Here is a 55,949-nt window from a genome sequence, read left to right as displayed (position 1 = left end):
CGAGGGAAATGAGGATTGGGTCGAGGTGCTGCAGACGCTTCCGAAAAAAGAGCGTGTGGTTTCACTGCTCAATACACACGGGCACCCTTATGCATTCAGTGTATCCATCAATCATTTCGACGATGATGATTTCATCGTCTCCTTTACCGACATCAGTGAGACCATGTCGGAGCAGTTCTCACTGGAGGAACGGGTAAGCCGTGACCACCTTACAGGCGCCTACAGCAGGGGGTTCTTTGATGAAAATATCGGTGATTTTATTGAAAATGCCGAAAAACGGAACCGTCATCTCGGCCTTATTATGATGGACATCGACCATTTCAAAAACGTCAACGACACCTTCGGCCATGACATCGGCGACAGAGTCCTGAAGCATCTCGTCTCGACGGTAAAGTACTCCATCCGTAGCGGGGACCTGTTGATCAGATGGGGCGGAGAAGAGTTTCTGCTGATCATCGAGACGGAATCGGTCGAAACGCTGAGACGGATGGCCGAGCATGTCAGGCAGCGCGTTGAAAGTGAGCTTTTTGAAATAGTCGGCAAGGTAACCTGCAGCTTCGGGATGACACTCCATACCCCGGATGAATCGATCGACCAGACCCTAAAGCGTGCCGATATAGCCCTCTATGAAGCCAAAGAGAGCGGTAGGAACAAGGTGGTTCAAGCCAAAAATCAAATATACGTCTACGGAAGATAGGGTGTGATCGTTAAAAAGAGAGCACTGTTATTGATTCGATCGAGCAGTTTATTGCTTGAAACACCAAGAGGGGCGGAGACAGGCGTCAATGGCATAATACGTGCCGGGAGACGTATTGGGAAGAAGCTGCCCACTCAACCCGGAAGCGTTTGCAATGTACTGTAAAAAACGTTACAATCGGGGAAATTCAAGAAAAAAGATCCATGCTGTTTTGTGCAAGCTTCGGTTGAACAGAACGGCGAGGGGTGGTCGTTACGAATACTGATCGTCTTATTTGAGGATACTGCAAAAGGACGTAGATGAGAACTTTATCACCGGAGATTATCGAAAAGACAAAGCGTGTTGCCAGCGGCTGGCAGCAGCGCATCCAAGAGGTGCGCGCCAAAGAGGAACTCAAGTTCCATGCGATGATGGCCGGGATGCTGAAAAACCCCCGCAACAAGGTCTTTCTGATCGAACTTCTCGACCAGAGTTTCCGCTCCGGTGATCCCGGTCGCGTTGCCGACCAGCTGGAGTATATCTTCGCAAAATATGAAAACACCGACTTCTTCAGTGACTTCGAGAAGCTGCTGATCTGGCTTTTTAGAAGAGTCGGCTGCCATATTCCCAATTTTTCTGTTCCGCTCTTTATACGGCTGCTGCGCGAAGAGGTCAGCGGCGTCGTCATCAAAGGTGAAGAGCACCCGCTTTTCAAACATATTCAGCGTCGCCGAGAAGAGGGGACCCGCGTCAACATCAACGTCATCGGTGAAGCTGTACTGGGGGAGAAAGAGGCCCACAAGCGGCTCGACAAATATGTTGCGTCGCTTCGCCGGCCGCAGATTGACTATATCTCCATCAAGATATCGACCATCTTTTCGCAGCTTAATCCGCTGGCCCATGAATGGAGCGTCGAGGAGCTGGTCGAGCGCATCGGCCGGGTCTATGACGCGGCGATGGCCAACACTTTTGTCGACAGACACGGGCAGGTGTGCCACAAGTTCGTTAACCTCGATATGGAGGAGTACCGCGACCTCTCGCTGACAGTGGACGCCTTTATGGCCACACTCTCAAAGGAGCGGTTCAAACACTACCATGCCGGTATCGTCATACAGAGCTATATGCCCGATGCCATGTCGCAGCTGCAGAAGCTTGCGGCGTGGGCCGTTAAGCGCGTCGAGGAGGGGGGCGCCCCCATCAAGGTACGCCTCGTCAAAGGGGCGAACCAGGAGATGGAGCGTGCCGAGGCGAGCCTGCGCGGCTGGCCCTGCATCACCTACAATCAGAAGGTCGAGACCGACGCCAACTACAAACAGCTGATGGACTACCTGCTTGACCCTGCGATAGCTCCCTGCGTCCATCTTGGCATCGCCTCGCACAACCTCTTTGAACATGCGCTGGCAACGACTTTGGCGAAAGAGAGAAAGGTCGAATCCTACCTTACCGCCGAGATGCTCGAGGGGATGAGCGAAGCGGCTTACCGCGTGCTGAAAGAGGAGGGGATAGAGGTGATCCTCTACGCCCCGACGGCGACCATGGCGACCTTTACCAATGCCGTAGCCTATCTCGTGCGCCGTTTCGACGAAAATACTGCCGAAGGGAACTTCATGCGCCACAGCTTTGGGCTCGAAGCGGGTTCTGCCGTATGGCATCAGCTTGAAGCGGGGTTTGAGGAGGCGTGCCGGTCAATGGGGAGCATCCCCCTGGAACCGTTCAGAACGCAGGACCGCGGCATAGAAGAAGCAAAAACCGTGCCTGGGCCGCAGAGCTACCGCTTTGAGAACGAGAGCGATACCGATTTCATTCTCGAACCGAACCGACGCTGGGCAGAGGCAATTCGGGACAAATGGCAGAACATCGGCAAAAACGGCGGCTTCCATGCCGAGGTGGTTGTCGGCGGAGAGAGCTTTGCGGGAGGTGAACGCACAGAGGTGATCGACAAATCCCAATACCGTGAAGGCGCACTGGTTGGAAGCTATGCAAAGGCCTCTGCTCAGCAGCTGCAGCGTGCCGCCGATGCGGCCCGAAACGATCCTGACGGCTGGCGGAAGTTGAGCTCCACAGAGCGCGGGAAGATCCTGATGGAGGCCGCAAACGAGGTCCGAAGAAGCAGGGGCGATCTGATCGGCGTTGCGGCGGCGGAGGTAGGCAAGGTCTTTACCGAGACCGACGTGGAGGTCTCCGAGGCGATCGACTTTCTCAACTTCTACCCCTACAGCGTCGCGCAGCTTGAATCCCTGGCGGGGGTGAATCTCTCTCCGAAAGGGGCAGGCCTTGTGGTCAGCCCGTGGAACTTTCCGGTGGCGATACCCGCCGGCGGTATCACTGCTGCACTGGCGGCGGGCAATACGGTCATCCTCAAGCCGGCCTCTGCCGCGGTGTTGAGCGCCTATCGTCTTTGCGAGTGTTTCTGGGCCGCAGGAGTTGGGAAAAACACGCTTCAGTTCGTCCCCTGCGACGGTGCGTTGGCAGGACGGGAGCTGATACCGAACAGGGCGATCGATTTCGTTATCTTTACCGGCGGTGAATCGACGGCCTACGAGATGATCCGGTCGCGTCCCGATATCCATCTCTCTGCCGAGACCGGGGGCAAGGATGCGACGATCATCACCGCCATGGCTGACCGCGATCAGGCGCTTGCCAATGTGCTTGCTTCGGCTTTCAACAACTCCGGGCAGAAGTGTTCCGCCACCTCGCTGCTGGTGCTGGAGAGGGAGGTTTATGAGGACGAAGCCTTCAAAGCGATACTGCTCGATGCTGCCTCTTCGCTGGAGACAGGTTCGGTGTGGGCGTTTGAAAACAAAATCGGCTCACTGGTCGACAGGCCGGCCGGCAAGCTGGCTCATGCACTCGAGCATCTCGACGAGGGCGAGTCGTGGCTGCTGCCGCCCGCTTATGCGGATAACGATAACCCCTATATGCTGAGGCCCGCCATCCGCTGGGGGACAAAACGGGGCGATTACTGCCACACCAATGAGCTCTTCGGACCGCTCCTCTCGGTTATCTGCGCCGAAGACCTCGACGATGCCATCGATATTGTCAATGCGACCGGCTACGGCCTCACCTCGGGTATCGAGTCACTCGACGAGCGCGAAGTCAAGAGGTGGAAAGAGGCGCTGATCGCGGGCAACCTCTATATCAACCGCCCGACGACCGGGGCCATCGTCCTGCGTCAGCCCTTCGGCGGCATGCGCAAATCGGCTATCGGCAGCGGCAAGAAGGCGGGCGGTCCCAACTATGTCACCCAGTTTCTCAACATAACGGCAGAGACCGAACCGCAGCAGTCGGACCACCCTTTGTTGGATAAGCTGCGTAAACTGATGGAAGGGGAGACCCACTACAAAGAGGAGCTAAAAAAGGTTCTTGAGACAGTGGGCAACTTCGTGTACTGGAACGAAAAAGAGTTTACCAGAGAACACGACCATTTCCATATCCGGGGGGAGAGCAATATCCTGCGTTACCGGGGAGTAAAGAGTGTGCTGCTGCGTTTCGGCAGTGACGATACGCTCTTTGAGATGCTCTGCTCCTACTGCGCGGCAAAGATAGCCGGTGCGAAGGTGACCCTTTCGATCTCCGAAGATGACGACTCCCGGGCGCTGCTCTGGTTCGCCGCAAAACAGAAGCTTTTGCTTGAGGAGGAGGATGACTTTGTGATGGAGAACGAACTCGCACTGATCTTTTCGTTTGTCCATTTCGAGCGCATCCGCTTCCTTAAGCCCGAACACGTCTCGGAGCAGCTCTACAAGGATATCGCCGACAAGGCCTACTATCTCGCCACGGCGCCTTTTGTGTCGCACGGCCGCATCGAACTGATGCACTACTACATCGAACAGAGCGTTTCACACCGGTACCACCGTTACGGTAACCTGGGCAGCAGAGCGCTCGAAAAAAAGGAGATACCATCTTAGAACTCCCCGTTATCATCTCGTTTTCAATCTATATGCTCGTAATGGTCGCTATCGGCCTCTATTTCTACTTCAAGACCAAAGACCTCTCCGACTATGTGCTCGGAGGGCGCGGCCTCGGGCCGGGCGTGACGGCGCTCAGTGCCGGTGCCTCCGACATGAGCGGCTGGCTGCTGCTGGGACTGCCGGGCATGCTCTACAGCGATGGGATCGTCGGCAGCTGGATCGCGGTCGGGCTGATCATCGGTGCCTACCTGAACTGGCACTATGTCGCCAAGCCGCTGCGGGTCTATACGCACCATCTCAACGACGCCATCACGATACCCGACTACTTCTCCAACCGCTTTGAAGAGAGCGGCAACGGCCTGCGCATCGTCACCGCGTTGGTGATCCTGCTCTTTTACACGCTCTACACCTCTTCAGGCCTTGTCGGCGGCGCCAAGCTCTTCGAGGCGACTTTCGGACTCGATTACGACACGGCACTGCTTGCGGGCAGCTTCATCATCGTCTCCTATACCTTCCTGGGCGGCTACAATGCGGTGAGCTGGACCGACTTCATTCAGGGGATATTGATGATGCTGGCCCTGGTGGTGACGCCGCTGGTGGTCATCTACGAGATCGGGGGTGTTTCTGCCGCACTCGAGACCATCGGGAGAATCAAGCCCGAAAACCTTGATTTTATGACCGGAAGTTCTTTCATAGGGATCATCTCGCTGATGGCCTGGGGACTGGGGTATTTCGGCCAGCCGCACATCCTGGTGCGCTTTATGTCGATACGCGACGAGCATGAGATGCACCGCGCCAAGCAGATCGGCATGGGCTGGATGATCGCCTCCGTCATCGGTTCTCTTGCCGTCGGTTTTTTCGGTTTTGCCTATGTTGCGGCCAACGGCATCGACCTGCAGGACAGCGAGAAGATCTTCATCACCCTCTCGCAGCTGCTTTTCAACCCCTGGATAGCCGGCTTCCTGCTTGCCGCTATTCTGGCCGCCATCATGAGCACGGTCGACTCGCAGCTGCTGGTCTCCTCGTCGGTACTGACCCGCGATCTCTACCACGCCTCGATTCGACCCGACGCGGGTGACAAAGAGCTTGTCTGGTTAGGCCGTGCCACGGTGATCGCTATCGCCGTTATTGCCTGGTACCTCTCAACCGACAGAGATTCCACTGTTCTCTCCCTCGTTGCCTACGCCTGGGCCGGTTTCGGCGCGGCCTTCGGTCCGCTGATCATTCTATCGCTCTACCACAGGGGGATCACCAAGATCGGTGCGATAGCCGGCATGGTCGCGGGAACGGTGACGGTTATTGTCTACAAGCAGCTTGAAGGGGGCATCTTTGATCTCTACGAGCTCCTGCCGGGCTTCATTGCGGGGGCGGTCGCCATTTTGGTTTTCAGCAGAGGAAGCCGTGTCTCATCGACATGCTGGGCAACGCACGAAGCCGTCTGGAAACGTTTGAACAAACGGTAACAAGGATCCATCGATAAGGGATGGTATCAAAATAAACCGTATGGAAACTTCTAAAAATCAGTTTTTAAAACACGGTTTCTTTTTGGATGGTTGCTGTTAAGCGAGTTTTTTGCCGTTTTCCTCTTCTTTCAATGCAAAAGCGCTAAAATCCGCATATATTTTAGAATAAAGCGGATTGAAAAGGAAACATATGGGCAATCAACTCAACGGCAAACGGGTGCTTGTCACCGGTGCGACCTCCGGCATCGGCAAGGCCTGTGCTCATAGACTGGCCGAAGCCGGAACAGATCTGGTGCTCTGCGGACGCAACGGTGAGAAACTCGAGGCACTTAAACAGGCGTTTGGCCCTTTCGGTGTTGATATCAAAGTGCTGGTTTTCGACGTGCGAAACCGCAAAGAGGTCGAAAGCCGGCTCTCCATCCTGCTGGAGACGACGGCGATCGACATCCTGATCAACAACGCGGGGCTGGCTCTGGGGCTGGAGGCTTTCGACGGGGGCGATGTCGACCAGTGGGAAGAGATGATCGATGCGAACATCAAGGGGCTGCTCTACGTCAGCCGCGCCGTCGTGCCGCAGATGCGGCGCCGAAACAGCGGTCATATCCTCAACATCGGCAGTATTGCCGGCAAGATGACCTACCCGGGCGGCAACGTCTACAGCGCGACCAAAGCCGCCGTGCACGCCCTGGGCGAGGCGATGAACATCGACCTTGCCGGTACGGCGGTCCGGGTCGGAAATATCGCCCCGGGTGCCGTGGAGACCAACTTTTCTAACACCCGTTTCAGCGGCGATGAAACCAGGGCTGATGCGGTCTATGAAGGCTACGAGCCGCTGCATCCCGAGGATATCGCCGATCTGGCACTCTACATCCTGAACGCACCGTCGCACGTCAACATCCAGGATGTCCTCGTCATGCCGACGGCACAGCGAAACCCCTACGTCCACAGCCGCAACGGCTGAACGGTCTGCACTCTGCCCATGCGAGCCAAACTGCGGAAGCTTTAGAGGATCGGCTCTAGAGTAATTAAATTACCCGTAAGGTCTTACGCCCTATACTGCGTATGTAAGGATGAGAGATGAACGCAGCGGGATTGACATCAAAAAAGGACGCACTGGTCAAGGTGGCAGGCGAGCTGCTCGAAAGCGGCGGCTACGGTCAGCTGAAAATAGCCGAAGTCGCCGAAGCCGCTTCGGTCTCGATGAGCACGATATATGCGCTGTTCGGATCGAAAGAGGGGCTCTACATCGCATATGTCGAAATGCAGCTGAAACAGTTTTTCGATGAGTTGCTATGCCGCTGTGACGGTGTCGACGACCCTGCGGAGCGGTTGCGAATTTATATCGTCTTGAAATTCGAACATATGGGCCACCAACGGAAACTGGTCGAATTGGGTATGCAGAACAACCCCCTGTTTTTCCAGTCGCTTCTGAACGAGTTCAACGACATCCTGGAACCGGTACACCGTTTTTTGACGGATAATTTCCGGCGTTTGCAGCCGGGGACTAGCGATACGGGGGCGCTGCTGAACGCCCGACTCTTCAACGGCTTCGCCAACGGCTGTTTTCAGCACTGGATCGAGGTCGGCGGCGATACGGAAGCGCTTGCCGGACAGGTATGCCGGCAGTTCATCTGCATGATGCAACAATGCGGCGGATCGACGACAAGGGAAGAGGGGATGATACGATGAGACTTTTCGTACTGCTGCTTGGTTTCTACGCCAGCGGGTATATGGCGGTCGCAGCGCAAACGGTGAAGATAGGTGTTGTCAGCGACGGGAACACACCGGCTTTGCTTCGGCAGCAGACGCTGCTGAAAGAGGAACTTGCACGGTTGACCGGCACCGCTTTCACACTGGTCTACCCGTCGTCAAAACAGTATGACGGCGGATGGTCGGCTGACAAAATCGAAAGCGCGATGGATGCGCTGGAGAAGGACCCCGGTGTCGATATCGTGTTTGCGGTGGGTGCCCTCTCAAGTCAGCTGGCGCTGGAAAAGAGCGGGTTTGCCAAACCGACCTTTGCCCCTTTCATCGGTCGTCGGGACCTGGTCGGACTCACCGGAGAGAAGGCGAAAAGGGGCATCGGGAATTTCAACTACATTACCGCAGACACGACGTTTGCAGAGGAACTCAAAACGTTTTTGCGTGTCGTACCTTTTTCAAAAGCGGTTCTGTTGGCGGATGAAACCCAGTACGCCCGCTTTCCCGGGATGGCACGGCGCGCAAAAGAGATCGCCGGCGACGAGGGGGTTGAGCTGACGTTGATTACGGCCTTTTCGTACGAGGCCCCCGCCCAAAGTTTTCCCGACGGTACGGAGGCGGTGATGATCGCCCCGCTGCCGCAGCTGAGCCCTGCGGCAGAACAACGGCTGCTGGCGGCATTGAAGCACCGGCAGCTGCCTTCGTACAGTTTCGCAGAAAATGTGACGGTGGATGACGGGGTTTTGGCTTCGCAGCAGGACGGTTCCGAAGTTTCCAAACGGCTTCGCCGTGCCGCATTGAACATTTATACGGTTATACAGGGCGCTCAAGCGCAGGCGCAGCCCGCTGGTTTCGAGGTGCAGCGGCAGCTGAAACTCAATATGGCGACCGCTCGCGCGATAGACCTTTCGCCGCCTTTCGCGGTACTCAGAGATGCCGTTTTGCTGCACGGCAGTGAAGAGGGTCAAGAGCGTCTGACGCTAAAAGATGTGGCCGAAGAGGCGCTGCGCAACAACCTGGGCATCATCGCGGGGCAACTCGGGACACAGGTTCACGGCGAAACCGTCGATGAAGTGCGTTCGGTCCTTCTGCCGCGTATGACCGGAAACCTCGCCTATACTCAGGTCAACAGCGACAATGTCTTTGTGGAGAGCGGTTTTTACGCCGAAAAAAGCACGACGGGCGCCCTTCGGCTTGAACAGATCCTCTTTTCGGAAAAGGCGTTGGCGAGGCTGGCGGTGCAGAAACATCTGCAGGTCGCCGTAGAAGCCCAGCAGCGGATGCTTGAACTGGAGGTGGTCAAACAGGCGGTATCGGCGTTTTTAAAGATCCTGATGGCGCAGACCAATCTGCGTATCGAACGTGACAACCTGGCATTGACCGATACCAACCTCGTACTGGCAAAGGGACGGGTGGATGCGGGGGTTTCGGACCTCTCCGACGTCTACTATTGGCAGAGCCGGATCGCGACGGCAAAGCAGCGGGCACTTTCGGCGGAGGCGTCGGTGGAACAGGCCCGAGACATCCTAAACCGTATCCTGCACCGCCCCATTACGCAAAGACTTACCTTTGAACCGGCGACCCTGGACGATCCGTCTCTGCTGATCAGCCGCAACAGTCTCGTCGAGATCATCGCCAACGAAAAGGCGTACAGGCGGATGGCCGCATTTTTTGTGGAGGAGGGGCTTCGGCAGTCGCCGGAGTTGGCGCTTCTCCAGGCGCAGACTGACGCACAGAAGCGTCAGCTCGTTTCCGACCGCCGGGCCTACTGGATGCCCGATCTTCTCGCTTACGGCGAAGTGTCGCATGTCTTCAACGAGACCCGCGCGGCGACTGCCGGTTTCAGTCTCGAAGACGAAACGGACTGGCAGGCGGGTGTGAGCCTCTCTCTGCCGTTGTTTGAAGGGGGTGCCAGAAGTGCCCGAAGTGCGCGTTCCCGTCTTTCGCTGCAGCAATTGAATGTCAATACCCGCGAGAGCACGGCCGCTCTCGAACAGCGTGTCCGCAGTGATCTGCATGCCATCCGCTCGAGCTACCCGGCCATCGCCCTCTCGAAAGAGGCGGCCGAAGCCGCCCGAAAAAGTCTTGTACTGATCCGCGACAACTATGCCGAAGGGACGCGGCAGATGACCGACCTGCTTGTCGCGCAGAATGCAAGTCTATTGGCGGAGCAGGGGGCGTCGAACGCCGTGTACGGTTTTTTAAACGATCTGATGACACTGCAGCGCGACGTCGGGCGTTTTGACTTTTTCATGGAAGATTCGGAACGCGACCGGACGGTGGAACGTCTTAAAAACTATATTACCGCCGATTCGGCCGGTAACAACAGTCGCGATTAAGTGACGGAACGGGGGTAAAAATGAATAAACGTCTACTCAAACGGATCGCAATTCTTGCCGCGGTGGCGGGGAGTATCGCCGTTGCGGCATGGTACGGGGGTTTTCTCAACGGTGATATCGGGCCCAAAGCCTTTGCTTCGGGCAACGGGCGCCTCGAAACGACCGAGGTGAATATTGCGACAAAACTGCCCGGACGTCTACGGGAGATCACCGTACAGGAGGGCGACATGGTCGAGCCGGGCGAAGTGCTTGCACGGCTCGACACCTATGAACTCGAGGCCCGTCTTAAACAGGCGCAGGCCCATGTGCAGCAGGCCCGTCAGAACAGATACTACGCGAAAGCCGTTGTCGCGCAGCGTAAAAGCGAACTGGCTCTGGCCGAGAAGAATCTCCAACGTTCCGAAAGCCTCTATGTCAACAAGAACATTTCGCTGGTACAGCTGCAGCAGCATGAAACCGCTCTCAAAAGCGCGAAAGCGGGGCTGGCTGCGGCCAGGGCGCAGGTGGTAAGCAGCGACGCCGCCATCAAAGCGTCCGAGGCGGAGGTCGAGACGATCCAGGTCAACATAGACGACTGCACCCTGCGCTCTTCCGTCAGGGGGCGGGTGCTTTACCGCCTGACCGAGCCTGGCGAGGTGCTCGGCGGCGGCGGGAAAGTGCTGACCCTGCTGAAACTCGATGACGTCTTTATGACCATCTTCCTGCCTACGTCGGAGGCGGGCCGGGTGATGATAGGGAGCAAAGCGCGCATCGTATTGGACGCTTTTACCGATGTCGCCATCCCTGCAACCGTGAGCTTCGTTTCGCCCCAGGCCCAGTTTACGCCCAAAGAGATCGAAACGGCGAACGAACGTGAAAAGCTGATGTTCCGGGTCAAGGTCAAAGTGGACGAAGCGCTGCTCAGGGAGCATCTCGAGAAGGTCAAAACCGGGCTGCCGGGGATGGCATATGTCCGTCTTGACGAGACGACGCCCTGGCCGGAAGCACTCAGCAAACTGCCCGGCGAGAGGTAGGTTCCATGACGCCTGTCGCCAAGCTCAGCGGGATCAGCCACACCTACGGTAAAAATGTTGCCGTCGACCATGTCTCCCTTGAGCTTCCCGCCGGAAAGATCATCGGTCTGATCGGCCCGGACGGTGTCGGGAAGTCGACCCTATTGTCGTTGGTTTCGGGTGTCCGTACGATCCAGACCGGCCATTTGGAGGTGCTCGGCGGCGATATGCGCAGGGCGGGCTACCGTTTCCGGGTCTGCCCGCGTATCGCCTATATGCCGCAGGGGCTCGGCAAAAACCTCTACATGTCCCTCTCCGTCTACGAGAACGTCGAATTTTTCGCCCGCCTTTTCGGTCTGGAGAGAGAGGCGCGGGAGGTCCGGATACAGGAACTTCTTGAAAGTACCGGCCTGATCGCATTCAAAGAGAGGCCGGCGGGAAAGCTCTCCGGGGGGATGAAACAGAAACTGGGCCTCTGCTGTGCTCTGATCCACGATCCGGACCTTCTGATCCTGGATGAACCGACGACCGGTGTCGACCCGCTGTCACGTCGCCAGTTTTGGGAGCTGATAGCGCATATCCGCGCAGGCAGCAGCGGGATGAGCGTCCTGGTGGCATCCGCCTATATGGAGGAGGCGGAACACTTCGATCTGCTGGTGGCGATGGATGCGGGCAGGGTGCTTGCAGAGGGGACGCCGCAGGAGCTGCTCAGACGTACGGGGACGGACAACCTTGATGCGGCTTTCATCGCGTTGCTGCCCGAAGAGAAGCGGCGGGGGCACCAGACACTGGTCGTACCGCCGCGCGGCAGTGCCGAAGTCGATCACGACGACGCGATCATCGCCGAAGGACTGACCATGACCTTCGGCGATTTTACGGCGGTTGACAATGTGAGTTTCAGGATCGGGCGGGGGGAGATCTTCGGTTTTCTCGGTTCCAACGGCTGCGGTAAGACCACGACCATGAAGATGCTGACCGGGCTGCTGACACCGAGCGAGGGCAGCGCCTGGCTCTTCGGCGAACCCGCGGCCGGACACGACCTCCAGACACGCCGACGGGTGGGGTATATGACCCAGTCCTTTTCGCTTTACGGGGAGTTGACGGTCAGACAGAACCTCGTACTTCACGCCCAGCTCTACCACCTGCCTGCAGGGAAGATCGAGGGACGGGTGGATGCGATGCTGGTCCGTTTTGATCTTGAGCGTTACGAAGAGACATTTGCGTCGGATCTTCCGCTGGGCATACGCCAGCGACTTTCGCTTGCGGTGGCGGTGGTCCATGCGCCGGAGATGCTCATTCTCGACGAACCGACCTCCGGCGTCGACCCGGTCTCGAGGGACAGTTTCTGGGAGATGCTCGTCGATCTTGCCCGCAAGGACAACGTCACCATCTTTATCTCCACCCACTTTATGAACGAAGGCGAACGGTGCGACCGCATTTCGTTGATGCACCAGGGGAGGGTACTGGTATGCGACAGGCCCGAAGCTCTGGTCGCGGCACGCGACAAAGCGACGCTGGAGGAGGCCTTTATCGACTACCTTGAGGCGGCAGACGGTCCGAAGAAGAGCCTTCCCGCCGACATGACCGTCACGAAAAGCGCTCTGGCGGGGCAGCGGCGCTGGTTCAGCTTTTTACGGCTCTTCGGCTACACTTACCGGGAGTCGCTCGAGGTGATCCGAGACCCCATCCGCCTCACCTTTGCGCTTGCCGGTATGGCGATCCTGCTCTTCATCTTCGGTTACGGCATCACGATGGATGTCGAAGATATACGTTTCGCGGTGCTTGACCGTGACAAAACCCCGCAGAGCCGCAACTATATACAGAACATATCCGGATCGCGCTACTTCCGTGAAAGGCCGGAGCTCAGCGACCAGGGGGCGTTGGACCAGCGGATGAAGAGCGGGGATGTCTCGGTGGCACTGGAGATACCGCCGGGCTTCGGCAGGGCTGTCCAGCGGGGTGAAGCGACGGAGATAGGGGTCTGGATCGACGGTGCGATGCCGTTTCGCGCGGAGACGATTCGCGGGTATGTTCAGGGGATGCACTATGCCTACCTGCTCCAGTCGGCCAGGGAGACGCTGGGCTATACCCCGCAACTCTCTGCGGTGAAGATGGAGATGCGTTACCGCTACAACCAGGACTTTAAGAGTCTCGACGCGATGGTGCCTGCGGTCATTCCCATGCTGCTCATCTTTATCCCCGCGGTTTTGATGGCGCTGAGCGTAGTGCGCGAAAAGGAGCTGGGCTCCATCACCAATTTCTACGCGACGCCGACGACCAGGTTCGAGTTCCTCTTCGGCAAGCAGCTCCCCTATATCGTCATCAGTATGGTCGGGTACTTCGGGCTGATCGTCCTGGCGGTCACGCTCTTCGGCGTTCAGATCAAGGGAAGTTTCGCCGTTTTGACGCTCGGGGCACTGCTTTTCGTGACGGTCACGACGGGCATCGGCCTGCTGATGTCCTCGTTCACCCGGACGCAGATCGCCGCGCTGGCGGGAACTTCGGTCCTGACTCTGCTGCCGACGATCAACTTTTCGGGGCTGAAAGATCCGGTGAGTTCGCTCGAAGGAATCGCCGCCGTTGTCGGCCACATCTTCCCGGTGACCTACTTCATCAACATCAGCCGCGGCGTCTTCAGCAAGGCGCTGGGGTTTGAGGAACTCTACCCCGACCTGCTCATACTGGCTACGGAAGCCGTTGTACTGACGCTGCTGAGTATTGCGGCCTTAAAACGGCAGGAGCGTTGACGATGATGCAGCACCTACGCAATATCTATCGTCTCGGAATCAAAGAGCTTCGAAGCCTCTGGCACGACAAGGTGATGATCATCCTGATCGTCTACTCCTTTTCCATCGGTATCTACGTCGGTGCGACGGCGACCTCCACGGAGCTCCGCAACGTTCCCGTTGCCTTCGTCGATGCGGACCGCTCCGTCCTCTCCGGCCGTATCGTGGACGCCTTCTACGGCCCGCGCTTCCAGACGCCGCAATATATATCGCGCAGCGAGGTCGATCCGGGCATGGATGCCGGGCGTTACACCTTCGTGCTGAACATCCCCTCCGGTTTCGAAAAAGAGCTGCTTGCCGGAAAACAGCCCTCCATCCAGGTCAACATCGATGCGATGCGTATGGCCCAGGCGGGTATCGGGGCGGGGTACATTCAGCAGATGATCACGAACGAGGTCTCCGATTTTCTCAGCGGCAGCCACGGCGGCCGCCTGCCCGTCGAGCTCGCCATACGGATGAAATACAATCCCAACCTGACAAGCAGCTGGTTCGGCGGTGTGATGGAGATCATCAACAATATTTCGATGCTGGCGATCATCCTGGCCGGGGCGTCGCTGATCCGCGAACGCGAGCACGGTACGCTCGAGCATCTTATGGTGATGCCGCTGAACCCTCTGGAGATCATGCTGGCGAAGGTGTGGTCGATGGCGGTGGTCGTGCTTGCGGCAACGGCCTTCGCCCTCTACGTCGTCTTGCAGGAGATCCTGAAAGTACCGGTGGAAGGCTCAACGCTGCTCTTTCTCTTCGGCGGGTTCCTGATGCTCTTTTCGACCACCTCCATGGGGATCTTCATGGGGACGGTGGCGCGGAGCATGCCGCAGTTCGGGCTGATCCTCATCTTGACCCTTTTGCCGCTGATGGTCCTCTCCGGTACGATCACGCCGTTTGAGAGCATGCCCTTCATGGTGCAGCAGATTATGCACCTACTGCCGACGAGCCACTTCGTCAGCATGGCCCAGGCTGTACTTTACCGTGGTGCAGGGTTCGATCTCGTCTGGCCCGACATGCTGGCCATTCTCGGGATCGGGGTGATATTCTTCACGCTGACGCTGATACTTTTCCGCCGAAGCCTGGCATCGGGGTCGTAAAGGGGCGGTTGTCACCGGGAGCGGTAAATGAACGGATTATGCATCTGTATCGCTAAAGAGCGGAGCAACCATCCGCGTTCAAGGTAAAGGGGACAGTATGATCACGACGTTTTCACAACTTAAAGCGCGGTACGGCTCCAAAGAGATCACGATGGAGGAGCTCCGAACGATCCAGTCGAGCGGGATCGTCTCGTTTGCCAACGAGGGGATCAGCCGCGCCAACAAGGACTGCCTGCAGTGTGTTATCACTTTCGACGCCATGCAGACGCTGATCGCGGGTATCACCGGGCGCACCTTTTCGGACATAGCGGCCCTGAACGGTTATATTGAGAGCGTCATGCCCGGGTTGTCGGCGGAACAGGAGGCGGGGCTGGTGACTTACCGTGACGCCGGAAAGCAGGTGGAGATCATTGCGACCGTCGGGGAGGACTTGAGTGTCACCGTCGATCGTGATGATATCGGGGCGGAGAGCACGTTTCAGGTCCTGTTACGGGTACAGCATTAAAGGTGCCCCCTCGGTAAAAACAGTGCGTTCTCGTCTCAGCGTGCTGCGAGGTAGTTTTTCCAGCCGCCGTGGACGGTGATCTCCTCGGCCCCTTTGAGCGGGTCGTTCTCACACAGAAAGCCGTAGACCGAAGAACCGTCTTCCAAAAAGACCGTCCCGATGCACAGCGGTGAGGTGATCTGCACCATGAAGGCGCCGAAGTTTTCCAGTGGCATCGACCACACTTCGAGTTCAAGCGCTGCTTCGGACGAACGGTCGCGTACCATACCGGGGCGCGGCGGCACTTTCTCAGGGACGTTAAAGAGGCGGTACCCTTTGGCCGTTTTGGTCGCCTTAATAAAGATGGCTTGGAGTTCGGTAAGTTGGTGGTTGAGCGGCAGGCCGCGCATGTGGGCGCCGCAGACGGCGATATCGATGAACTCAGCCATGGGATGCCTTTCGGATGTACGCTTCGCCAAACTGCATCAGCTTGCGGTCCTCGAATGCTTCGGCAAAGAGGGTGACGCCGAAGGGCAGACCGTTCTTCCTGAAGCCGGCCGGAACGGCGTAGGCCGAGAAGTCGAGCAGGTTCATGAAGTTGGTGTAATAGCCCAGGTTGGTGTTGAGCTGGATCGGGTCGGCGTTGACCTCGTCGATGGTGTAGATGGTCCCTGTCGTCGGCGTCAAAGCGAAGGCGACATCGGCCATCAGTCTGTCGGCCCGGCGACGGTAGGCTTTGAGCTTGTATTCCGCGTTAAAGTAGTCTTCCGCGCTTTTACTTTTTCCGGATTGGATGATGGTTCTTGTGACATCAATAAAGCTCTCGGGCTTCTCTTCCATCATCTCCTTGACAGCAACGTAGCGTTCGGCGACCCAGGGGCCGTAGTAGAGCAGGTCGGCGGCTTCGAAGAGAGGCGAAAAGTCGCTCTCAACCGCAGTGCCGCCCATACTTTCAAAAAGTTCGATCGCTTTGTAGTAGAGGGTTTCGGCCTCATCGTCACCGAAGAACTTCAGCTGCTCTTTTTTCGGGATAGCGAACCTGAAAGTGGAGAGTAGACTCTTCTGTGTCACCGGCATCGGACGGCTGTAGGGATCGCTCTCGTCGAAAGCGGCGGCGATGTCAAAGACGCACCGGGCATCTTCGGTGGTGTTGGCAAAGATAGAGATGCAGTCGAGGCTGCGGCAGGCCGGTACCAGTCCCGAAGTGCTCAATACCCCTTTGGAAGGTTTGACGCCCACGAGGTTATTAAAGGCAGCCGGAACACGTCCCGAACCGGCGGTGTCGGTCCCGAGTGAAAAGGCTGCCATCTCAAGAGCAACGCTCAGGGCACTCCCGGAACTTGAACCGCCCGAAATGTAGTCAGGGTTGATGCTGTTACGGCCGGCACCGTAGGGCGAACGGGTTCCGACCAGACCGGTAGCGAACTGGTCAAGGTTGCTTTTGCCGACAGGTATCGCCCCAGCTTCGATCAGCAACTCCACGACATAGGCGGAGCGCTCGGGAACATAGCTGAAGTCGGGACAGGCGGCAGTCGTCGGAACACCGGCAAGATCGATGTTGTCCTTGATGGAAAAGGGGATGCCGTAGAGCGGCAAGGATGCCGGATCGCTCTCTTCGAGGCGTGCCAGGTAGGGCTCCAGCTCCTCATCGCTGAGAAGATGGATCCAGATCGGGTTTTCGGCATGGGCTTCGATCCGTTTTCTGATCGCTGCCATCAGCTCCCGGGGTGTCGATATTTTATTTATATAATCGTTTTTAAGTTGTGAGATTGTCATAGTTCTTCCTTGTGTCATTCTGCCCCTGAACGGGGCAAGTGTTTCACTCATTTTGTGCCTTAGCGGCCAGCGTAGCTACATGGGCTTTTGCTCATATAGCGTTCTCTAAATAGTGGTCTCGGGTATTTCGTCATCTTTGGTGCGCGCGGCTTCGATAAAGGCGGCCGTAAGAATCATGACGCCGCCTGCCATCTCGATAGGGATCATCGTCTCATGCGCGATAAGCATCGCCGAGATAACGGCGGTGATCAGCTCCATGATAATGATGATCGAAGAGCGGCCCGCTTCCATATGGGTGACGGCCCACTGGGAACCGATATTGGCGATCAGCAGCCAGAACAGAGAGTAGAGTGCCAGTGCGAGCCATGCATCACCGGAAACTACCTGCGGCAGCTGTTCCACGCCGCCAATTAGCAGCAGCCCGGCCAGTGCAAAACAGCCGTAGAACATCACGGTGATCTTCGAGCCGACCGGTACCGCCTGGGCGGCACGGAAAACAAGGTTGTTCATGGCGAAGAAAAACCCGGAAAGCAGGGCGATCAGGTCGATCCACGACGGCGGTGCGTCGAGAGCTTCGAAGCCGCCGAGAATAAAAAAAGCGCCGAAAACAGCCAGCGAAGCACCAAGCCAGCGCCAGCGGTCGATCTCCTCTTTCAGAAAGAACTTGCCGCCGAGCACGCCCCAGACCGGCAGGAGGTAGAAGAGGACCATAACGCGGATCACTTCACCGTTGACAAGGGCATAGGTGAAGGCGAGGTTGGCTCCGCCGCCAAGTATCAGGATCAGCAGCATTGCTTTGGTGTGCATGCGCCATGTTGAAAACTGTACCAGCAGAAGCGGTGTCAATACCAGTGCCAGCAGACCGTAGACCAGGAAGGTGAGGGTGACACCGTCGATACCGAGAGCATTGATATGTTTAAGCGGCAGCCAGGTAAGCCCCCAGAGTATGGAGGCGCCGAAAAGGATGATGACGGGCAGATGTGATCTCATATAAGAGCCTTTTTTTCCTGATACTTGCTGTAGTGGCAGCGTTCTTCATTTGCTATCCAGCGGTTAAGCGTCCAGAGATCGGCAACCGGGGCCTGGGTAAAGGGAAGGGTGTGCAGATAGCCGTCGGGTCCGAACTCCGGGGTCATCGTTGTTTGCATGCCCTCGGCCTGCTGCGCTTCCCAGAAGAGCTCCCAGCACTGTTGGTGTGCCGCCAGTGCGGAGGCATATTCCGGTGCACCGGGATGCGGTACCTGCGGTCCCTGATCGTATCCGACGCGGGCATGGATATGGCGGACGTTCGGGGCGATCGCGGCGATGATCTCCAGTTCGGTATCCATCTGCCGTTCACAGACGACGCACCAGTGGCTGATGTCCGCCGTAAGCGAAATCTCCGGCAGCGCCTCGACAATACGCCGTGTTGCCCACGGGGTAAAGAGGCAGCGGCTGCGGTGCGTCTCGAAGGTGACCGCCACACCGTGTTTGTTCGCCAGCTGCATCGCGTCGTCGAAGAAACGGATACTCTCCGCTTCGCTCCAGGCATCGCACCCTGCTATACAGGTCGCGAAGAGCGGGGAAAGCTCCCTGCTCTCTTCGAGCGCCGTTTCGATGTCCTGCAGATGGGCTGCGGGAGCAAGATCACGCCGCGGGACATAATCCCCGCCGGTCACGATCTCGGCGATATAGGCGAGACCATGCTTCTCAAGAGATCTTTTCCAGCGGAGGCGCTCCTGCGGATCTTTCGGCGCCCGGCCTTCGATGCCGTCAAAACCGGCCTCTTTGGCCTCAATACAGGCGTTCTCGAAATCTCCCTCGAAGCCCCACATCGTCTTGAAGAGTTGCAGCTGCATACCTGCCGCCTACGCTTCCAGCGGTTCGATGACGAAGAGCATCTTGCCGGCATGGACGTTTTCGCCCTCATGGCAGAGCACTTTGGTGATCTTGCCCGACTCGGGTGCTTCGATGTCGACCTCCATCTTCATCGATTCCGCAATCGCAAGCACCTCCCCCTCTTCGACGATATCGCCGAGCTTGGCCGTCACCTTCCAGAGGCTCCCCTGGACCGGTGATTCGACCGCTTCGCCGTTATCGCCGAGATCGATAATCTCCATCTCCTGCTCAAGCACCTCGCCGCTCTCGCTCTTGAAATTGGCCAGACCGGTGCGTTCCCACATCGCCCGCTCTTCGTCGAATGCAGCCTGCTGGATCTGCTTGAACTCTTTGATAGAGTCGTCGTTCGTCTCAAGGAACGCTTTGTAGGCTTTAAGGCTGAAGGTGGTCTCCTCGACCTTCAGTTTGACACGGCCCCGCGGGAACTCTTCGCGCATATGGTGAAGCTCTTCGGCACTTACCTCGTAGAACTTGATCTGGTCGAAAAAGTTCAGCAGCCACGGTTTGCCCTCCTTGAAATCCGCCGTTTGACGGTAGCGGTTCCACATCTGCACGGTACGGCCGACGAACTGGTAGCCGCCCGGGCCTTCCATGCCGTAGACACACATATAGGCACCGCCGATACCGACGGCGTTCTCCGGCGTCCAGGTACGTGCCGGGTTGTATTTGGTCGTGACCAGACGGTGTCGTGGGTCAAGCGGAGTCGCGACCGGAGCACCGAGGTAGACGTCGCCCAGACCCATCACCAGGTAGTTGGCGCCGAAGACGATCTTTTTGACCTCCTCGATACTGTCGAGGCCGTTGATACGGCGGATGAATTCGATGTTGCTCGGGCACCACGGCGCATCGGGGCGGACCGTCTTCATATACTTGTCGATGGCGACACGCGTCGATTCGTCATCCCACGAAAGCGGCAGGTGGACAACACGCGCCGGGACTTCGATATCCTCGATGGAGGGGAGGGTCAGCTCGATCTCTTTGAGTTTCTCGATGAGTTCCGCACGGTCGCACACCTTCGGTTCGAAATGGAGCTGAAGCGAACGGATACCCGGCGTGATGTCGGTGATCCCCTCGATATCTGCCTCTTTGAGCGCCTCCATCAATACATGGACCCTGAAACGCAGCTCGATGTCGAGCGTCATCTCGCCGTACTCGACCAGCAGGTAGCTGTCGCCCGACTGGCGGAAGACCACATCCGGAAGGTCGCCTTTGCCCGGGTCGCTGTAGAGGATCGGCGAACCGATCGGTTTCGGCGCCAGGAAAGCGCGTTCGTCGTAGGTAGAGAGCGAAGCGACGGCCTCCTCCTGCGCTTTGAGCATCGCCATCGCGGTGTCGTGCTCGACAGGGACAAACTTGACCTTGTCGCCGGCGCGGAGCTGCCCCATCTTCCAGAGTTCGGCAGTGATGATGGTCACCGGGCAGACGAAACCGCCGAGGCTCGGGCCGTCGGGACCGAGGATGACCGGCATGTCGCCGGTAAAGTCGACCGCGCCGATCGCATAGGCGTTGTCGTGGATGTTGGAGGGGTGAAGCCCCGCCTCGCCGCCGTCGGTCCGTGCCCACTGCGGTTTCGGCCCGATCAGGCGTACACCCGTACGGTTGGAGTTGTAGTGGATCTCCCATTCGGTCTCGAAAAAGGTCTTGATATCATCATCGGTAAAAAAGTCCGGGGCACCGTGCGGGCCGTAGAGGACGCCGATCTCCCAGTTGTTCTCGAGCGGGCGGTACGGAGCTGCCGTTTTCTCGGCGGCTTCGCCGTCCGTCATCGTCCCGATATGCAGGACGTCACCGGCTATAAGCGTGCGTCCCGCATGGCCGCCGAACTGCCCAAGGGTAAAGGTCGAGCGGCTGCCGAGGTACTCCGGAACGTCAAACCCGCCGCGTACGGCAAGGTAGCTTCTGAAGCCGCGGTTCTGCACCTTCTTCAGTTTGAGGGTGCTGCCCGCCTTGACTGCTACCGCTTCGTTCATCGAAATCGCTTCACCCTCGAGCGTAGCCTCTATCTCCGCACCGCAGAGAGCAATGACGCTGTCGGTGTTGAAACGCAGTGTCGGTCCTGCAATGGCGATCTCCAACCCGGCCGCTTTTTCGTCGTTGCCGACGAGACGGTTGGCGTAGCGGAAACCGAAGCTGTCGAACGGTCCTGAAGGCGGTACGCCGATATCCCAGAAGCCGCTGCGGCCCGGGTAGTCCTGCACGGTGGTCTGTGTTCCCGGACGCAGCACGTCGATGCTGTTGGGCGTATAGGCAAAGCTGTCAAGATATTTCGTCGTCTGTTCGCCCTTTTCGAAGACATCCGATACGACGATGGCGCCGAGATAGCGCAGGTTGGTCTCGATACCGTCGATGCTGGTCCCTTTGATCGCGTCTGCGATCTTTTTGAGGGCGTCCTGACGGTCTTCGCCCTTGACGATCAGCTTGGCGATCATCGGGTCGTAGAAAGCGGAGACATCAAGACCGGTTTCGATGAAAGTATCGCAGCGGATGTCATCGGCGAAGACCACGTTGGTCAGGACGCCCGAGCTCGGCTGAAAGTTCTTGGAGGGGTCCTCCGCATAGATACGTACCTGTATGGAGTGTCCCGTAGGTGCATGGGTGTAGTCATAGAGGGCGGGGTTCTCACCGTAGGCCTGGCGTATCATCCACTCCACAAGATCGACGCCGGTCACCTCTTCGGTGATACCGTGCTCGACCTGCAGACGCGTGTTGACCTCGAGGAAGTAGAACTCGTCGCTCAGGGTGTCATAGACGAACTCTACCGTCCCCGCCGAAAGGTAGTCTACCGAAGAGGTCAACGCTGTTGCCGCACTGTAAAGCGCCTCTCTCGTCTCGCTGCTGATGCCCGGCGCCGGGGTCTCTTCGATCACCTTCTGGTTACGGCGCTGCACCGAACAGTCGCGGTCGCCGAGCGCGGCCACAAAACCCTTGCCGTCACCGAAGACCTGTACCTCGATATGGCGGGCCGAGGCGACATATTTCTCCAGGAACATACCGCCGTCGGAGAAGTTGTTCTCGCTCAGGCGTTTGACCGACTCGTAGGCATCACAAAGCTCCGCTTCGTCATAGCAGAGCTGCATCCCGATACCGCCGCCGCCGGCCGTACTTTTGAGCATGACGGGGTAGGCGATACGTTCCGCCTCCTCTTTGGCCTCGTCAAGGTCTTTCAGGATGGAAGAGCCCGGAAGCAGCGGAACACTGTTCGCTCTAGCGAGGGCGCGGGCGGTGTGCTTGAGCCCGAACTCTTTCATGTGCGTCGTGCGCGGTCCGATGAAGGCGATCCCCTCTTGTTCACAGCGCTCGGCAAAGGCGGCATTCTCGCTTAAAAAACCGTATCCGGGGTGAATGGCCTCGGCGCCGCTCTCTTTGGCGATAGAAAGGATCTTCTCCGCATCGAGGTAGCTCTCGCTGGCGAGACCGTGACCGATATAGTAGGTCTCATCGGCCATACTGACATGCAGTGAGTCGGTATCGGCGGCAGTGTAGACAGCGACAGAGGCGATGCCCATCTTGTTGAGTGTACGGATAACGCGGCAGGCGATCTCGCCGCGGTTGGCAATTAAAACTTTTTTAAACATTCTATTGTCCTCATGTTCAGGTTTTCGGGCCGTCCCGTTCGGATACCTGCTGCAGGCCGTCCAGCAGCAGGTGGGGTTGCGCACCCCAGGGCGTTGGTTAAAGTTTCCTTCTGCCCCAAAGGGGCAAGCTTCAGCGGCTAGCGCAGTGTTTTGGGATTTTCCCAAGGCACTTTTTCTAGTGAAAGTACTTCGGAAAGCGGTTTCGGCTTTCAAAGAACCTTATGTCATGGTTGGGCCAGAGTTCGGCTCCTGTCTCCTTGGCGAGGCTTTTGAGCTTCTTGATGCTCGCTATGGCCATCGCTTCATTATCGCGCCAGCAGAGTCCCGGAGCGATCTCCCGGTCGATGTTCTCCTGCAGGTCTGCCGCATCGCCGGCAAGCAGGATCGGTTTTCCTTTGGGAAGCTCGATCAGCATCGACATGTGCCCGGCCGTATGGCCCGGGCTCTCGATAGCCCGGACACCGGGTACCAGGTCATACTCGCCCTTATAGACACGCCAGTTGACCGGACAGTCGAAGTCCTCTTTGAAATAGGCCTCATCCGCCGGTTCTCTTGCCGCTTCCAGTTCACGTTCGTGCACATGCACTTCGGCATGACAGAATTCGCACACCCCGCCGGCGTGGTCGAAATGGAGGTGGCCGCAGAAGACCACGTCCACGTCCTCTTTTTTCAGGCCGAGTTCGGCAAGGCGGTTGGGAAGACGCTGCTCCTCCTCCATTGTCGGCGGCCCGAAAGGGAAGCCTTCGTGTTCGTAAAAGTGTCGGCGTTTGACATCGTCTACGATCTTGGAGTAGTCACATCCGGCATCATACAATATTCTCCCATGGACTGTTTCAATCAAATAGCTTAAAATTGGAGCAGTTATGATAATTCCTTCACCGTGGCCTCTTGTAGAAAGCGTTTTTTCATAGCGGTGGGTGCCGGTGAGGATGGGCCAGAATTTTTTAACCTGTGTCATATTTTCTCCTTAATGCGCCGTCAGGAACGAGACGCCGTCGACGCCGATGAAGTCTCTGCCCTTATGGACATCGATATCGGTCGCATCCGAGTTGATCACCCGCTGCACGCGGTAACGGTGGTAGCTTTTGAGCAGGTTGGCAAAAGAGAGAACCTGTGTTGTATTGTCGCCGTAAAGCTTTTTATGGAGCGCCGGCAGACGGTACCAGGGCTGTATCTGCTTGTCGTGGTGGACATTGTGATACGAAAAGTTCAGTACAAGAAGGTTTAACCACGGGTACTTTAGTGAAAGCAGATTGGAAAAGGTGTTGCGCTTTTCAAAGGCACCGTCATACTGTTTGACTTCATCGCCGCTCGGCTGGTCAAGGGTCTCATAGAGATCGTAGGTGTGCTGATGGACATCCATAAAACGCATCACGGTCAAAAAGAGCATGTAGGCGATCGGATAGAGCAGCAGCACCTTCAGCGAGATGCCGGCCAGCACGGCAAAAAAGGCGATGCGCAGGATCACAACCGTCACGATACGCGAACGCAACTGTTTACGGTTCTCTTTCACAAACGGCAGTACGAGTACCAGTCCATGCATCATGAACTCCAACGCCGGAATGTAGAACCACTCCAGTGTCTCAATGAGCTTTAATGTTTTCGGATACGCCTGCAGACGGGTACGGAAATCAAACGAGACGATGTCGGCCCGGTCCATATGGTGTCGCACATGTTTGCGCTGAACGGCCCTGTAGTCGCTATAGGAAGTCCCGGTCAGCCAGAGCAGCAGTTCGCCGAAAAGCCGGTTGTGGCGGCTGCTTTTAAAGAGTGACTCATGGGCGCATTCGTGGATGAAGTAGGCCGCTATTACCATGCTGTGCGCGAGCAGCAGTACGCCTGCGGCATTGAGCCAAAACGAATCGGCAAGGATCGCCGCAAACCCGAAGATGTAGGTTGAAAACATATAGCCCCACGCCAAAAGGTTGGGAAGCAGGGCGTCGTCAAATCTAAAGAGTCTGGCGGCCGTTTTCATGGTCTCAGTCGTCCCAGATAACCATTTGAATAGGCGACGGATCGTAGGCGTTGCACGGGTTGTTCAACTGCGGGCAGTTGGAGACCAGCACCAGCGTGTCCATCTCCGCTTTCATGTCGACGTAGTCACCCGGTTTGGAGATACCGTCAACGATGGCGAGGTGGCCGTCCTCTTCGACCGGAACGTTCATGAAAAAGTTGATGTTGTTGGTCAGGTCCCTCGGGTCCATCTCCAGCTCACCGATCTCAAAGAGGTAGTTGTCACGGCAGCTGTGCATGTATTTCGTATCGTGCGAATAGCGTACCGTGTTGCTTTCGGCGCTGCAGTGACCGCCCAGGGTGTCATGGTTGCCGCAGGTGTCCGCGGTGATCTCCATCATGACATTGTCATCGGTGGAGATGAGTTTCGTACCGGTCGTCACGAAGATGCTTCCCTGTTCTCTGACCGTGTCATTGGCGGAGTAACGCTCTTCATGGTCGTTGGCATTGTAAAAAAGCGTATCGACCGCCTGGCACCCTTTAAGATCAATAATACGGAGGGTCTGGCCTTTCTTGACCACCTTCGACCACGGCACGCCGGCCGCGATCTTTTCGTTATAGCTTGCTGTTGAAATATCTCTGCTCATCGTTGTCTCCTTAGGCAAAATAGCGTGCGTTGTTGATGAAAGCACGCTTCGATTGTGGGCTGAAGTTCACGCAGAGGTCATCCTCTGTCACCGGGGCTGCTTTATGGAGTGTCAGCTGAACGTCACTCGGATTGTACCCGCCCTCTTCCATGACATGCGGCGTGTTTGAGAGTACAAGAAGTACGTTCATCTCGGCGCGCAGTTCGATATAGCTTCCGGGCTGGGCGCGTTTGGATGAAAGTTCCAGTCTGCTTCCCTCTTTAACGTCCACTTTACGAAAGAAGTTGATAGCCGGGATCATGTCACGTTTCCCCATGCCGTATTTGCCCAGTTCGACCAGGAAGTTCTCTCTGTCGCTTTTGTAGTAACGGTTACGGATATGCTCGAAGTCGCCTTCACCAAAACGCTCTTTGACAATACGGGGGTTGCTTATCCCTGCGATTGCATCAAACAGCCCCTCTGTCGTATCTTCGGTGATCGAAAAAAGCACGCGGCCCAGTTCCGAATAGAGCACCCTTCCTTTGCCGAAAAAGGCGTTGTATTGGATCTTGACTGTGTCGGCAGAGTTGAAACGCTCCGCCGTATTGTCGGCATTGTAAAACATGGCCGAAAGAGAGCCTAGGCCGTCTTCGGTCGTGATACGCAGCTTGTCGCCGCGTTTGATCACCTTCGACCAGCGGGCACCGCCGGGAAGGACTTCGTCGAGAATAATATCTTCGGTCTTCAAATTTTTATGTGTTGTTATCATTGTTTCTCCTTCATGATTGTTTCGGGCCGTCCCGGTTGTCATGATGCCGCAAGTCGTCCAACGGCACTGGAAGATAGGCTCTTCCTCCTGTTATTAAACCTTCACGGTTTTATCGATCTCTTCAAGTACGGCGTCACGCGTATCGCCGACAGGGATGTCGTAAGTGATGCGCGCGCCGTAGGCATTCGGTGCATGCGGGTCGTGTCGGACCTTGTCAAAGACCAGCAGACGCGTGCCCAGGTAGAAGCCCTCATGGAGATCATGGGTGACCATGACCACAGTGAGGTTGTTCTTCTTCCACAAGTCAAGGATCAGCGCGTGCATGTCGGCGCGGATTCCCGGATCGAGTGCCCCGAAGGGTTCGTCGAGCAGCAGGATCTTCGGTTTTTTGACCAGGGCCTGGGCGATGGAGAGACGCTGTTGCATACCGCCCGAAAGGGCGCTCGGGTATTTGTCCGCCGAATCGGCCAGACCGACCGCTTCGAGCATCTCCATGGCACGTTTTTTGGCCTCTTTGCGTCTCTTTCCGAAGAGTTTTCCCAGGATACGGGACTCTTCGAACTCCATGCCGAGCATGACGTTGTTAAGCACACTCAGGTGTTCAAAGACCGAGTAGCGCTGAAAGACGATACCGCGGTCAACGCCCGGTTCGCTGGGAAACGGCTCGCCGTCAAGCAAGAAGGTACCGCGCGAAGGGTTCTCCTGTCCAAGCAGCATCTTCAAGAAGGTGGTCTTACCGCAGCCGGAAGGACCGACAAGGGTACAGAACTCACCGGCTTCGATGTTGAGCGACAGGTTCTCAAGGACGACGTTGCCTGCATACTCTTTCCAGAGGTGTTTTATAGTAACGAGGCTCATGAACGCTCCTTTCCGGCATCATACCAAGGGAAGACCTTGTAGGTAAACTTCTTGAGCAGGTAGTCGAACAAGAAGGCGAGGAAGGTGATCCACGCCACATACGGCAGGATCACATCCATCGACATATAACGGCGCACCAGGAAGATCCGGTAACCCAGACCTTCGGTGGCCGCGATCGCTTCGGCAGAGATCAGGAAGATCCATGCCGTTCCCAGTGTCAGGCGCACCGCGTCAAAGAGACGCGGAAGGACCTGCGGCAAGACGACGCGGACGACGATGGTCCAGGTTGAAGCACCCAGGGTCTGCGCTTTGATAAGCTGTTCGGCAGGGATCTCCGAAACACGCTGCTGGAGATCGCGGACGATCAACGGGGTAACACCGATGACGATCAGTGCTACTTTAGCCATCTCACCCATGCCGATGACAATGAATAAGATGGGCAAAACAGCCATAGGCGGCACCATGGAAAAGGCCGCTACGAAAGGCGAAAGCCCCGCACGCACAAAGGGGATGAGCCCCAGAGGGATCCCCATGAGCAGTGCCAGAACGGCACTGATAAGAACCCCAAGGCCCAGGCGTTCGAGAGAGGAGACCGTGTCTTCGACAAAAAGGATCTCGCCCGTACGCTTGCTTGGTGTGAAGGCCATACGGTCGGCGGCCTCCACGAAGCTTGACACAGAGGGAAGCAGCTTGTCGTTCGGGTTCTCGGCCAACCGTGCGTCGGACGCAACGAGGTAGAAGAGAACAAGAATGAAAAACGGTAGCAATCCCAGAAAAAGGGCCGTAGCTTTGGACGGCCTGAGGTTCATAAATCGTTTCATAGGAGTACCTTACAGTTTCCCTTCCGCAGCCATTTTGACGTAGGTGTCGATGAAACGAAGCTTGATGTTCTTGGTGTCGCCGAAGGTTTTGCCGTTCGGAAACGCCATACCGATGAACTCTGCATTCGGTGCACCCTCGCCGAGGATACCGTGGTCAAATGAGAACTCGCTCACTTTTTTCATCGTCTTCGGAAGGTCGGCACTGTCAGCGAACTTGACCGCTTCGGCCGGATCGTAGAACATCATCGTCGAGTCAAGCTGGCTTTTGTAGCCTTTGAGGTCTGTACCGGAAGCTTTAGCCATAAACTCAAGGGCCTCTTTATCCCCTTTTTTCATCAGTGCCATCACTTCAAACCATGCACCTGTCAACGCTTTTGCCAGTTTCGGATTGTCTTTTAGCGTCTCGGTATTGATGACGAGCATGTCGATGATCTCGCCCGGGATCTTGCTTGAGTCATAGACCAGGTTGGCACTTTTGTTGTTCGTCATGATCTCGCTAAGCTGCGGGTTCCATGTTGTCATTGCGGTGATCTCGTCCGAACCGTATGCCGAAACCATATCAGCATCCGAGGTGTTGACGACTGTCACGTCTTTTTCGCTCATGCTGACCGTTTCAAGTGCACGTGCAAGAAGATAGTGGGAGACAGAGAGTTCGACAAGGTTGACCTTCTGGCCTTTGATGTCAGCAAGATCTTTCTTGTCTTTTAAAAGGATACCGTCGTTTCCGTTTGAGAAATCGCCCATAATAACAGCCGTCGAATCAACACCGCCCGCTGCAGGAATGGTCAGGGCGTCCATATTGGTCATCAGACAGCCGTCAAATTTTCCAGCCGTATACTGGTTGATCGATTCGATGTAGTCATTGACCTGGACCATCTCGATCTCGATGCCGTATTTCTTGGCCCATTTGTCGATAATGCCTTTTTCCTGGGCGTAATCCCAAGGCATCCAACCGACATAGATCGTCCACGAGACCTGGAACTTGTCTTTGACATCCGCCATCAATGATGACGCGCCAAGACCCATGACCAACGATGTGGCAACTAATAGTTTTGAGGTGGATTTGAAGAGAGATTTCATGCGAAACTCCTGAGTAGGTTTGGGATTAAACACGCCAAGAGGCCGAAAACCTCCCGGGCTTTTATCCCTCCGTGTAACCCCTACTCAAGAGGTTGACAGCTCTCGGACCAGACACAGATCGCTCTGCCGGAACCCTAGCCGTCTATTAGACAGTGTGAGGTTTTTCAACCTCATGACATGTTTTCTAAGCACTATTGTACCAGTGCTTGTCGTAAGGATATACGATAATATGATTAAAAAATAGCCAATCTGCTTCTGGAGGAAAAATTTTGGAAAAAGAGAACAAAGAAGAATACGAAAGTGATTAGTGATGAACGAGGGTTATGAGGGAAGTATTTACATCGCTTGGACGTTATTGCGTTCAAACTCTTTGGCCCGGTAGAGCGCTTTGTCGATGCGGGCAAAGATAGTATCGGTAGTGTCTTCCTGCCGGTAGGCGGTTACGCCGAAGCTGCAGGTAAGATGGATCCCTTCGTCAAATCGATGTTCGGCGATGGTGGCGCGAAGGTCTTCGGCTATGATGACGGCCTGTTCAAACGGGGTGTTGGGCAGAATGATGATAAACTCCTCCCCTCCCCAGCGGGCGATAATGTCGGAGTCGCGCAGGTTTTTTTGCAGGGTGGCGGCAAGATCGCGCAGGACGGCATCTCCGTTTTGGTGGCCGTAACGGTCGTTGATCTCTTTGAAATAATCGACATCGACCATAACGAGTGATAGCGGACGGTCATAACGTTTTGCCCGGCTGATCTCTTTTCTAAACACCTCCTCAAACATATGGCGGTTATAGACTGCGGTCAGTTTGTCATGGTTGGCGATATGGCCGATTTGTTCGAGTTGCTGCTGCAGGGCGATGTTGAGCTGGTGGAGTTCAAGGGTGCGTTCGCGGATAAGGTTCTCAAGCGTGGCATTATCGTTGCGCAGCAATTCGTTTTGCCGGTTGAGCTCATCCTTCGCCGTTTTGGCAGCATGAATGTTCTGATGGGCGCCGATCATTCTTGCGACCTTTCCTTCGGGAGTACGTTCAATGATCTTTGCAACATCCTCGATCCAGAGATAGCCGCCGTCAGCACATTTGCATCGGTATTGGATGCAGTAGTGGCTGTTTTTTCCGTTGAGATAATCCTCAAAGTGCTGCATCACACGGGAATAGTCTTCGGGGTGGATTACATTTTCCCAGGTAAGGACATCTTTGTTAAAGCAGTCCACATCGTAGCCGAGCATGCTGTACCAGCCGGGACTGCGTTCGACATGGCCGCTGAGCGCATTCCAGTCCCATACACCCTCTTGAATGATCTCAAGAATGTGACTGAGGGTATTTTCGGCTTCGTTAAGGCTGTTGTGAACATAGCGTTTTTTCATAGGAATACTCGATCGGAATTTCTAAAGTCCTTTAAGATACGTATCGATTTTATTCTATTATACTCTATTATAAAGTCACCTCCGGTTACGGTCTCTTTTTAGTTTGTCCGCTAAAGTGTTTGGCCTTGCGCAAAGTGAAGGGGTGCAGGCCGTCAGACGGCGCCGACAAGCATTTTGTCTTCGCAGTGAAAGTGGATTCGGCAGTCTGTATTGTATGCCGCATTGACGAAAACAGGCAATGTGTATAAATATATTGTTTTGCATTATCTGAAAGTTAGCAACCCTGGAGAGTATGAAGTTTTGGGTGGCGGTCTATACGAGACCTTGACTGCGTTATCTGCCTTGTCGAGATAGAAAAGGTCTCTTATTACAAAGATGTAACCGAGGCTGGTCATTCATTGTAGATACCGGGTGCTTTTCCCTATAGAAGTATTGAACCTTTATTCTTCTCTGTTCTATTAGGTATATTGCTTTGAAGAGGGGTGTTTAGGCTTCCTGACCAATGGCTTCATATATCTGTTCAAGCGCGAGTTTCTTGCCGTTTTCCTCTTCTTTCGCATTCCACCAGTATTCGATGATCTGCTGTTCTATACTTCCAAGAAGGTCCATAGGCAGATTGGCAAAAACCTCAAAAGAGCTGACGGCGTCGCCCGTGACACCGTTGCGTTTAGCGATCTCGTCTATCAGCTCACGAATGGACGTCTCTATGTTTGTGGGTTCGGGCATCGGTGCATCATCACTTGGTTGGGGGATAACCCGGGCGTAGTCTATCCAGGTCTTGATCTCATCTTCCAGGTAGTCGTGCCCAAAGACCTGGTAACAGAGGACGCGTTCCGGTCCGTAGATGATCTCTTCATTCTCTTCGAGGCAGTCTGAGCTCATCGGCTCGCCGTTGTTGAGATAGACTTCTATGCGCTGGTTCTCACGAAGGGTGCAGGCCGTCTCAAAAGCATTTCTTGCAAGTTTTAAAAGCTCCGTTTTTAGTGTCTCATAATCCATTATTTATCCTTTGTTTTGAGTTAGGTCATATAGGGTATGTCCAAGACCGCATCGCGGTCTTCGGCATCGTATTCATAGGTCTTTTGGCGTTTTATGGCCGCAATCGGTTTGATCAGGGCGATACGCTGCAAAGGATGCAGGTTGCGTTTTGCAATGGACTCTGTCAAACTGTCACAGCAGTGGTTGGTGATGATGGGGTGCCAGTCATGGTGGCACTTTGCGATCTGTGCAGCAAACTGTCCGAGCTCTTCAAGACTCATCTCCTCGAACTTTGGCAGTTTGCGCACGACATTGCGTACAAACTGTTTCGAGAAGTAGGTCTCGCCCATGAATAGCAGTCTTGAAGCCGCATCGACATCGGCTTCATTTTCGCTGTAGCTGTAGGCATAGCGAAAGTGCTCACAGACCCATTCAACGTAGCGGGGATAGTGCTCAAGCACGTTGACCAGATCACTCAGGTCCTGGTCTATCAGGACCTGAAAAAGACTGATGGTGTTTTTGCTGATGCACCGCCAATGCGGTTCGTCGCTTTGAAAATCATCCCTTTCAAGAATCGGCCGGTACTGCTCAATGCTGCTTATGTCGTCAATCAGGCGCGCTTTTCTGGCATACGCTTCGTCCATGGATCAGACAGACCTTGCATTGTGGTAATCCCACAGCTGTTTATAGAACGAGTCCAGCTTGGAAAGCGTGGCATCGGTGACAACCAGTTCGTTCATCTTCGGAAAGTGGGTACCCGGATAGGTGTTGTACCACATCTCCATCTCATTTTTAATGGCATCACGCTGTGCATAGGTCTCAATGATCATGGTCTTTATCTGCTGCATTTCCGGTGTGATGATCTCGTCACCTAGCTGTCGCATCCGCATCTGCATTCTCCTGTTTCGGTTCCCGGATCGAGATAGCTCGCCGCATTGTCTGCGTCAACTTTTATAAAAGCGTCCGCCTCAAGTTTTTTGATGACCTGAAACAGCGGCATCGGCTCTTTTCCGATGTAATAGATATTCAGACCGTCCTCTTCAAGCGCCGTGAAAGGTCCCTTTCCCATATAGGAGTAGACGACGTCCGTGACACCCCATTTTTTAAGCTGCTTGGCGGTTTTGATGCCGTCGCCGGCTTCCTGGTTTTTGACAAGGAAGAACTCTTCGTCGTCAGGTTTGTAGATGGCGAATATCGGGACGTTGCCGAAAAGTTTTGACGACCTGATCTCCGGAACCGCCGAGTCGACTGGTATAGCAATCATATTGACTCCTTGAATAACATATGGCAATCCAAATGCATATCCTGTTCTAGAATATCAAATGCATATCTAGGGTAGCAACGCACACCTTTTGACAGGCCCATGGGTCATCAAGGGGCAGCGCCTGTAAGGAGAACCCGGATGAGACATTACGAACTCGACTATTACGGATTTTCAAACGAAGACGGTGACGGCTGTATGGCTGTTTTTGTTGATTTCCCCGATATCAAAGGGATAGGCGATACTTATGAAGAGGCGCAAAGAGATGCGTATGAACAGCTAAACGAACAGCGTAAAAAAAAGGAGAAAGATATGACAGGAACATTTGAAAAAGCAGTGGAAGCGTTTGAGACAAACCGCTTCGACGAGGCGTACGGACTTTTTGCACAGGATGCCGATGCAAACCCTAAAGCGATGCTCAACCTTGCAATGATGCATATGAAAGGCAAGGGGTGCGAACAGAGCGAAGAGACCGCGATGCAGTGGTTGAAACGCGCGGCAGACGAGGGGGATATCCAGGCGCTTAATTCGCTCGCTATCTTTTATGAAAAGGGAATGCACGTCAAGGCAGACGCTGAAAAAGCCCTTGAATACTATGCCAAAGCGGCTGACGGCGGGCATGTCGATGCCCAGCTTAAGGCGGGTATGCTCTACCGTCAAAGCGGCAAGACGGCGGAGGCGATGCGCTACCTGATCACGGCAGCGCACAACAACAATGCGCAGGCCCAGGGGCTTATTACCTACGTCAGCAACGCCTCGTTGACAAGCGAACGCAATGCGCCGTTTCATTCGCTCGATGCCGAGCGGCAGCTGGCGCTTGTCGTCAATCTCATTGAGACCAAGATCCGTCCGATGCTCGAAGCGGACAGCGGCGGCATCGAGCTGGTGAACTATGTGCCCGGAGAGACGCCGCAGATCTGGCTGAACTACCTGGGTGCCTGTTCGGGCTGCCATCTCGGTTCGACCTCCACGGCCGATATGCTACTCGATCAGTTTGAGACATTGATCGACAAAAATGTCGTACTTTATCTGATGTAGGAGAAAAGCGGTGAATCAGATAGAGGCAACCGTCAAGGCCATCGAAGAGACGGAGGTCGTAACCTATATCCGTGTCGGCATCGGTGATACCGATGTATGCCTGATCAAAACGCAGACTCCCGAGTGGGTCTCCGTCGGCGACAAGGTCACCTGTACCTTCGCGGAAGCCTCCGTCAGCGTCAGCAAAGAGTGCCCGGGAAAGGTTTCCATCGAGAATCGTCTGCCGGCCACGCTCAAAGATGTCCGGCAGGGCGCATCGCTCTGTGAACTGACCTTCGAGAGCGGTCTCGGCGAGGTGATCTCCTTAATAACCGCCCGTGCCTATGCGACGCTCGGATTGACAAAAGGGTGCGAGGCGACAATGCTGCTGCGCGGTGTGGATATCAATCTTGAACCTGTTCTGATGCCTATCGACCTGAATGTCTATCGCAAGGCACTCGCTGGAACGAAAGATGCAAATTGAATTTTAATAAAAAACAAGGAGAACAATATGGCTGTAATGATTACTGATGAGTGTATCAACTGTGATGCCTGTGCGCCGGAGTGCCCGGTCGCAGCGATTATCGATGACGGGAACGAAAAGAACCCTTATGAGGGTGAACGTTTCTATGTCAAGCCGGAAAGTTGTGTTGAATGCGTCGGTCATGCCGACGCGCCGCGTTGCGCCGAAGCGTGCCCTACGGAGGGTTCTATTGTTTGGGATATGCCGTTTACGACGGACTTCAACGACTACTATGCCGAGGGTAATGAAAGCGGTACCTATAAGATACGCGAACACAAGAAAAAAGGGTTGATGCTTCCGGAAGTAAAAGCGCAGCCGTTTATGGAAGAGATCGGTATGGATCTCCGCGAATCGCACGCCAACGTCGAGTTTTAACACGTTGACGGGTCCTTGAAAAGAGAGAAAGGATAAAAGATGAATATTGCATTTGCCTCCTCCACCGGAGACGCTGTCGATCAGCATTTCGGCTGGTCAAAAAATTTCTATCTTTACAAGGTCGACAAAGAGAAAGCAACGCTTCTTGACGTCATCGATGCCACGACCGATATCGAAGATGAGCATGAAAAACTCAGCTACAAGATCGGTGTTCTTGAAGAGGCAGACATTATGTACTGTACCCAGATCGGGCCGAAGGCGTCGAAGATGGTTCAGGCTGCGGGGATACACCCCGTCCGTGTTGCCGAGGGGGAGAAGATGGAGAACGCGATTGGACAGCTTCACAGCATGTTGGCAGAGAACCCGCCGATGTGGCTGCTGCGCATCTTTCACAAAGCCGAGGCAAGGAGCGCATAGTGGCGGTCCTGATCACGGATTTATGCATTAATTGCGATGCATGTATCGATGAATGCCCGGCCACGGCAATCGTGAGTGCTGACGACTCGCCGCTGGCCGCCGGTGAATTGACGTATGTCAAGCCGGAAAAATGTATAGAGTGTGTGGATGCGGCTGTACCGAAATGTGCTGATATCTGCCCGACAGAGGGATGCATCGTCTGGGATATGCCCTATACGGAAACGTATGATGATTACTTTGTCCAAAGTAATGATTATGTGATTCGTGTCCATAAGAAAAAAGGTCTTCTGTCCCCGCTTGTGGCGCCTAGACCTTTTCGAGAGAGCATCTCTATGCAAGATAGAGCGGCTCATGTCAGTGTCGGCGAGACACTAAAACTTTATAGTCCGTAATAAGGTTATGAGTACAAATGACTCGTATAGATGTTGTTTGTCATATTAAATCTAAGAGCGCAAAGCGCGAGGCCCGCTGGCGAAGCGGACCAAGTGTCAGCGTAGGGAACGGAATTACTTCCGGCACCATACAAACTAATAAAAAGGATAAAAAATGTCTGTAATAATTGATGATACCTGTATAACCTGCGATGCCTGTCTGCAAAACTGTCCGGTCAATGCGATCGTTGACGATATGCACAACCCGACCGGTGAGAGCCGCTATTATGTGCAGCCTGAAAAGTGCGTCGAGTGCGTCGGCATCTATGATGATCCGCAGTGTGCAGCGATCTGCCCGAGTATCGGCTGTATCACCTGGGATATGCCGTTCACGCCTGAATTCGAAGAGCACTTTCTCAATGAAGAGCTCTATAAACTCGGTGAAAAGAACGGCAAGCTTAAGACACCGTCTTTCCGTAAGAAGAAATACCGTACCGACATCGGGCAGGAGCTGCGCGGTGTCGGCAAAGAGGTTCAGGAAGAGCCGGATGAGAATGAGGTAGGGTAATATGCCGTTTGAACTGTAATGGAGAAGAATATGAACAGATATGGCCGGATCAGAGCCTTTCATCAGAGAGAAGAGTGCTGCGAGGGACTTCAATTAGAGTATGACGGATCAAGCGCACTTAAAGAGGAGATCTTTGAGGTGATAGATGATGTTACGCTCGAGATGGGTATGATCCCGAAACTTTACCAGAACAGTGACGATTCGATCTCCATCGCATTTCATGATGAGTATGACCGTGAGGAAAGACACTACTTCACAAACGTCTTGAGAAAACTCGGCATTGCACACTTTGAAGGCTGATGAGCCTTTCCGTGCATGAAGGAAAACAGTATGTATGACCTGGAGAAGATCCCGGCTGTCGCTGCCGGCCTGGACAGTTTTGAGAGAGATTGTGCCATTACGGTGGCCTTGAAGATCGTTGATGACTCGTGCAAGATGGATGCCTATGAGAAGAGTGTTTTCCTGTCACTCTATAAAGCCCTTCCCGAGCAGGAAAGTGTCTTTTTCGACAATACAGTGTTCGCTGTCATCGAGAAGGGGGATCAACAACCCTCCGCACAGATCTTTGCCGCGATAAAGCCTCTGCGTGAAGCGGCCATGGATGCCATAACGCGGCCAAAGATGAAAGCGTTCAAAGCGACTGTCCGTCAACGCCTCGCCTTCTGATCGCATGACAGTATGAAGGCATATGATGGCAAACCTGCTTGAGCACGAAGAGTCCCCCTACCTCCAGCAGCATAAAGACAATCCCGTACATTGGTACCCCTGGGGAGACGAGGCCTTCGCCCTGGCTAAAAGCAAACAGAGGGCTATCTTTGTCTCCATCGGTTATTCCAGCTGTCACTGGTGCCATGTGATGGAGCACGAGGTGTTTGAAGATGAGCGCATCGCGGCGTATCTGAACGACCACTTTGTCTGTATAAAGGTCGACCGCGAGGAGCGCCCCGACATCGACAAACATTACCAGGACCTTCATCTGCTGCTTAACCAAAGAGCGGGCGGCTGGCCGACCTCTGTCTTCGCAACCCCGGACAATAAACCTTTTTTCGCAGGTACCTACATCCCACCGGAATCCAAACCGAATATGATGGGCTTTATGCAGCTTATCCGCACGATCGCCCCGGCAGTCGAGAAGCGTGATGCAAAGCTGTTTGAAAATGCGGAGGCCATTGAAGCGTATCTCAAACAGGAGACGGGGCGTAAAGAGCCCGTGGCCTTAAGCCGTGAAACCGGTGTGCAGTTTTTCAGGCAGGCGCGCGGCAACTTTGAGCCGAGCTACGGCGGTTTCGGTAGTGCCCCGAAGTTTCCGCAAGCCTCGACCCTGAACACCCTGATGAGTCTCTACCGCTTGGACGCGGATGAAGAGATCGCCTCGATGCTGCAGCATACGCTCGACAACATGTGTGCGGGCGGATTGTATGATGTTGTCGACGGCGGTTTCTGCCGTTACAGCGTCGACAGCGAGTGGCTGGTCCCCCATTTTGAGAAGATGACCTACGACAACGCCCTGTTGTGCGAGGTTTATCTTCGTGCCTACACCCTCTTCAACGCGCCCTATTACCTGCAGATCGCAGAGGAGATCGCGACATTTATGTCGGATTTTATGATGGAGGAGAACCTTTTTTACTCGGCAAGTGACGCCGACACGGAGGGCGAAGAGGGCAAGTATTTTGTCTACACCCGCAAGGAGGTCCTGGACGCGCTGCAAGAGGCCGGTTTCGATGAGAGAGAAGCAAAAAAGATGAGCATGCGGCTGGGGTGTTCCAACGGGGGAAATTTTGAGGGCAGCAACATCATCCATTTTGTCACAGTGCAAAGGCCCGGGTGGTTTGAAAAGGTAAAGCCGTACCTTCGGAAGCTGCGTAAACCGCGGGCCTACCCTTTTGTCGACAAAAAAATACAGACCTCATGGAACGCTATGATGATCAAGGCACTTTTTGAGCTGAGTGTTTACGATAACAGCTACCTGGAGCAGGCGATTGCATCGATGGAGGCACTTTTAATGAAAATGAATGACGGGAGATTAATGCACTCGGCGCTGATCGGAAAACCTGCGAAGATAGAGGCATTTTTGGAAGATTACGCCTATCTGGGAACGGCGCTTGTCACTGCATATGAAGTGACCTCGAACAGGCAGTATCTCAGAGAGGCTGAACGGCTGGCGAACATAGCGCTGGAGCGTTATTACGAAACGGGGCAATGGTATTTCAGCCGCGGGGAGTTTGAAACACTCGGCGAGGTGAATGACGGCTCTTACCCCAGTGCAGTCGCTGTGATGACCGATCTGCTGCTGAGCCTGGCGAGCCTGATCGACAAGAATTACAGGGATCCGGCAGAGATGACACTCCGGTACTATGGAAAAGAGATCCTGAAAGAGGCGATCTTGCACCCGTGCATGGTGAACCAGACCCTCCGTTTTCTGGAGGAGGACACCATCGTGAAAGTGCCTCAGGGAACCTCTATTGAAGCGGTCAGAAGCGTGAGCCCTTCGCCTTTTACCCGAACGTTCTACCATACGGCATCCGACTTCCTTCTCTGCAACAACCACAGCTGTTTTGCCAATGCCGGCTCTTTGCAGGAACTCTTCAGAGCCTAGGCAGCTGGTGAGGAGAAGGCATGATCAAGACATTTCTAGAACTGAAAAAGCAGTATGAGTCCAAAGAGGTCACGATGGATGAACTCAAGATGTTGCACGCAACCGGCGTCGCCTCGTTTGCAAACCAGGGGATCAGCCGTTCCAACAGAGACTGTCTCCAATGTGTGATCACATTTGACAAACTGCATGAGCTGATAGCCGGGATCACAAGCAGAACATTCCTTTCTGCCGGGGTCTTGAGTACCTTTATAGAAGCGTCGGCTCTCGGATTAATACCTGAACCGGAGGCTGAGTGCATCACCTTCCGTGATGCAGACGGCAGTGTCGAAATCATAGGGACAATAGGCAGTGATGCAAGGGTGACGGTCGATAGCGGGGATGTAGAGGCCATGACAAGTTTTCAGGTCTTTTTACGTGTGCAGCATTAGAAGAGAGGAAATATGACACCCCGTTCTCACGGGGTGTTTGAAGAGAGGGTTACACCGCGCCGAAAAGCAGTTTGCCTTCAGCACTTTGAAGGGCCTTGATCTCGTCATAGCTTTTTTCGCTGATACGAAGCGTTGTTGATTTGATCTCATCGCATACGGTGTCGATCTTCTCTGCTGCGTTCAGCTTTTTAAGGTCGCCTTTTGATAGGTCTGCATGATCGAGAAGTTCGTTCCAGACTGAGCTTTCGTCCAGGGCGAACATATAGAACGTCAAACCTTCATACTCAAGTTTTCCGTCTGCATCAAGATCGGTCACGAAGATAATGTAGAGACCTTCAGGACTTAAAACCTCTTTATAACGTTCTACAAACGGTTCAAAAAAGTCCAGTGTCTCAAGCTCGCATGCAAGAAAATCGATGTGACCGCTCTTTGCCGTCAAGATCACCTGTGTCGCTGTTGCTTTAGGCGGAAGCTGTTTGTCGGCCGAGAGTACTTTACCCGGGGTGATAACGAGGCTGCCGCGGTAGCCGTAAGGGTACTTTTCTGTTTCGTCGCTGTATGACGCCTGCCATTGTAGATTGTTGTCATAGATAAAATCTTTGATAATTGACATTGAGGGTGTTCCTTGTGTTATATTTGCTGATAACAATGCAATTCTGATTCTATGCGGTTGTAGTATTTTTTAGTATACTTGACAAAAAGGAGGAGGTTCCATGAACCCGGAAAAAGTGAGACGCGAAACGACCAGAACATTGAGCGATCTTCCCAATATCGGTCCGGCGATCGCTAACGATCTCCGGCGCATCGGGATCGAGAGGCCGCAACAGCTTGCCGGGGGCGATGCGTATGAACTCTATCTGCGGCTGTGCGAGGCAAAAGGCAGACGTCAGGACCCCTGCCTGCTCGATACCCTGATGTCGGTCGTCGATTTTATGAACGGCGGGGAGCCAAAGGTGTGGTGGGCCTACACCCCTGAACGCAAACGGCTACAAAAGGAAAGGGAAAGAGCTAGACCGTGACGCATTGGTTTGAAATGTAAAAGCTGACGCTTTTTGTCATCATTGGTAAGATATTCTTGCCTAAAACGCGGCATCGAATCCAAGCAAAATATAGTTTTCGTGGCTCAAATGGCCTGTGTAAAATATTCCACTTTGTGCTTCTTTGGCGAGAAAATCCGCATTGGCTTCAATAACCCCTTTGACGTTGCGCATGAAATAGTACGAGGCATTAAGTGTCAGGCTGTTGATGTCGATGCCTTCATACACCGTGTCGCTGTTGTCAAAGTCACCGCCGTCAGCATAGTTGTACAGCAGCGAGTAGCTCCAGCTGTTTCCCGGCACATAGTCTAAACCGGCGAACCCGCCGATCCACCGGTATTTGGTATTCTGATCAATGAAGCCGTCCCACTCGTTCCATAGCAGCTGGCCATACCAGTAGATCTCGCCTCCGAAGTCACCCGAAAGATCGAGACCGGCGATCTGCTTATCGGTATCGCGGGTGCCGGTCTCTGTTCCGGCATCGCCCGTCGCATTTTTCTGCGAACCGTTGTAATAAAACACACCTGCAGAAACCGGGCCGAGCTCTGTGCCGATCCGGCCAAACACGGCCTTTGCGTTGTCATTGTCAAACATATGGTCCGGACGGCGGTAACCCGGGCTGTTGATCGTCACGTTCTCGGTAATACCGTTGCCGTTGACCAGCCCCAGGCCGATGTTGATCGGTCCCAGGTCCCTTGAGAACAGTGCACCTCGTTCATAGGTGATGCCCGCCATGCGGAAGGCCATATAGTCCTGAAAAGTCAGCCGGGTCTCCCGCGGGAACATCAGATCGGATACCTGGAACTGGCCGAGCATCATGCTGATGCCGCTGCCGAAGAGATCATCATAGGAAAACCAGGCATCTTCTACGATCACCTCACCGTTCCCTCCCTTTTCGGCGAAGATCGCATAAAAGTAGTAGGTGATGTGTTCGGACAGCGGCGCGCTTGAAAGCATCTTTATCAAATAGGGAGCCTGGAAATCGGTATCGGCACCTGTCGTTTCACCTGTTACGACATCAACGGCTTCGCTGTCGCGTGCCTGTACAAACCCCTGCAAACGGAAGGCAAGAGGGATGGAGTCCTGCAGCGCGAGCTGATCGTCGTCTGCGGTAATGGTCTTCTCCCTCCAGTTCGGCAACCTGTAGTTGTTGGCCATGAACTCTTTGCCGAACGCATTGAGCTTGGGAAAGGCCGAATGACATACGGTACAGCTTAGATTGTACTTGCGTGCAAACATAGGTGCGGCCCATGCTTGAAGACTGAAAAACGCCATAAGACCCAGAATTACAACAGGCCTTAGCCATACTCGGTTCTCTTCTCTTTTCATGATACCCCTCCTCTTGAGCCAGCCTTGTGCAACTAGATTCTGTGAAACTGAAAAAATCAACTATAGTTAGATGCTACTACAGCAACTCTTTACAGTTTCTTTGCAAGTAAAATTAATATTTATGTATTACTAATTATTATAATTAAAAGTAAAATACCGGCTTGTTGCTATTGATTATGGCGTTACTTTGGAGATTTTTGTACAGGTTCAGACGGTAATGTGCTTCTGTGCATTTAACACTGTTGTATTGAAAGCGGAGTGCGAGGCATCTGTACTTTGACATGAAGTTCCCAATGAAGTCTGTGCCTCTTTTGCGTCAGAGCCCGGTATGCATAAAGATCACTCCCCGCCGAAGATGCCATAGGGATCTTCGTCAACGACAGTTGCCGGATCGATCTTAATAGCATCGACGACGAAAGCATCGCGCTGCTGCGGCGGCAGACGGAGTTTTAGACGTTCCAACGCCTCCTCTTCTGTTTTGGCGTCAATGCGGTAGGTGCGTTTCGGGCCTTCGCTGATGCGGATGTCGACAAGGTATTGCATATGGGCTCCTGATGTTTAGGGTCTCTAGTATTGAGAGGCGAGCAGGTAGAGTCTGCCGTAGCAGTCGCAAAAACGCATACACCCGCAGGCGTTATGCACATTTTTGCCGTTTTCAAGCGAGTAGCGTCCGAAATTTGTCGTGATGTCATATTGATCGATCTTCAGTACATTGACACGGCGTACAAGACGTTCATCAGCCTGATCAAGCGAAGTGAACTTTTTGCGTCGGTTATGGACCCACAACAGTTCGCTGTTCTCTACCAGTGTTTTTGCAATATCGCTGTTCCAGTCACGGACGGCCCCGAGGAAAGAGAGCTCCTCATCGGTGATATTACGGTAGGGGCGCATCAGCCTGCTTCGTTAGTATAGGCGTAGGTCGATGAGATCGAACGCAGGCGTTCCGCTGCTTTGGTGAAGGCCTCGATGACGTAGTCGATCTCCTCTTCGGTAGTGAAGCGCGAAAGGCTCAGACGCATTGCCGTGTGGGCAAGCTCAGGGTCTTCGCCGATAGCGCTCATGACCGGGTTTGCCTCGAGTGATTCGGATGCACAGGCACTTCCTGTAGAAGCGGCGATACCGGCTTTGTTGAGGTCCCACAGCATCGCTTCACCCTCGATACCGCGAAGCGAGATGAGGATGGTGTTCGGGGTACGGCGTTCGCGCGGTCCGACGACGATGGTGTCCGGGATCTTGGCCAGCGCGTCTTCAAGCTTGTCGCGGAGACGGCGGACATCCGTATTCATCTTCTCGACATGCTTCGCCGCCTGTCTCATGGCCAGACCCATACCGACGATATAGGCGACATTCAGAGTACCGGCACGTTTGCCCCCCATCTGCTCCCCGCCGTGAAGCAGGTTCGGCAATGCTTTTCCTTTTTTGACATAAAGCCCGCCGACCCCTTTTGGACCGTGGAACTTGTGGGCGGAGAAGGTGAGGTAATCGACCTCGACCTTGGTGAGGTCGACCGGCAGTTTACCGATTGCCTGAACGGCATCGGTATGCATCAGGATCCCTTTCTCTTTGGCAAAGGCGCTCACCTCTTCGATCGGGAAGATCATACCGGTTTCGTTGTTGGCCCACATCATGGAGATCAGAACGGTCTTGTCCGTAACGGCCGCTTTCATCGCTTCGGCGTCGATGCCGCCGTTCTCGTCAACATCGACATAGGTGACGTCGACACCGAAATCGCTGAGGTAGTGGAGGGTGTCCAGAATACAGGGGTGTTCGACTGCCGTCGTGACAATGTGGTTCTTTTCCGGGTTTTTCAGAATATGTTTGAAAAAGACCCCTTTAAGCACCGTATTGTTGCTCTCCGTTGCACATGATGTGATGAGAATGTCGTCCTCATCGGGAACGTTCAGGGCATCATACATCTCGCCGAGTGCCTGGTTCAGATAGGGGCGAACCTCCATACCGTACTGATGCAGTGAGTTCGGGTTGCCGTAAAGCTCTTCGAAAAAGGGCTGCATCTTGACTTTGACCAAAGGGTCGATCTTTGTGGTGGCATTGTTGTCCAGGTAAACGCGCATAGTCTGTTCCTCGTGTGTATGTAATAATGTCCCGGTTGGTAGTGGTGGGACGTTTTAGGTAGGAATGCAAGTTTTGTTCGAGAATGGGAGTGTTTTTGTATGATATTGAAAAGTTTGTCAAAAATTTGAAAAGATTTATCCTTCGGCACGTTCGGTATTCGGCATTGCCGAGCGTATCCGATGTGCCGAAGGCGTTCGCGCCGGTGATTTTGCCGTGCCGCCGCAGCTCCAAGTCCGATTGATTCCCGGTATTTGGGCGGGATTTCACCTTTTTCTTGCAGCGTGTAGCGCTTGAAAAGCCCCCGTTCCATTTCCAGCGGATCTTCCGGCATCATCTCGAAAAATCCGGGAACGATACCAATTGCCTGCTTTATCTCTTCGAGTATCTCTACCTTGCTCATCTCTAAGCCCCGTCGAAAAACAGGGACTAATATGATTATGAATTGTTATTTGGGAATATACTGTTATTTGTCGAAATCAAGTGGATGTATTGCGAGCAGGTAGGTGCATTTGATGGTTGTAGCTATTGATGATGACTGAACGGTTGAAGGAGTAAACGAGGATTTATCAGCAAAAAAAGGAGAGGCCGCCTGTTGAGAGCGTGCGAGAAGATCACGCCTCGGCGGTGTTCTCTTCTTCTTTTTTGTAGGTAAAAATAGCCGGAGTGGCCGGATCTTCCACGACCGCTTCGGTGATGGTGACGCTCTCCAGGCTCTCTTGGGACGGGCAGCTGTACTGCAGCGGCAGCATCACCTCTTCGATAATACCGCGCAGACCGCGGGCACCGACACCCTTGTCGATCGCCTTCTGTGCGATCGCTTCCAGGGCCTTCTCCTCGAAATTGAGGGTGATGCCGTCCATTTCGAAAAGGGCCTGGAACTGTTTGATAAGGGCGTTGTCCGGCTCTTGAAGGATCTGAACCATCTGATCCTTGGTCAGTTCACGCAGCTGGGCGATGACCGGGATACGGCCGATGAACTCCGGGATGATGCCGTAGTGCACCAGCGCCTTCTGGTCGACCTTGAACTCTTTCATCGCCGCTTTCTGTACGGAACCGAACCCGACCTTGTTGGTCTTTTTGGTGTGGACATCCGGCACCAGCCCGACAAAAGCGCCCCCGCAGACAAAGAGGATGTGGGAGGTGTCGATGAGCACGGTCTCGGTCGTCGAGTTTTTGCGGCTTCCCTTCACCGGAACATAGACCTCGCTCCCTTCGAGGATCTTCAGCAGTCCCTGCTGCACCCCTTCGCCCGAGACATCGCGTCCCATCGTGGAGGATTCGCTTTTGCGGGCGATCTTGTCGATCTCGTCGATGTAGACGATCCCGCGCTGGGCCAGTTCGATGTCGTAGTTTGCCGCGGCCAGCAGGCGGGAGAGGATGCTTTCGACATCTTCACCCACATAGCCTGCCTCGGTCAGTGCCGTGGCGTCGGCAACCGCGAAGGGGACGTTCATGATCTTGGCCAGGGACTTGGCAAGCAGGGTCTTCCCGCTGCCGGTAGGGCCGAGCAGCAGGATATTGCTCTTTTCGAGTTCGACACTGTTATAGACAGGGTTCTCGATCCGTTTGTAGTGGTTGTAGAGGGCGACTGCCAAAACCTTCTTGGCCTCTTCCTGCCCGATGATGTGCTTGTCCAGGTAGCTGACGATCTTTTCGGGTTTCGGCAGCTGCTCCTGCATGTTCGTCTGCTGTTCGTAGCGCACCTCTTTTTGAAGGATGCTCGAGCAGGTGCTCACACATTCGTTACAAATGTTGGTCTTCTCCGAGGAGAACATCTTTTTGACTTCGCTCTGTTTACGTCCGCAGAACGAACAGACTTTTTCCTGACTCATTACACATCCTTTTTGGTGATGGATTCTAATATGGTGTCCGCCAATCCGAATGTAATGGCATCGGCTGCTTCAAAGTAGTTGTCGCGGTCACTCTCTTTTTCGATTGTTCTGATATGTTTGCCCGTCGCTTTTGAAAGAATTTTGTAGAGTCTCTTTTTCAGCTTGAGGATGTGGTTGGCCTGGATCTCGATATCACTGGCCTGGCCCGAGGTGCCGCCGAGCGGCTGGTGGATCATCACCTCGGCATTGGGAAAGATGTAACGGTGCCCCGGCTCCCCGCAGGTAAAGAGAACGGCGGCCATCGAGGCGACCATTCCCATGGCGTAGGTGTATACCGGCGCGCTGATGAGCTGCATCGTGTCAAGAATGGCAAGTCCTGCCATGACCGAACCGCCCGGAGAACTGATGTACATGTGGATCGGCTCTTCGGAATCTTCGGCTTCGAGGTAGAGCAGCTGTGAGACGATGATGCCCATCATGTGGTCATCAACAGGTTCGGTGATCATGATAACACGGTCGCCCATGAGTTTCGAAAATAGATCGAAGTAGCGTTCGCCTCTCGGTGACCGGTCTTTAACGGTTGGTATATATGGCATTGTATTCCTTTGTATAGAATTTTGAATTATTCAAGAATTCTTTTACCCGAATGGGCTTTGCTCATTTAACGTGAAATCAAACAAACGCTTTGGTAAACTCGTCCAGGGACATCTCAAGCACTTCAAGGTTGTGCTTTTCGATGAATTTTTTCTCCTTTTTCCCTAACTCTTTGTCGGTGATGACATAACCGCCTTCAAGTCCCATCGTCAGTTCGTTGGCAACCATACGGTCGGTGTCACGATCGAAATAGGTACCCATAAAGAGGTACTTTTTTGTTTTCCGATAGCTCTTAAGTACAGAAGGGACGGCAAAACCGCCCATCGCCTCGGTGAGCCAGTCAACGTAGTCGGCATCCGATATGATAAAACTCGGCTCCGGGAGGGTCGATCCCATCGGTTTGAAGAGGATCTTTTTGGCATCATCAAGTGCCGCCTCTTCGACCTGAAAATACTTTTTGTTTTCGACGTCGTACTCAAAGATCTCATAGCGGTAATCGTTGTTCAGAATCCGCGCCTTTCCGACGATCAGACAGTGCGGTTCAAAGGCGAGCAGCTCTTGAAGTTTTGCATCGCGGTTGGTGTCGACGATATAACGCGGCAGCATGTCGACGATCGCTTTATGAAGCGGCGTCGGCGCAAACTCTTTGGTGTAGATCCAGTTCATCATCTGTTGAATGTAGTCAACACCGCGACGCTGTTCAAGGTGCATCGCGGCACGTGAATATTCGAACATCAGCCGGGGGCTCATGGCGCGGCCGTTGTTCATCATCAGGATCATCGAGTCGGAATCGTAGGGCATCTGCTCGCCCTCTTTCGTCTTCGTCCCTGTAAAGATACCGAGCCCGAAGTAGGGGACGGTCGTCTGGTTGCGTATCTCTTTTTTAATCGTTTCGATTGTTGTTTCGATATCTATTGTTTCGCTCATTAGTGGCATCCTTTTCCGGTGTAGCAGGTTTGTGCTGCCATGATCTTGCGCAGCAGGGTATCGGCGTTAAACCTGTCATGCAGGTTTTTTGCAAACTCGTCGTAGAAGATCGCCCCGTCTTTGGAGATGAGGATGGCGGCCTTGGTCAACTCGCCGTCGCAGGGGTCCCCTTCGAGACGGACGCCGTAAAAGTCGCCGTACTCTCCTTCACTGTCGATGAAAAAATCGATGTTCTCCAGGTTGGGGCGTTCATGGGTGTCATTGGCGACGACCAGTGCCGCCGTCACCTCGTATTCGCCCCCTTTCGGAAGCATGGCATCGATCTCTTCGAGCTCCTGAACAAGGGCGTCGTCGATGAAGGGCGTGCTGATGATCAGCTGGGTTTTTCCGTTTTGGCCGCCGATGGTGTGCTCCTTACCGTCACTGCCGGTAAGTTTCACCTTTTCAGAAGCGTACCCGATGTCAAGAGGCATATCCTCAAGACACATGGTGGATGTGTTTAAAAGTACTTGCAAGGGAAGCTCCTAATATAAAATTTTTAACGGCACTATCGATCATGTTGATGATAGGCGGTATTTTAAACACCTTGATACCGCCGTTGTTAAGCGCGCGCGTGGTGTTGTCACAGTAATGGTCGGCCAGCAGATAGCTGCAACCGCCGATAGCATCGAGCAGCGCATAGTGCTCGAAGATATGGTGGATGTCCGCGCACTGCTTTGAGTCACAGTCGCATAGGATCTGTTTCTCTTCGAACTTGCCGTTATTGATGTTTTTACACGGGTTGTCGACAACACTAGAAAGGCCGTATGTCAGGTTCAAACGGTCTCCCTCTATCGTATAGATGGCAAATTTCGGTGCGGTAAACGGGTTAAGATGATAGAACGTGAACGTATCTTTTAAAGGGACCGCGATCTTCATACGACTTTGCCTTTCAGCCCGACACACGGACTCTTTATTGAGCTGTTTTGCATATTGTGTTCTAGTGCGGCAGTGTGATGAGAGGCACAAGGTCCACATAAAATAGAGGGGGCGGTTGCAAAAATTGACAAAAATGTCGTTGTTGGTTTGTTTGAAGCGCGGGGGTAAAACGGTGCCCCGGTTTTCCTTTGTTTTTTCCCCTAGTCTGAATTTTTATGCTCTTTACCTCTTTTTAGAGAGTATGATTGAAACATACCCTAAGCGCTCAAGGAGCTCTTATGCATTACTTGAAAAAAGAGAGGTGGGAAAAAGGCGGGTCGTCCGTGACCGACGAGAAGCTGTTTGAGGGCCGCAGAAGTTTTATTAAGCTTGGCGCGGCGATGGCTGTCTCTACGGCGACGGTGATGGAACTGGCCGCAAAAGAGTCCGTCCCGGCACCTGATCTCAGCTACAAAAACGACCCAAACTCCATGGACCTGACCCCCAGCAGTTATGGGGATATTACATCCTACAACAACTTCTATGAGTTCACAACCGACAAAAAAAGGGTCAAGCCCCTTTCCCGGCGGTTCAAAACCGAACCGTGGAACGTCACCGTTGACGGGCTGGTCGAAAAACCTTTTACGATCGGTCTGGAGGAGCTTCGAAGGTTTCCCCTCAGCGAGCGCATCTACCGTTTCCGCTGCGTGGAGGGGTGGTCCATGGTGGTGCCCTGGATCGGTTTCGAACTTTCGGCCCTTGTCCGACATGCCCGGCCGCTCTCCGGGGCAAGATACCTTCGTTTCGAGACCCTCTACGACCCGGGACAGTTCCCCGACCAGCAGCGCACGCTCTTCAATGCCCTGGAGTATCCTTATGTCGAGGGGTTGCGCATGGACGAGGCAATGCACCCGCTTACCCTTATGGCGGTCGGTCTTTATGGTCACAGCCTGCCGCCGCAGAACGGCGCGCCCCTGAGGCTGATTGTCCCGTGGAAGTACGGTTTCAAAAGCATCAAATCCATCGTGCGCATCACCTTTACGGAGACCCCGCCGCTCAACAGCTGGCAGCGGGCCGTGCCGGCCGAATACGGCTTTTTCGCCAACGTCAATCCGGAGGTGGACCACCCGCGCTGGTCGCAGAAGCGCGAACGGCTGCTCGGCAGCTTTTTCAAACAGAAGACCCTGATGTTCAACGGTTACGCCGATGAGGTTGCTCAGCTTTACGCCGGGATGGACCTGAGGAAAAACTTTTGATGCGGCGGGCTCTCATTGCGCTTCTTCTGCTGGCGCCGCTGGGTTTTCTGCTCTTTCACCTCTTTGTCAGCGGCGCGGAGGATCCCATCAAGTACATCTATACGGTGAGCGGGGGGACAGCGCTGACGCTGCTTTATGTGACGACCTCTCTTTCGCTGTTGCGCAGGGCGGCAAACTTCGTACGTTACCGGCGCATGGTGGGGCTTTTCGCCTTCTTCTACGCCGTGCTGCATCTGGGCAACTTCCTCATCCTTGATATGGAGCTGGACCTGAAAATGGCACTTTCGGAGACGCTGGATAAGCCCTTCATCTACCTTGGCATGCTTTCGTTTGCAATCCTGCTCTTCATGGCCGTCACCTCGCTGCCACGGCTCTTTGCGAAATATGTCCGATACCACAGGCTCATCTATGCGGCGTTACTTATGACCAGCACCCATTTTGTCATGGCACAAAAAGCGCTGAGCCCCCTGCAGTGGGGCATGGTCGCGGTGATGGCGTTGATCGGGGTGCTCAAGCTGCTGCAGCGCACGGGCCGCGTCCGGTTTTAGCAAGGGCGACTCCCGGGTTTCTTTCTCTCCTTCGTCCCTGTTCCCACTTTTCGGGCAGGACACTCTTTGAGCGCGACTCGACGCTTTGGGAAGGGTTCGTGATGGAGATAGGAGCCAGAAGGATCTATTTCGCGGCGATAGCGCCTAAGGGGAGACCTTTTAGCGGTTCGGCACCATGGATCCTGCCCTCCTGCAAGCGCGTGGGATGTACTACGGTACGTTTCAGCAGACAGCGGAAAAGATCGACGAACCTGTCGAACTGCTCATCAGGGAGCGGAGGAGTTTGTGGTTGTCGAGTTCGGAGAGCCACTGATGCTGCCCGAATGATTCTCCACGTCCCGCACGCAATGGTCACCCGCGGCACCGCACGCTTTATTTTTTTGTCCGACAAAAACGTAGAGCATTGTCCCGTTTCCTACACAAGCGGCCGGAAATCCCCGGGAACATATCTTGCAACAGTTCTAGCAAGAAATGATTGTAGCTACATGACGCGAGATCATTTGAATTCCTACCTTATATAAAGGAGCTAAAATGAGCTGTAGTTCAAGTAATCCGGCCGAATCTGCACTACCTGCAGATATCCAGGACAAGATCCATGACCACCCCTGTTATTCAGAGGGTGCCCACCACCACTATGCCCGTATCCACGTTGCCGTAGCACCGGCGTGTAATATACAGTGTAATTACTGTAACCGTAAATACGACTGTTCCAACGAGAGCCGTCCGGGTGTTACAAGCGAGCGCTTGACACCGGAAGAGTCGGCGAAGAAAGTGATGTACGTCGGCGGTGAAGTCCAGCGTCTGAGCGTACTCGGGATCGCAGGTCCGGGAGATGCTCTTGCCAACCCGGAAAAGACGTTTAAGACCTTTGAGCTGGTGCGCGAAAAAGCACCTGACCTTAAACTCTGTCTTTCCACAAACGGTCTGGAACTGCCGACCTTTGTCGACGAGATGGTCAAATACGACATTGACCACGTCACCGTTACAATCAACAGTGTCGATACGACCGGGGAGATCGGTTCGCAGATCTATCCATGGATCTTCTACAACAACAAACGTATCTATGGAAAAGAGGCTGCCAAAATTCTTCTTGAGCGTCAGCTTGAAGGAATGAAAAAGTGTGTTGAAAACGGCATTCTTATCAAAGCCAACTCGGTACTGATCCCGGGTATCAACGACAAACACCTTCCTGAGGTGGCGAAAAAACTTAAAGAGATCGGTGTTTTCTTACACAATATCATGCCGATCATCTCTGAGCCGGAACATGGTACGAAATTTGGACTCGACGGTGTGCCTTCGGCAACCGATCAGCAGCAGATGGAAGTACAGGAAGCGTGCGGCATGGACATGAAGTTGATGCAGCACTGCCGCCAGTGCCGTGCGGATGCCGTCGGCCTTATCGGTGAGGACCGCGGACAGGAATTTACGAAAGATGTCTTCTCGGAGATGTCGTTTGACGCCCTGGAACAGCACTACAACATTACAGCGCGCCAAGAGAGCCAGGCGAAGATCGAAGAGTTCCGTTTCTTCCTTGACCAGGCGAACGAACGTGTCCGCCAGGAGAAAGAGAACCTTGCCAGCGACGGTCAGACCATTCTTGTCGCCGTTACAACAGCGGGCGAGGGGATGATCAACCAGCACTTCGGTTCGGTCAGAGAGTTCCTGATCTATGAAGCGGGTGACCGCGGTATCCGTTTTATCCATCACCGTAAACTCGATTACGAGTACTGTGCGGGACCGGAAGGCGGCAACCCGATCGAACCTATCCTGGAAAAACTCAAAGACTGTGCCTTGATCCTGACGGCGAAGATCGGCGGTTGTCCGCAGGATGACCTTAAGGCTGCAGGACTGATCGCAGACCAGAGTTATGCGTACGAGCCGATCGAAGCGTCGGTGCTTAAAGCGACACGCAAGTACTTTAACCTGCCCGAAGAGTTGGAAGCGAATTAACCGTTTGTCGCTCGATGCTAGCCGCGAAGGCATGATAGCTTGCCCTTCCTGGGCAGGAAATGTAAGGGATTGTTCTTCTAAAGCGGTAGATGTTTTAGTCGATTTGAGATAAAAAGGAAGATGATGTTGATCAACGATACGACACTGCGCGACGGGGAACAGGCACCCTACGTAGCATTCAACACCAAAGAGAAGCTCGCTATCGCCGAAGGGCTTGCAGCCTGCGGCGCGGATGAACTCGAGATCGGCATTCCCGCTATGGGCGTGCGTGAGCAAGAGGACATCAAAGAGCTGCTCGCATTGGGGTTGAATACACGTATGATGACCTGGAACCGTGCCAAGATGAGCGATCTTGACGCCTCTTTGGCATGCGGTGTAAAATCGGTCGATCTCTCCATTCCTGTCTCAGACATCCTGATTGACGTTAAATTCGGCGGCAACAAAGCGGCCATGCTCAAAGAGCTTGAAAAGACCATTGTTACGGCAAAGGCCGAAGGGCTTTTTGTCTGTATCGGCGGCGAAGACAGCTCACGCGGTTCGTTCGGCTTCATTGAAGAGGTCATGACGCTTGGACGGGAACTTGGTGCAGACCGCTTTCGCTACTGCGACACCGTCGGGATTATGACACCGACACAAACGTATGCGGATATAAAAGCATTGACATCGTTACATCTCCTTCCGATAGAAATGCATACGCATAACGATTTCGGTCTTGCCAACGCCAACGCCCTCAGCGGTCTCGATGCCGGGGCCGTTAGCGTCAACACCACCGTAATAGGCCTGGGTGAACGCGCAGGCAATGCCTCATTTGAACAGATCTCCATGGCGTTGAAGCATCTTTATGACCAGGCGCGTCATTTCGATGCACTTGGGATGCGAACGCTTGTGGATATCGTGGCTGAGGCTGCCGGCGTGAGTCTTGCACATAATGCCCCGATCGTCGGGGACCATATCTTCTCGCATGAAAGCGGCATTCACGCCGACGGCATGATGAAAGACGGCCGTGCCTACGAGCCTTTCGCTGCTGAAGAAGTTGCTTGTCAGCGTGCCTTTCCGATCGGAAAACACTCCGGTACGGGTACGATTCTTTACCATTTAAAAGAACTGGGAATCAGTGCAGAAAAACATGCTTTGCGTCACCTGCTGCCGCGTATCCGCGAGATCGTCACCTCGCGCAAACGCGTGCTTGACGATGCGGAGCTTGTAAGTCTGTACAGGGAGAGCCTATGTTTATAGGGTGGTTGAAATTTGCCGACGTGAGCGAACTGGTCGCGATCGCCGATGAGGTGGGCTGGCTGGTCGACGGCTACCATGTCAAGTTGATGATGATGCACTCGCCACATCTCTGTTACGGTGCCTATGACGAGGGGAAACTCGTTGGTGCCGTGATGGCGATCGAGTTCGAACACTCCTTGATGATGAAATATTTTATGGTCAGAGAGAGCCATCAGAAACAGGGCGTCGGCCGACGCCTGTTCGAGACCCTTTTCGGTGCGATCGACAAAGACGAGCGCAAGGTCTATCTGCATGCCAACCCGAATCTGGTGCCGTTTTTCGAGCGCTACGGTTTTGAATCCAAGATGGAGGTGGGACGCTTTGTCAATGTCGGCAAGGTCCCGCCGTTCAACTTTACCAACGCCCATGCGAAAGAGCTGGACGGAAGCAATTTCGAATCTGTTATCGCCGCGATCGACAAGGAGACCTTTCACGAGAACCGTATGGACTTTCTGTTGGATGAGATGGAGCGGAACTCTTCGCTCAAGTTCACTCTCCCCAACGGTTTTCAGCACTCCTCCGTCGTCAACGCCCGCCATGTCTATCTCGGACCGTGGCAGGTGCGAAAAGGGCACGAGGATGAGGCTGAGAAGATGATGCGCGGCGTGCTCTATTTCCGCGGCCTTAAAAAAGTGGTCGCCGATGTTCCGCTTGGAGCGGAACATGTGGTCGATCTTTACAACCGTTACCATTTTCAAAACAAACAGCGCTTTATTCACATGAGTCGTGGTGAAGGCAGCGATGTTCGTTTTGAAAATATATATGCATTTTCATTGTAGGAACGCCAAATGAGCAAAGCCCATTTGACTACGCTAACGCTGTGTTCACTTCAGCAGTGGGCTCACGCACAGATGAACCGTGCTGTCAATCACGGAAACAAGGAGTTAACATGTGTCTGTTGAATATGAAAAAAGGCGAGATGGTGGCTGTTGATGCCATCAATGTCGAAGGGAAACTGAAACAGCGCCTCTGTGCGATGGGGCTGACCCGTGATGCGCATATATGCGTCAAACATTTCGGATGTTTTAAAAGTACCGTTCAGGTGATGATAAACCGTTCGTTGATCGCGCTGCGTAAAGATGAAGCAAGGCTGATCGAGGTCCACCCTATCGCTGCCTGAGTGCGGCACCCGCCCCATGCGGGGCAGATCAATCTAAACCAACCAAGGAGAAAAAATGTCTGAAGATATAAAAGTACTGAAAAAAGAGCTGGCGAAACGTAAACGTATGGCGGTGGAACTCGCCTCCGAGATCCATGATATTGTCGAAGATACGCTCTGGACCGATTATGTGAAAATGCCGGAGTTGAGTGAAAAACTGCGTGCGGCAGTCGAAGAGGCCAATAAATTCAAAGCTGAAAACGGACTGTAACTGTCATCCCGGTTAAGCAGAAGGCCGTGACCTGAAGGCTTAAGCCTATCGAAGTAGGTGGATAAAGATGAAGACCAAAGAAGAAATTCTGTCGATGCAGATCTGCGAGTGCGGCGAAAAAGATGTGGCACAGGCGATAGAGATCTTTCAAAATACATCGCTGCCTTTTAAAAAAGCAAAAAAACTGGTGACGGAATGCAATAAGAGCTGCTGCCGTGCGGCACTGCTGAAACTGTTTGACATGAACCAATTCGGTAGTTTCGACTTTGATGAGATCGAGCATCTCATCGAACAGCGCCTCGAACGCATAAAGCGGCTGGCGGAAGGAGCAGAGTGATGGGCAGTACAGAATGGGAGGCATTAAAAGGGTGGCTTATCGAGCAGCGCGCCATCGAGGAAGAGGTCGTTTCGCCCGAGGGGCTCAAACGTCTTGACCTGAGCGGACGTTCTCTCGAAGAGCTTCCCGAGACGCTCGGTCTTTTGCGCGGTCTGGTGGTGCTCAACCTTGCTAACAACAACTTGACGAAACTGCCCGACTCCATCGCAAACCTCACCATGTTGAACAACCTTGACATTCGCCGCAACCGTTTTAAGGCGCTGCCTGAGGTCCTGGCGGGATTGACCCTCCGCTCGTTGAATGCCGGCGGCAATAATATCAGCGACATCTCGGTTTTGAAGGCGTGCCGTCATCTTCGGGTACTGGATCTCAGCAGCAACAACCTGACGACGGTCGAGGGGATGCTCTCGCCGGAGAACGAACTGCGTACGCTTAACCTTGCGGGCAATTTTATCAAAGAGATGGGAAGCGCTTTTCCTCTGCTGCAGCAGGTGGAACGGCTCAACCTCTCGCAGAACATTCTAAGCGAGATCCCGGCCGGTATCGGGGAAATGGGTGAGATCGTCGAGATCAACCTTTCGGACAACCGCCTGACAAAACTGGACGAGGCCTTTTTCTTTCTGGGGCTTGAAGAGATCGACCTCTCGTCAAACCAGATCAGGGTACTCTATCTTCACGACCTTGATGATCTGGAGACAATCATCCTCGACAACAATCCGATCCGGGAGATCGAAGTGGATGAGAGCTTTGCTCCGTATCTCAAGGAGTTCTCCTGCGACAGCTGCGAACTGCAGCGTTTTGTCTCGGTGCCTTCGCTCGAACTGGAATCACTCTGTTTCTCTTCCAATGCCATTACGGCGATTCCCGAAGAGATCGGGAAGTATACCAAGCTCAGCCAGCTGGATATTGACGGTAACGGCATTTCGGAACTCCCGAATGCCATGGCCAATATGACACGGCTGCAGACGTTGTACATCGGGGGTAACCCGCTAAACGAGGAGGCCAAAAAAGTGATCAAAGTCCTGCACCCGGATATCTGCGACATCAACATGAAAACAGGTATAACGGTCGAAAAAGCCCGAGAAGAGGATCTGCCGGAGATGGCGGAACTGATCGGTATACTGTTTGCGATAGAGGTTGATTTTGAGATCGATTACGACAAGCAGCTGGCCGGGGTTCAGAAACTCTACCGCTGTGAAGGGGCTGACCTGCTGGTCGCCAAACATGAAGGCAGGGTGGTCGGCATGGTGACGATGCAGCGGCTCATCTCCAGTGCAGCCGGCGATTTCGTCGGGCAGATCGAAGACCTGGTGGTCAAGGAAGAGTACCGCAAGATGGGGGTCGGCAGCCGGCTCATCAACAAGATGCGCTTTATTGCCATCGAGGAGTACGGCTACAAGCGTATCCAGCTCGCCGCGGACATGGACAACACCAATGCGCTGCAGTTCTATACGCGTCGCGGGTTCCGCCGGACGAATTTGAATGTGTACCATCTGGAAAAATCCAAATAAATCTCTTTTCCTGCGAAAGCGGGAACTTTTAACCCCTCTATCTTTTGACATATCCGGTTTATCAACTGGACGGCTTTCTTTTTATGGCAGCTTGAACGATTAAGTTTTATGGACCACTCTTTCCTGTTTACGATTCGCAATTTTACGATGTGACATTTTACAATTCGTCGTTTTCGGAGAAACATCGCTTTGCGAGCAGCACCCTTGTTTTCACAGAAATGTCAGCAAGCTGAGCGTTATACTCATTTTGTACCTCTCTGTATTGCGCTGTTGGCACTTATGTGTCGCCGTGCGGATATCAAACATTTCTGTTGCCCAACTTCTTTTCAATGTTTTTGAATAGA

58 protein-coding genes and 1 riboswitch (1 of these 59 cut by a window edge) are annotated in these 55,949 nt (G+C 54.1%); of the genes, 30 read left to right on the top strand and 28 right to left on the bottom strand.

Features of this window, described 5'->3' with window-relative positions:
- From WCY20_RS13675 to WCY20_RS13630, 10 genes are all read left to right on the top strand, one after another.
- Nucleotides 1–697, top strand: partial view of a diguanylate cyclase gene (locus WCY20_RS13675; protein ID WP_345975939.1) — the end only. It extends 833 nt beyond the left edge of the window; 697 of the gene's 1,530 nt are visible here — the last part of the coding sequence; the start codon falls outside the window, past its left edge; the stop codon is at nt 695–697.
- Between the two features lie 299 nt (nt 698–996).
- Nucleotides 997–4,584, top strand: coding sequence for a bifunctional proline dehydrogenase/L-glutamate gamma-semialdehyde dehydrogenase (locus WCY20_RS13670; protein ID WP_345975938.1), 3,588 nt, complete (start codon nt 997–999; stop codon nt 4,582–4,584).
- The gene (gene putP / locus WCY20_RS13665) at nt 4,578–6,050 is read left to right on the top strand and encodes a sodium/proline symporter PutP (RefSeq protein WP_345978276.1); all 1,473 of its coding nucleotides are present in this window, start codon (nt 4,578–4,580) and stop codon (nt 6,048–6,050) included. Before WCY20_RS13670 ends, putP begins: the two co-directional genes overlap by 7 nt.
- A gap of 190 nt (nt 6,051–6,240) precedes the next feature.
- Nucleotides 6,241–7,011, top strand: coding sequence for an SDR family NAD(P)-dependent oxidoreductase (locus WCY20_RS13660; RefSeq protein WP_345975937.1), 771 nt, complete (start codon nt 6,241–6,243; stop codon nt 7,009–7,011).
- 116 nt (nt 7,012–7,127) lie between these two features.
- On the top strand, nt 7,128–7,739 hold the full coding sequence (locus WCY20_RS13655; protein WP_345975936.1) for a TetR/AcrR family transcriptional regulator: 612 nt from the start codon (nt 7,128–7,130) through the stop codon (nt 7,737–7,739).
- Entirely contained in the window at nt 7,667–10,090 is a 2,424-nt protein-coding gene (locus WCY20_RS13650) for a TolC family protein (protein ID WP_345975935.1), read from the top strand. The genes WCY20_RS13655 and WCY20_RS13650 overlap by 73 nt, the downstream gene beginning before the upstream one ends.
- A 20-nt stretch (nt 10,091–10,110) precedes the next feature.
- On the top strand, nt 10,111–11,103 hold the full coding sequence (locus WCY20_RS13645) for an HlyD family efflux transporter periplasmic adaptor subunit (protein WP_345975934.1): 993 nt from the start codon (nt 10,111–10,113) through the stop codon (nt 11,101–11,103).
- Between the two features lie 5 nt (nt 11,104–11,108).
- Entirely contained in the window at nt 11,109–13,829 is a 2,721-nt protein-coding gene (gene rbbA / locus WCY20_RS13640) for a ribosome-associated ATPase/putative transporter RbbA (protein ID WP_345975933.1), read from the top strand.
- Nucleotides 13,830–13,831: 2 nt separating this feature from the next.
- Nucleotides 13,832–14,956: an ABC transporter permease gene (locus tag WCY20_RS13635; RefSeq protein ID WP_345975932.1), complete on the top strand. Its 1,125-nt coding sequence runs from the start codon at nt 13,832–13,834 to the stop codon at nt 14,954–14,956.
- 97 nt (nt 14,957–15,053) lie between these two features.
- A complete protein-coding gene (locus WCY20_RS13630; RefSeq protein WP_345975931.1) occupies nt 15,054–15,461 on the top strand; it encodes a hypothetical protein in 408 nt (135 codons plus the stop codon).
- Nucleotides 15,462–15,496: 35 nt separating this feature from the next.
- On the opposite strand, the gene WCY20_RS13625 is transcribed toward WCY20_RS13630, so the two are convergent.
- The 17 genes from WCY20_RS13625 to WCY20_RS13545 all read right to left on the bottom strand — a co-directional run bounded on the left by WCY20_RS13625 (nt 15,497) and on the right by WCY20_RS13545 (nt 32,377).
- Entirely contained in the window at nt 15,497–15,889 is a 393-nt protein-coding gene (locus WCY20_RS13625) for a hypothetical protein (RefSeq protein WP_345975930.1), read from the bottom strand.
- Nucleotides 15,882–17,216 (bottom strand): allophanate hydrolase, encoded by a 1,335-nt coding sequence (atzF, locus tag WCY20_RS13620; protein ID WP_345975929.1) that lies wholly within the window; start codon nt 17,214–17,216, stop codon nt 15,882–15,884. Before atzF ends, WCY20_RS13625 begins: the two co-directional genes overlap by 8 nt.
- 105 nt (nt 17,217–17,321) lie before the next feature.
- Nucleotides 17,322–18,206 carry a DMT family transporter gene (locus WCY20_RS13615; protein ID WP_345975928.1) on the bottom strand — a complete coding sequence of 295 codons (885 nt, stop codon included), beginning with the start codon at nt 18,204–18,206 and terminating at the stop codon, nt 17,322–17,324.
- Complete coding sequence (locus WCY20_RS13610) at nt 18,203–19,054, bottom strand: sugar phosphate isomerase/epimerase (RefSeq protein WP_345975927.1); 852 nt, start codon at nt 19,052–19,054, stop codon at nt 18,203–18,205. Before WCY20_RS13610 ends, WCY20_RS13615 begins: the two co-directional genes overlap by 4 nt.
- A gap of 9 nt (nt 19,055–19,063) precedes the next feature.
- Nucleotides 19,064–22,669 carry an urea carboxylase gene (uca, locus tag WCY20_RS13605; RefSeq protein ID WP_345975926.1) on the bottom strand — a complete coding sequence of 1,202 codons (3,606 nt, stop codon included), beginning with the start codon at nt 22,667–22,669 and terminating at the stop codon, nt 19,064–19,066.
- A 175-nt stretch (nt 22,670–22,844) separates the two neighbouring features.
- Complete coding sequence (locus tag WCY20_RS13600) at nt 22,845–23,627, bottom strand: N-acyl homoserine lactonase family protein (RefSeq protein ID WP_345975925.1); 783 nt, start codon at nt 23,625–23,627, stop codon at nt 22,845–22,847.
- Nucleotides 23,628–23,636: 9 nt separating this feature from the next.
- Nucleotides 23,637–24,644 carry a fatty acid desaturase gene (locus WCY20_RS13595; protein ID WP_345975924.1) on the bottom strand — a complete coding sequence of 336 codons (1,008 nt, stop codon included), beginning with the start codon at nt 24,642–24,644 and terminating at the stop codon, nt 23,637–23,639.
- Nucleotides 24,645–24,648: 4 nt separating this feature from the next.
- Complete coding sequence (locus WCY20_RS13590; protein ID WP_345975923.1) at nt 24,649–25,269, bottom strand: urea amidolyase associated protein UAAP2; 621 nt, start codon at nt 25,267–25,269, stop codon at nt 24,649–24,651.
- A gap of 10 nt (nt 25,270–25,279) precedes the next feature.
- Entirely contained in the window at nt 25,280–26,017 is a 738-nt protein-coding gene (locus WCY20_RS13585) for an urea amidolyase associated protein UAAP1 (RefSeq protein WP_345975922.1), read from the bottom strand.
- Between the two features lie 93 nt (nt 26,018–26,110).
- Nucleotides 26,111–26,875, bottom strand: coding sequence for an ABC transporter ATP-binding protein (locus tag WCY20_RS13580; RefSeq protein ID WP_345975921.1), 765 nt, complete (start codon nt 26,873–26,875; stop codon nt 26,111–26,113).
- Entirely contained in the window at nt 26,872–27,696 is an 825-nt protein-coding gene (locus tag WCY20_RS13575) for an ABC transporter permease (RefSeq protein ID WP_345975920.1), read from the bottom strand. Before WCY20_RS13575 ends, WCY20_RS13580 begins: the two co-directional genes overlap by 4 nt.
- 9 nt (nt 27,697–27,705) lie before the next feature.
- Nucleotides 27,706–28,776, bottom strand: a complete 1,071-nt coding sequence (locus WCY20_RS13570; protein WP_345975919.1) for a putative urea ABC transporter substrate-binding protein — start codon at nt 28,774–28,776, stop codon at nt 27,706–27,708.
- A 48-nt stretch (nt 28,777–28,824) separates the two neighbouring features.
- Nucleotides 28,825–28,925, bottom strand: a riboswitch (guanidine-I (ykkC/yxkD leader).
- Nucleotides 28,926–29,112: 187 nt separating this feature from the next.
- On the bottom strand, nt 29,113–30,135 hold the full coding sequence (locus WCY20_RS13565) for a sensor domain-containing diguanylate cyclase (RefSeq protein WP_345975918.1): 1,023 nt from the start codon (nt 30,133–30,135) through the stop codon (nt 29,113–29,115).
- A gap of 486 nt (nt 30,136–30,621) precedes the next feature.
- Nucleotides 30,622–31,134: a hypothetical protein gene (locus WCY20_RS13560; protein ID WP_345975917.1), complete on the bottom strand. Its 513-nt coding sequence runs from the start codon at nt 31,132–31,134 to the stop codon at nt 30,622–30,624.
- A 20-nt stretch (nt 31,135–31,154) separates the two neighbouring features.
- Nucleotides 31,155–31,757: a hypothetical protein gene (locus WCY20_RS13555; RefSeq protein ID WP_345975916.1), complete on the bottom strand. Its 603-nt coding sequence runs from the start codon at nt 31,755–31,757 to the stop codon at nt 31,155–31,157.
- 3 nt (nt 31,758–31,760) lie between these two features.
- Nucleotides 31,761–32,003 carry a hypothetical protein gene (locus WCY20_RS13550; RefSeq protein WP_345975915.1) on the bottom strand — a complete coding sequence of 81 codons (243 nt, stop codon included), beginning with the start codon at nt 32,001–32,003 and terminating at the stop codon, nt 31,761–31,763.
- A complete protein-coding gene (locus WCY20_RS13545) occupies nt 31,985–32,377 on the bottom strand; it encodes a NifB/NifX family molybdenum-iron cluster-binding protein (RefSeq protein ID WP_345975914.1) in 393 nt (130 codons plus the stop codon). The genes WCY20_RS13550 and WCY20_RS13545 overlap by 19 nt, the downstream gene beginning before the upstream one ends.
- Nucleotides 32,378–32,515: 138 nt before the next feature.
- Here WCY20_RS13545 and WCY20_RS13540 point away from each other — a divergent pair, with 138 nt between their 5' ends.
- The 10 genes from WCY20_RS13540 (at nt 32,516) to WCY20_RS13495 (ending at nt 38,669) form a co-directional block, all read left to right on the top strand.
- Entirely contained in the window at nt 32,516–33,412 is an 897-nt protein-coding gene (locus tag WCY20_RS13540; RefSeq protein ID WP_345975913.1) for a NifU family protein, read from the top strand.
- Between the two features lie 10 nt (nt 33,413–33,422).
- A complete protein-coding gene (locus WCY20_RS13535; protein WP_345975911.1) occupies nt 33,423–33,875 on the top strand; it encodes a TOBE domain-containing protein in 453 nt (150 codons plus the stop codon).
- Between the two features lie 27 nt (nt 33,876–33,902).
- A complete protein-coding gene (locus tag WCY20_RS13530) occupies nt 33,903–34,289 on the top strand; it encodes a 4Fe-4S dicluster domain-containing protein (protein ID WP_345975909.1) in 387 nt (128 codons plus the stop codon).
- 39 nt (nt 34,290–34,328) lie between these two features.
- The gene (locus WCY20_RS13525) at nt 34,329–34,706 is read left to right on the top strand and encodes a NifB/NifX family molybdenum-iron cluster-binding protein (RefSeq protein ID WP_345975908.1); all 378 of its coding nucleotides are present in this window, start codon (nt 34,329–34,331) and stop codon (nt 34,704–34,706) included.
- The gene (locus WCY20_RS13520) at nt 34,706–35,098 is read left to right on the top strand and encodes a 4Fe-4S dicluster domain-containing protein (protein WP_345975907.1); all 393 of its coding nucleotides are present in this window, start codon (nt 34,706–34,708) and stop codon (nt 35,096–35,098) included. The genes WCY20_RS13525 and WCY20_RS13520 overlap by 1 nt, the downstream gene beginning before the upstream one ends.
- Nucleotides 35,099–35,252: 154 nt before the next feature.
- Nucleotides 35,253–35,645, top strand: a complete 393-nt coding sequence (locus WCY20_RS13515; RefSeq protein ID WP_345975905.1) for a 4Fe-4S dicluster domain-containing protein — start codon at nt 35,253–35,255, stop codon at nt 35,643–35,645.
- 30 nt (nt 35,646–35,675) lie between these two features.
- Nucleotides 35,676–35,945 (top strand): hypothetical protein, encoded by a 270-nt coding sequence (locus WCY20_RS13510; protein ID WP_345975904.1) that lies wholly within the window; start codon nt 35,676–35,678, stop codon nt 35,943–35,945.
- A 30-nt stretch (nt 35,946–35,975) separates the two neighbouring features.
- The gene (locus WCY20_RS13505; protein ID WP_345975902.1) at nt 35,976–36,311 is read left to right on the top strand and encodes a hypothetical protein; all 336 of its coding nucleotides are present in this window, start codon (nt 35,976–35,978) and stop codon (nt 36,309–36,311) included.
- Nucleotides 36,312–36,333: 22 nt separating this feature from the next.
- On the top strand, nt 36,334–38,241 hold the full coding sequence (locus tag WCY20_RS13500) for a thioredoxin domain-containing protein (RefSeq protein WP_345975900.1): 1,908 nt from the start codon (nt 36,334–36,336) through the stop codon (nt 38,239–38,241).
- Nucleotides 38,242–38,261: 20 nt separating this feature from the next.
- A complete protein-coding gene (locus WCY20_RS13495; RefSeq protein WP_345975898.1) occupies nt 38,262–38,669 on the top strand; it encodes a hypothetical protein in 408 nt (135 codons plus the stop codon).
- A gap of 49 nt (nt 38,670–38,718) precedes the next feature.
- Here the strand turns inward: WCY20_RS13495 and WCY20_RS13490 are convergent, their stop codons facing one another.
- On the bottom strand, nt 38,719–39,282 hold the full coding sequence (locus tag WCY20_RS13490) for a hypothetical protein (RefSeq protein WP_345975897.1): 564 nt from the start codon (nt 39,280–39,282) through the stop codon (nt 38,719–38,721).
- Between the two features lie 100 nt (nt 39,283–39,382).
- Between WCY20_RS13490 and WCY20_RS13485 the strand changes: the two genes are divergently transcribed.
- Nucleotides 39,383–39,688 (top strand): helix-hairpin-helix domain-containing protein, encoded by a 306-nt coding sequence (locus WCY20_RS13485; protein ID WP_345975895.1) that lies wholly within the window; start codon nt 39,383–39,385, stop codon nt 39,686–39,688.
- Nucleotides 39,689–39,748: 60 nt separating this feature from the next.
- Here WCY20_RS13485 and WCY20_RS13480 read toward each other — a convergent pair whose 3' ends face one another.
- The 9 genes from WCY20_RS13480 to WCY20_RS13440 form a co-directional block, all read right to left on the bottom strand.
- On the bottom strand, nt 39,749–41,035 hold the full coding sequence (locus WCY20_RS13480; RefSeq protein WP_345975893.1) for a hypothetical protein: 1,287 nt from the start codon (nt 41,033–41,035) through the stop codon (nt 39,749–39,751).
- 339 nt (nt 41,036–41,374) lie between these two features.
- The gene (locus tag WCY20_RS13475; RefSeq protein ID WP_345975891.1) at nt 41,375–41,578 is read right to left on the bottom strand and encodes a hypothetical protein; all 204 of its coding nucleotides are present in this window, start codon (nt 41,576–41,578) and stop codon (nt 41,375–41,377) included.
- A gap of 24 nt (nt 41,579–41,602) precedes the next feature.
- Entirely contained in the window at nt 41,603–41,926 is a 324-nt protein-coding gene (locus WCY20_RS13470) for a hypothetical protein (RefSeq protein ID WP_345975889.1), read from the bottom strand.
- Nucleotides 41,926–43,107, bottom strand: a complete 1,182-nt coding sequence (locus WCY20_RS13465) for a NifS family cysteine desulfurase (protein WP_345975887.1) — start codon at nt 43,105–43,107, stop codon at nt 41,926–41,928. Before WCY20_RS13465 ends, WCY20_RS13470 begins: the two co-directional genes overlap by 1 nt.
- A gap of 612 nt (nt 43,108–43,719) precedes the next feature.
- Nucleotides 43,720–44,940 (bottom strand): ATP-dependent Clp protease ATP-binding subunit ClpX, encoded by a 1,221-nt coding sequence (clpX, locus tag WCY20_RS13460; protein WP_345975886.1) that lies wholly within the window; start codon nt 44,938–44,940, stop codon nt 43,720–43,722.
- Nucleotides 44,940–45,536, bottom strand: a complete 597-nt coding sequence (locus tag WCY20_RS13455) for an ATP-dependent Clp protease proteolytic subunit (RefSeq protein WP_345975885.1) — start codon at nt 45,534–45,536, stop codon at nt 44,940–44,942. Before WCY20_RS13455 ends, clpX begins: the two co-directional genes overlap by 1 nt.
- A gap of 76 nt (nt 45,537–45,612) precedes the next feature.
- Nucleotides 45,613–46,461, bottom strand: a complete 849-nt coding sequence (locus WCY20_RS13450; protein ID WP_345975884.1) for a hypothetical protein — start codon at nt 46,459–46,461, stop codon at nt 45,613–45,615.
- Nucleotides 46,461–46,976 (bottom strand): hypothetical protein, encoded by a 516-nt coding sequence (locus WCY20_RS13445; protein WP_345975882.1) that lies wholly within the window; start codon nt 46,974–46,976, stop codon nt 46,461–46,463. The genes WCY20_RS13450 and WCY20_RS13445 overlap by 1 nt, the downstream gene beginning before the upstream one ends.
- Nucleotides 46,939–47,379, bottom strand: coding sequence for a hypothetical protein (locus WCY20_RS13440; protein WP_345975880.1), 441 nt, complete (start codon nt 47,377–47,379; stop codon nt 46,939–46,941). The genes WCY20_RS13445 and WCY20_RS13440 overlap by 38 nt, the downstream gene beginning before the upstream one ends.
- 278 nt (nt 47,380–47,657) lie before the next feature.
- Here WCY20_RS13440 and msrP point away from each other — a divergent pair, with 278 nt between their 5' ends.
- Together msrP and WCY20_RS13430 are read left to right on the top strand one after the other, a co-directional pair.
- Nucleotides 47,658–48,614: a protein-methionine-sulfoxide reductase catalytic subunit MsrP gene (msrP, locus tag WCY20_RS13435; protein ID WP_345975879.1), complete on the top strand. Its 957-nt coding sequence runs from the start codon at nt 47,658–47,660 to the stop codon at nt 48,612–48,614.
- Complete coding sequence (locus tag WCY20_RS13430; RefSeq protein WP_345978274.1) at nt 48,614–49,162, top strand: ferric reductase-like transmembrane domain-containing protein; 549 nt, start codon at nt 48,614–48,616, stop codon at nt 49,160–49,162. The genes msrP and WCY20_RS13430 overlap by 1 nt, the downstream gene beginning before the upstream one ends.
- Nucleotides 49,163–49,384: 222 nt before the next feature.
- Here WCY20_RS13430 and WCY20_RS13425 read toward each other — a convergent pair whose 3' ends face one another.
- Nucleotides 49,385–49,510: a hypothetical protein gene (locus tag WCY20_RS13425; RefSeq protein ID WP_345975877.1), complete on the bottom strand. Its 126-nt coding sequence runs from the start codon at nt 49,508–49,510 to the stop codon at nt 49,385–49,387.
- A gap of 183 nt (nt 49,511–49,693) precedes the next feature.
- On the opposite strand from WCY20_RS13425, the gene nifB reads away from it, so the two are divergent.
- From nifB to WCY20_RS13390, 7 genes are all read left to right on the top strand, one after another.
- The gene (gene nifB, locus WCY20_RS13420; RefSeq protein ID WP_345975875.1) at nt 49,694–51,112 is read left to right on the top strand and encodes a nitrogenase cofactor biosynthesis protein NifB; all 1,419 of its coding nucleotides are present in this window, start codon (nt 49,694–49,696) and stop codon (nt 51,110–51,112) included.
- 120 nt (nt 51,113–51,232) lie between these two features.
- Nucleotides 51,233–52,348 (top strand): homocitrate synthase, encoded by a 1,116-nt coding sequence (locus WCY20_RS13415; RefSeq protein WP_345975873.1) that lies wholly within the window; start codon nt 51,233–51,235, stop codon nt 52,346–52,348.
- Nucleotides 52,339–53,166, top strand: a complete 828-nt coding sequence (locus WCY20_RS13410) for a GNAT family N-acetyltransferase (protein ID WP_345975871.1) — start codon at nt 52,339–52,341, stop codon at nt 53,164–53,166. The genes WCY20_RS13415 and WCY20_RS13410 overlap by 10 nt, the downstream gene beginning before the upstream one ends.
- A gap of 110 nt (nt 53,167–53,276) precedes the next feature.
- A complete protein-coding gene (locus WCY20_RS13405; protein ID WP_345975869.1) occupies nt 53,277–53,507 on the top strand; it encodes a FeoA family protein in 231 nt (76 codons plus the stop codon).
- Nucleotides 53,508–53,562: 55 nt separating this feature from the next.
- Entirely contained in the window at nt 53,563–53,757 is a 195-nt protein-coding gene (locus WCY20_RS13400) for a CCE_0567 family metalloprotein (protein ID WP_345975867.1), read from the top strand.
- A 67-nt stretch (nt 53,758–53,824) separates the two neighbouring features.
- Entirely contained in the window at nt 53,825–54,094 is a 270-nt protein-coding gene (locus WCY20_RS13395) for a hypothetical protein (protein ID WP_345975865.1), read from the top strand.
- Nucleotides 54,094–55,605, top strand: a complete 1,512-nt coding sequence (locus WCY20_RS13390; protein ID WP_345975864.1) for a GNAT family N-acetyltransferase — start codon at nt 54,094–54,096, stop codon at nt 55,603–55,605. The genes WCY20_RS13395 and WCY20_RS13390 overlap by 1 nt, the downstream gene beginning before the upstream one ends.
- Nucleotides 55,606–55,949: the final 344 nt, after the last annotated feature.

It is taken from the genome of Sulfurimonas sp. HSL3-7, from assembly GCF_039645985.1.
Taxonomy (GTDB): domain Bacteria; phylum Campylobacterota; class Campylobacteria; order Campylobacterales; family Sulfurimonadaceae; genus Sulfonitrofixus; species Sulfonitrofixus jiaomeiensis.
Note: the sequence above shows the minus strand (reverse complement) of the source record. Positions and strands in the feature narration are given on the sequence as shown.

What these genes read in the sequence shown, in the direction of transcription:
- WCY20_RS13670 (WP_345975938.1), top strand. Translation starts at nt 997, where the DNA reads ATGAGAACTTTATCACCGGAGATTATCGAAAAGACAAAGCGTGTTGCC.
- WCY20_RS13660 (WP_345975937.1), top strand. Translation starts at nt 6,241, where the DNA reads ATGGGCAATCAACTCAACGGCAAACGGGTGCTTGTCACCGGTGCGACC.
- WCY20_RS13655 (WP_345975936.1), top strand. Translation starts at nt 7,128, where the DNA reads ATGAACGCAGCGGGATTGACATCAAAAAAGGACGCACTGGTCAAGGTG.
- WCY20_RS13650 (WP_345975935.1), top strand. Translation starts at nt 7,667, where the DNA reads ATGCCGGCAGTTCATCTGCATGATGCAACAATGCGGCGGATCGACGAC.
- WCY20_RS13645 (WP_345975934.1), top strand. Translation starts at nt 10,111, where the DNA reads ATGAATAAACGTCTACTCAAACGGATCGCAATTCTTGCCGCGGTGGCG.
- rbbA (WP_345975933.1), top strand. Translation starts at nt 11,109, where the DNA reads ATGACGCCTGTCGCCAAGCTCAGCGGGATCAGCCACACCTACGGTAAA.
- WCY20_RS13635 (WP_345975932.1), top strand. Translation starts at nt 13,832, where the DNA reads ATGATGCAGCACCTACGCAATATCTATCGTCTCGGAATCAAAGAGCTT.
- WCY20_RS13630 (WP_345975931.1), top strand. Translation starts at nt 15,054, where the DNA reads ATGATCACGACGTTTTCACAACTTAAAGCGCGGTACGGCTCCAAAGAG.
- WCY20_RS13625 (WP_345975930.1), bottom strand. Translation starts at nt 15,889, where the DNA reads ATGGCTGAGTTCATCGATATCGCCGTCTGCGGCGCCCACATGCGCGGC.
- atzF (WP_345975929.1), bottom strand. Translation starts at nt 17,216, where the DNA reads ATGACAATCTCACAACTTAAAAACGATTATATAAATAAAATATCGACA.
- WCY20_RS13615 (WP_345975928.1), bottom strand. Translation starts at nt 18,206, where the DNA reads ATGAGATCACATCTGCCCGTCATCATCCTTTTCGGCGCCTCCATACTC.
- WCY20_RS13610 (WP_345975927.1), bottom strand. Translation starts at nt 19,054, where the DNA reads ATGCAGCTGCAACTCTTCAAGACGATGTGGGGCTTCGAGGGAGATTTC.
- uca (WP_345975926.1), bottom strand. Translation starts at nt 22,669, where the DNA reads ATGTTTAAAAAAGTTTTAATTGCCAACCGCGGCGAGATCGCCTGCCGC.
- WCY20_RS13600 (WP_345975925.1), bottom strand. Translation starts at nt 23,627, where the DNA reads ATGACACAGGTTAAAAAATTCTGGCCCATCCTCACCGGCACCCACCGC.
- WCY20_RS13595 (WP_345975924.1), bottom strand. Translation starts at nt 24,644, where the DNA reads ATGAAAACGGCCGCCAGACTCTTTAGATTTGACGACGCCCTGCTTCCC.
- WCY20_RS13590 (WP_345975923.1), bottom strand. Translation starts at nt 25,269, where the DNA reads ATGAGCAGAGATATTTCAACAGCAAGCTATAACGAAAAGATCGCGGCC.
- WCY20_RS13585 (WP_345975922.1), bottom strand. Translation starts at nt 26,017, where the DNA reads ATGATAACAACACATAAAAATTTGAAGACCGAAGATATTATTCTCGAC.
- WCY20_RS13580 (WP_345975921.1), bottom strand. Translation starts at nt 26,875, where the DNA reads ATGAGCCTCGTTACTATAAAACACCTCTGGAAAGAGTATGCAGGCAAC.
- WCY20_RS13575 (WP_345975920.1), bottom strand. Translation starts at nt 27,696, where the DNA reads ATGAAACGATTTATGAACCTCAGGCCGTCCAAAGCTACGGCCCTTTTT.
- WCY20_RS13570 (WP_345975919.1), bottom strand. Translation starts at nt 28,776, where the DNA reads ATGAAATCTCTCTTCAAATCCACCTCAAAACTATTAGTTGCCACATCG.
- WCY20_RS13565 (WP_345975918.1), bottom strand. Translation starts at nt 30,135, where the DNA reads ATGAAAAAACGCTATGTTCACAACAGCCTTAACGAAGCCGAAAATACC.
- WCY20_RS13560 (WP_345975917.1), bottom strand. Translation starts at nt 31,134, where the DNA reads ATGGATTATGAGACACTAAAAACGGAGCTTTTAAAACTTGCAAGAAAT.
- WCY20_RS13555 (WP_345975916.1), bottom strand. Translation starts at nt 31,757, where the DNA reads ATGGACGAAGCGTATGCCAGAAAAGCGCGCCTGATTGACGACATAAGC.
- WCY20_RS13550 (WP_345975915.1), bottom strand. Translation starts at nt 32,003, where the DNA reads ATGCGGATGCGACAGCTAGGTGACGAGATCATCACACCGGAAATGCAG.
- WCY20_RS13545 (WP_345975914.1), bottom strand. Translation starts at nt 32,377, where the DNA reads ATGATTGCTATACCAGTCGACTCGGCGGTTCCGGAGATCAGGTCGTCA.
- WCY20_RS13540 (WP_345975913.1), top strand. Translation starts at nt 32,516, where the DNA reads ATGAGACATTACGAACTCGACTATTACGGATTTTCAAACGAAGACGGT.
- WCY20_RS13530 (WP_345975909.1), top strand. Translation starts at nt 33,903, where the DNA reads ATGGCTGTAATGATTACTGATGAGTGTATCAACTGTGATGCCTGTGCG.
- WCY20_RS13525 (WP_345975908.1), top strand. Translation starts at nt 34,329, where the DNA reads ATGAATATTGCATTTGCCTCCTCCACCGGAGACGCTGTCGATCAGCAT.
- WCY20_RS13515 (WP_345975905.1), top strand. Translation starts at nt 35,253, where the DNA reads ATGTCTGTAATAATTGATGATACCTGTATAACCTGCGATGCCTGTCTG.
- WCY20_RS13510 (WP_345975904.1), top strand. Translation starts at nt 35,676, where the DNA reads ATGAACAGATATGGCCGGATCAGAGCCTTTCATCAGAGAGAAGAGTGC.
- WCY20_RS13505 (WP_345975902.1), top strand. Translation starts at nt 35,976, where the DNA reads ATGTATGACCTGGAGAAGATCCCGGCTGTCGCTGCCGGCCTGGACAGT.
- WCY20_RS13500 (WP_345975900.1), top strand. Translation starts at nt 36,334, where the DNA reads ATGATGGCAAACCTGCTTGAGCACGAAGAGTCCCCCTACCTCCAGCAG.
- WCY20_RS13495 (WP_345975898.1), top strand. Translation starts at nt 38,262, where the DNA reads ATGATCAAGACATTTCTAGAACTGAAAAAGCAGTATGAGTCCAAAGAG.
- WCY20_RS13490 (WP_345975897.1), bottom strand. Translation starts at nt 39,282, where the DNA reads ATGTCAATTATCAAAGATTTTATCTATGACAACAATCTACAATGGCAG.
- WCY20_RS13485 (WP_345975895.1), top strand. Translation starts at nt 39,383, where the DNA reads ATGAACCCGGAAAAAGTGAGACGCGAAACGACCAGAACATTGAGCGAT.
- WCY20_RS13480 (WP_345975893.1), bottom strand. Translation starts at nt 41,035, where the DNA reads ATGAAAAGAGAAGAGAACCGAGTATGGCTAAGGCCTGTTGTAATTCTG.
- WCY20_RS13475 (WP_345975891.1), bottom strand. Translation starts at nt 41,578, where the DNA reads ATGCAATACCTTGTCGACATCCGCATCAGCGAAGGCCCGAAACGCACC.
- WCY20_RS13470 (WP_345975889.1), bottom strand. Translation starts at nt 41,926, where the DNA reads ATGCGCCCCTACCGTAATATCACCGATGAGGAGCTCTCTTTCCTCGGG.
- WCY20_RS13465 (WP_345975887.1), bottom strand. Translation starts at nt 43,107, where the DNA reads ATGCGCGTTTACCTGGACAACAATGCCACCACAAAGATCGACCCTTTG.
- clpX (WP_345975886.1), bottom strand. Translation starts at nt 44,940, where the DNA reads ATGAGTCAGGAAAAAGTCTGTTCGTTCTGCGGACGTAAACAGAGCGAA.
- WCY20_RS13455 (WP_345975885.1), bottom strand. Translation starts at nt 45,536, where the DNA reads ATGCCATATATACCAACCGTTAAAGACCGGTCACCGAGAGGCGAACGC.
- WCY20_RS13450 (WP_345975884.1), bottom strand. Translation starts at nt 46,461, where the DNA reads ATGAGCGAAACAATAGATATCGAAACAACAATCGAAACGATTAAAAAA.
- WCY20_RS13440 (WP_345975880.1), bottom strand. Translation starts at nt 47,379, where the DNA reads ATGAAGATCGCGGTCCCTTTAAAAGATACGTTCACGTTCTATCATCTT.
- msrP (WP_345975879.1), top strand. Translation starts at nt 47,658, where the DNA reads ATGCATTACTTGAAAAAAGAGAGGTGGGAAAAAGGCGGGTCGTCCGTG.
- WCY20_RS13430 (WP_345978274.1), top strand. Translation starts at nt 48,614, where the DNA reads ATGCGGCGGGCTCTCATTGCGCTTCTTCTGCTGGCGCCGCTGGGTTTT.
- nifB (WP_345975875.1), top strand. Translation starts at nt 49,694, where the DNA reads ATGAGCTGTAGTTCAAGTAATCCGGCCGAATCTGCACTACCTGCAGAT.
- WCY20_RS13415 (WP_345975873.1), top strand. Translation starts at nt 51,233, where the DNA reads ATGATGTTGATCAACGATACGACACTGCGCGACGGGGAACAGGCACCC.
- WCY20_RS13410 (WP_345975871.1), top strand. Translation starts at nt 52,339, where the DNA reads ATGTTTATAGGGTGGTTGAAATTTGCCGACGTGAGCGAACTGGTCGCG.
- WCY20_RS13405 (WP_345975869.1), top strand. Translation starts at nt 53,277, where the DNA reads ATGTGTCTGTTGAATATGAAAAAAGGCGAGATGGTGGCTGTTGATGCC.
- WCY20_RS13400 (WP_345975867.1), top strand. Translation starts at nt 53,563, where the DNA reads ATGTCTGAAGATATAAAAGTACTGAAAAAAGAGCTGGCGAAACGTAAA.
- WCY20_RS13395 (WP_345975865.1), top strand. Translation starts at nt 53,825, where the DNA reads ATGAAGACCAAAGAAGAAATTCTGTCGATGCAGATCTGCGAGTGCGGC.
- WCY20_RS13390 (WP_345975864.1), top strand. Translation starts at nt 54,094, where the DNA reads ATGGGCAGTACAGAATGGGAGGCATTAAAAGGGTGGCTTATCGAGCAG.